This is a genomic window from Streptacidiphilus alkalitolerans, from assembly GCF_042511045.1.
Lineage (GTDB): Bacteria > Actinomycetota > Actinomycetes > Streptomycetales > Streptomycetaceae > Streptacidiphilus > Streptacidiphilus alkalitolerans.
The window spans coordinates 1-55244 of sequence record NZ_JBHEZX010000024.1; the positions used below are offsets into that span (position 1 = coordinate 1).

The following is a 55244-nucleotide window of genomic DNA, read 5'->3' on the forward strand; positions in this document are numbered from 1 at the left end:
CTGATCCACCCCGAAGGGCTTCACCGTTCGACTTGCATGTGTTAAGCACGCCGCCAGCGTTCGTCCTGAGCCAGGATCAAACTCTCCGTGAATGTCATCCCGTAATCGGGAACACACCCGCGTAGAGCGGCACAGCAGCCAGCGGAATAGCCGACCCTGTGCACTGCGTCCTCGCTAGTGTTTACTACTCTATTTTTTCCCAAAGGAACCACGACCACCCACATGACGCGGGCGGACGGGGCATCAACATTTGGCGTTGACTTTTGGCACGCTGTTGAGTTCTCAAGGAACGGACACTTCCTTCAGGCGGCTTTCACACCGACCCTCCGGGCGCTTCGTTCTGTTCCAAACCTTAGCGGATTCCTGCTGCACAAGCCAATTCCGCTATTTTCCGATAAACGGCGCAGCACAACACCGCCATGCCGTCTGATCAGGGGTTTGTCGCCACCACATGTTCGTAGGGCAACTCGAAGGACACTACGCGTCCGTCCGACCGAGGTCAAATCGCCGTGTCGCGGGCGGACACCGCTGCCCGCAGGCGCTCGAATTCCGCCGCAATGCCGTCCAGCGTGTAGTGGGCGTTCAGGCCGCTGGGGTTGGGCAGGACCCATACCTCCGTGTCGCCGATGCCCTCCGCCTGCGGGCCCACGGTCGTCCTGGGGCGGCCGAAGGCGGTGCGGTACGCACCGATGCCGAGGACGGCCAGGGCCCGGGGGCGCAGTGTCTCCACCCGTGCGATCAGGGCCTGTCCGCCCTCGCGGAATTCCGCCGGGGTCAACTCGTCGGCCTTCGCGGTGGTCCGGGCCACGACGTTGGTGATGCCCAGGCCAAGCGGCAGCAGTTCGTCCTGCTCCTCCGGGGTGAACTGCCGCGGGGTGAACCCCGACCGGTGCAGGGCCGGCCAGAACCGGTTGCCCGGGCGGGCGAAGTGCCGTCCGGTGGCCCCGGACCAGAGTCCGGGGTTGATCCCGCAGAACAGCACCCGCAGCCCGGGCCCGGCCACATCGGGGATTGTCGCGCTCTTCGCCGCTTCCAACTGCGCCGCTGTGGGCGCGGTGCTCTTCCGCATCGGCCCAGTCTTCACGGCCCCGCCCGCAGTCGCACAATCACCCCCCCGGACGACGCACCCCCACCCCCACTACTGCTTGGACATCTCCTCGGCGATGGCCGCCGCGAAGTCGTCGATGTCGGCCTCGGTGGTGTCGAAGGCGGCCATCCAGCGGACCTCGCCGGTGTGCTCGTTCCAGAAGTAGAAGCGGTAGCTCTTCTGCAGGCGCTCGCTGACCTCCCTCGGCAGCAGGGCGAAGACGGCGTTCGCCTGGACCGGGCGGACCACGGTGACGCCGTCGATGTCACGGACTGCGGCTTCGAGGCGGCGGGCCATGGCGTTGGCGTGGCGGGCGTTGCGCAGCCAGAGGTCCCCGGTCAGCAGGGCCTCGAACTGCACCGAGATGAAGCGCATCTTCGAGGCGAGCTGCATCGACATCTTGCGCAGGAACAGGATGTTCCTGATCGCGTCCGGGTTGAGGACGACCACGGCCTCGCCCAGGATCAGGCCGTTCTTGGTGCCGCCGAAGGAGAGGATGTCGACGCCCGCGTCCGTGGTGAAGGCGCGCAGCGGGAGGTCGAGCGACGCCGCGGCGTTGGCGATGCGCGAGCCGTCGACGTGGACCAGCATGCCGCGCTCGTGCGCGTGGTCGCAGATGGCCCGGATCTCGTCGGCGGTGTAGAGGGTGCCGAGCTCGGTGCTCTGGGTGATCGAGACGGCGAGCGGCTGGGCCCGGTGCTCGTCGCCCCAGCCCCAGGCCTGGCGGTCGATCAGCTCGGGGGTGAGCTTGCCGTCCGGGGTCGGCACGGTGAGCAGCTTGATCCCGGCGACCTTCTCCGGCGCCCCGCACTCGTCCACGTTGATGTGGGCGGTCTCGGCGGTGACGACCGCGCCCCAGCGCGGCAGCAGCGCCTGCAGGGCGACCACGTTGGCGCCGGTGCCGTTGAAGACCGGGAAGGCCTCGGCCCGCTCGCCGAAGTGGCTCCGGAAGACCTCCTGGAGGTGGGCGGTGTAGTCGTCCTCGCCGTAGGAGATCTGGTGGCCGCCGTTGGCCAGGGCCAGGGCCGCGAGGACCTCCGGGTGGACGCCGGCGTAGTTGTCGCTGGCGAAGCCCCGTACGGAGGGGTCATGGCGGCGCACGGCGTCGGTAGCCAAAGCATCCGTACGTACGGCGTCGGTCATCGGGGAGTCAGCCACAGGTGCTGTCCGTTCAGGTCGGCTGCGGGTCGGTTCCACAGGTCGGTGATGGTGTCGGCCAGGTCCCCGGTGTCCGTGTAGCCCGCGAACCGGGCGTTGGGCTTCGCGGCGCGCATCTCCGGGGTCACCAGGGCCTTGATGACAAGGATGGCAGCCGCCGCGCGTTCCTCGTGCTCCTCGGCGGAAGCCAGCGTGCGGAAGGAGTCGGCGAGGGAGAGGGTCCAGGTCTCGGCGGCGGCCTTGGCGGCGGCGTAGGCGGCGTTGCCCGCGGTGGGCCTGGCCGCGCCGGCCGCCGAGACGATGGCGAAGCGGGCGGCGGGGCTGCGCAGCAGGGCGTCGTGGAAGCCGAGGGTGGTGTGCTGGAGCGTGCGGACCAGCATGTCGTGCAGGTAGTCCCAGTCCGACAGGTCGATGTCGGTGAACTTCTTGCTGCCGCGCCAGCCGCCGACCAGGTGGATCAGACCGTCCACGCTGCCGTGCTCGGCCTCGATGTGGTCGGACCAGTCGTGGGCGGCCTGCGGGTCGAGCAGGTCCAGCACCTGGCCGACGACGGTGGCGCCGGGGACGGCCCGGCGGGTGGCGTCGAGCAGGGTGTCCAGCCGGCGCGGGTCGGTTCCGGCGCAGCAGACGGTGGCCCCGGCCGCGGCGAGGGCGCGCACGGTGGCCCGTCCGGCCGGTCCGGTGGCCCCGGCCACGGCGACCACCCGGCCGCTCAGCAGCTGCCCGTCCCGCGCCCGACCGTCCGACGCCTGCCCGTCCAGCGGCTTCATGCGGCGCTCCGGAGCTCGCTGGTGCCGGTGATCCCGGTGGTGGAGGCGATGACGCCGGAGAGCTTCTTGGACAGGGCCTCGTAGAACATGCTGAGCGGGAACTCGTCCGGGAGGACGGCGTCGCACAGGGCCTTGTTGAGGGCCTTGTTGTCGCTGTGCCCGGTCAGCGGCAGCGCGTCGGCGCCCTTGGCCCAGACCGAGGCCGGGTGCGGGGTGAGGTAGCGGGAGACCAGCTCGTAGGCGGCGATCCAGTGGGCGGTCTTGGGCCGGTCGATGCCGTCGCGGTAGAGGGTCTCGATCTCGGTGCAGAGGTCGGTGGTGACCTCGGCGACCCGGTCCCAGTCGATCCGGAGCCGGTTGTCGGTCCAGCGCAGCGCGTCGTGCTTGTGCAGGTACGCGAAGAGCAGCTGGCCGCCTAGGCCGTCGTAGTTGCGGACCCGGCCGCCGCTGACCGGGAAGCGGAACAGCCGGTCGAAGAGGATCGCGTACTGCACGTTGCGGCCCTGCTCGTAGCCCTCCTTCTGCAGCTGCACCGCGGCCTTGAAGGCGGTGAGGTCGCAGCGGAGCTCCTCCAGGCCGTACATCCAGAACGGGCTGCGCTGCTTGATCATGAAGGGGTCGAACGGCAGGTCGCCGTGGCTGTGGGTGCGGTCGTGGATCAGGTCCCAGAGCACGAAGGTCTGCTCGGCCAGGTGCTGGTCCTTGAGCAGCGCCTCCGCCTCGTCCGGGATCTCCAGGCCGAGGGTGTCCACGGCGGCGGTGCTGACGGCGCGGAAGCGGGCGGCCTCGCGGTCGCAGAAGATGCCGCCCCAGGTGAAGCGCTCGGGGGCCTTGCTGACCGAGACGGTCTCCGGGAAGAGCACCGCGGAGTTGGTGTCGTAGCCGGAGGTGAAGTCGACGAAGGTGATCGGCACGAACATCGGGTTGTCGAAGCGGGTGCGCTCCAGCTCCGCGAGCCAGTCCGGCCAGACCACGTTGAGCAGCACGGCCTCCAGGTTGCGGTCCGGGTTGCCGTTCTGGGTGTACATGGGGAAGACGACCAGGTGCGGCAGCCCGTCCTCGCGCTGCGCGGCGGGCTGGAAGGCCAGCAGCGAGTCCAGGAAGTCGGGGACCGGGTAGCCGGACGAGGCCCAGCGGCGCAGGTCGGCGACGACCGCGTCCAGGTAGGCGGCGTCGTGCGGGAACGCCGGCGCGAGCTCCCCGATCGCGTCGGTGATCGCGGCGACCAGGGCATCGGCCTCGTCCCTGGTGCCCGCGCCGCGGGAGTTGAGGTCGATGGAGCCGTCCTTGGACTGGAGCGGGCGGAGGGCCTCGACCGACGCCTTGAGCTGCTTCCAGGCGGGGTCCGCTGCCATCTGAGGGGTGGGCGAGAGATTTTCCATGTCTACCCTGCCTGTACCGAAGGAACTGTTGTTAAGACACCGTATATACAGAAGGTTCTTCTGTTCAAGGCATCATCGAACGACTTGATCACATCTCCTGGAATCCACCTTCTCCCGATAACCCGCGACCCGCTCGCCGCCCACGATGCGGGACACCGGCCAGGCACCTGAACTGCGCGGGTTCCGCCCCGGTACGCTGCGGTATCCATGGATCCGGGCCCCGCGCCGGAAGCCGTCGCCTCAGGAGCTGAACTGATGACCACCACCACCGGAAGAACCCGTGTCGCCGTCCTCTCGGCAGGTGCAGCGCTGCTCGCGCTGGCGGGTTGTGCTCCGCAGGCGACCAGCAGCCAGACCGGGGCCAGCGCCACCGCCTCCGGTTCTGCCTCCGGCTCCGCCGCGGCGGCCGCCTGCGCCAAGGGCGCGCTGCAGACCGCGACGGCCGGCACGCTGACCATCGGCACCGACAACCCGGCCTACGACCCGTGGTTCCAGGACAACAAGCCCGCCAACGGCAAGGGCTTCGAGTCGGCGGTGGCCTATGCGGTCGCCGACCGGCTCGGCTACCCGCAGGCCAAGGTCTCCTGGGCCGTGGTGCCGTTCAACAACGCGGTCACCCCCGGCGTGAAGAAGTTCGACTTCGACATCAACCAGGTCTCGATCAGCGACGAGCGCAAGAAGGCCGTGGACTTCTCCTCGGGCTACTACGACGTGCGCCAGGCCGTGGTGACCCTCGCCAACTCCAAGTACGCCGGCATCACCGACGCCGCCGGGCTCAAGGGCGCCAAGATCGGCGCCCAGGTCGGCACCACCGGGCTGACCGTCGCCACCGACGTGGTGAAGCCCAGCACCCAACCGGCCGTGTACGAGACCACCGACCTGGCCGTCGCCGCGCTGAAGAACCGCCAGGTCGACGCGATCGTGGTGGACCTGCCCACCGCGTTCTACGTCACCTCGGTGCAGGTGCCCAGCGCCAAGGTGGTCGGGCAGTTCCCGGCCGACGCCGCGACCGGCAGCGCCGAGCAGTTCGGGCTGGTGCTCAGCAAGGGCAGCGCGCTGACCTCGTGCGTCTCCCAGGCGGTCGACTCGCTGCGGACCGACGGCACCCTGGACCGGCTCGCCAAGCAGTGGCTGCCCGCGTCCGACACGGCGCCGGTCCTGAAGTGACCTCGGACTCCCCCGGCGCGGACCCCGTCGTGCCCGGCATGCCCGTCGTGCCCGTCATGGAGGAGCCGACCCCCTACACCCCGTCGGCGCGGCGGATCGCCCGCGAGCAGTACCGCCGCTCGCGGGCCCGCCGCTCCTCGCTGATCGCCGGAGTCAGCACCGCGGCCACCGCCGCGGTGCTGTACTTCGTGATCACCGGGTCGCCGGGCTGGCAGCGGACCAGGGAGACCTTCTTCAGCTGGAGCGACGCCAGGGCCTCGTTCCCCTCGATCATCCGCGGCCTGGTGCTCAACCTGGAGCTGCTGGCGGTCTGCAGCGTCTCGGTGCTGGTGCTGGGCCTGCTGATCGCCATGGCCAGGACCGTGCGCGGGCCGGTGTTCCTGCCGCTGCGGTTGCTGGCCACCGCCTATGTCGACTTCTTCCGCGGCCTGCCGCTGATCATCCTGGTGCTGCTGACCATGTTCGGCGTGCCCGCGCTGCAGCTCACCGGGGTCACCATCGACCCGATCAAGCTCGGCGGCGCGGCCCTGGTGATCAACTACTCGGCGTACGTGGCCGAGGTGTTCCGGGCCGGCATCGAGTCGGTGCACCCGAGCCAGCGCGCCGCGGCCCGCTCGATCGGGCTGACCAGCGGTCAGACCATGCGCTTCGTGGTGCTGCCGCAGGCCGTCCGCCGGGTGGTCCCGGCCCTGCTCAACGACATGGTGTCGCTGCAGAAGGACACCGGTCTTGTCTCCATCGGCGGGGCTGTGGACGCGGTCGCCGCCTCCCGCATCTACGAGGCGAGCACCTTCAACTTCACCTCGTACATCGTGGCCGGGGTGCTGTTCGTGATCCTGACCATCCCGATGACCCGCTTCACCGACTGGGTCACCCGGCGGATGGACCGTCGGCGCAGCCAGGGAGGCCTCGCATGAGCCCCAGCACATCCGCCGAAGGGCCCGTGCCGGCCGGGGCACCCGCGCTGCGGGAGGAACCCGTGCTGCGGCTGGAGGCCGTGCGCAAGACCTTCGGCGGGAACGTGATCCTCCGGGACATCGACCTGGAGCTGCGCCGGCACACCGTCACCGCGCTGATCGGGGCGTCCGGTTCGGGCAAGTCCACGCTGCTGCGCTGCTGCAACCTGCTGGAGCAGATCGACGACGGCGCGATCTTCCTGGACGGCGAGGAGATCACCGATCCGCGGGTCGACCCGGACACGGTGCGGCGCAGGATCGGCGTGGTGTTCCAGGCGTACAACCTGTTCCCGCATCTGACGGTGCTGCAGAACCTCACCCTGGCCCCGCGCCGGGTGCACGGCATGGGCAAGGACGCGGCCGAGGCGCGGGCGGTCGAGCTGCTCGACCGGCTCGGGCTCGCCGCCAAGGCCAAGGAGTACCCGGACCGGCTCTCCGGCGGGCAGCAGCAGCGGGTGGCGATCGTCCGCGCCATCGTCGGCGACCCCCGGCTGCTGCTGCTGGACGAGATCACCGCAGCGCTGGATCCGGAGCTGGTCGCCGAGGTGCTGGAAGTGGTCCGCGACCTCAAGGAGCAGGGGCTGACCATGGTGCTGGCGACCCATGAGATGGCCTTCGCCAGGGACGTGGCCGACCAGGTCTGCTTCCTGGCCGACGGCGTGATCCTGGAGCAGGGGCCGCCGGAGCAGGTGTTCGGCGACCCCCAGCACGAGCGGACCAAGCGCTTCCTCGGCCGGCTGCACGCCGCCGGCCGGATCTGACGGTTCGGCACAACGGTTCGGCGCAGGGGAGCGCCGAACCGCCGGACGGGCCGTCAGAGGCCGTGCGCCGCCAGCGGGCCGACCTTCCAGCCCTGCTCCTCGCAGTGGTCCAGCAGCCGGGGCAGGGCGCTCAGGGTGGAGGTCCAGGAGGCCGGGGCGGCCGTGCAGTCGGAGTCGTGCAGCAGGACGGTGCCACCGCCGCGCAGATTGCCGGTGACGGTGTCGAACACCGAGGTGCCGGTGGCGCTGGCCCGCCAGTCCTGGCCCCAGCTGGTCCACAGCACCGGCTGCATGCCCAGCCGCCGGGCCGCGCGCAGCGCCGAGGTGGTGGCGATGCCGTACGGGGGGCGGTACCAGCGCGGGGCCGTCCCGGTGGCCTCCGTGACCAGGCCATGGGCGCGGCGCAGGTCCTCGTGGGTCGCCCGCGGGGTGCGCAGCGGCATCGGGCGGTGCAGGTAGCCGTGGACGGCGACCTCGTGCCCGGCGGCGGCGATCTCCCGGCCGAGGCCGGGGTCCCGCTCCAGCATGAAGCCCAGCAGGAAGAAGGTGGCCTTGACGCCGCGGGCCTCCAGCAGCTTGAGGAAGCGCGGGGTCGACAGCGGGTCGGGGCCGTCGTCGAAGGTCAGCGCGACGTGGCCGGGGTCGCCGAGGCCCGCGTAGCGGGGCAGCAGCCGGGTGCGCAGCGGCTCGAGCGGCTGGATCGAGGTGATCGCGGGGGCGGCGTGGGCCAGGGCGAGGCCCCCGGCCAGTACGGCTGCGGCCTTGACGACACGGCTCAACGGACCGACTCCATGACGGTGGGGGCAGCGGCGGCTGCCGAGGCGGGTACGGAGGCGACGGCGACGGCGACGGCGGCCTGGGCCTGGACGGCCGGCACAGCCGGGACGGCCGCGGCGGCCGGGACCGCGGCGGCGAGGTGGCCGAGGCCGGCGGCCTCCAGCAGCACCCGGGCGGCGTCCCCGGCCGGGAGCGACAGCACCGCCGAGGCCGTCGCCGACGGAACCGACGCGACGGACGGAACCGCGCCGCGGCCCTGGCAGGCCGCCTGGTCCAGCGCCTCGGCCAGTTCGCCCGGGTGGCGCACCCAGCGGGCCACGCCCGCCTCGTCCAGCGCGGCGGCGTTGGTCAGGCCGTGCCCGGGTATCGAGCGGTAGGTGATCACCGGCAGTCCGCTGGCGACGGCCTCCTGGACCGTCATCCCGCCCGCGTTCTGCACCAGCACGTCGGCGGCGTGCATCAGGCTGGGCATGTCGTCCACCCAGCCGAAGGCGTGCCGGACGCCGGCCGCCAGCAGCCGCTCGCGCAGCGGCTCGTTGCGGCCGCAGACCACCAGGCAGGTGAGGCCGGGATCGGCGGCCTCCACGTCGGAGACGGTGCGCTCCAGCTCGCCGGCCCCCCAGGAGCCGCCCACCAGCAGCGCCAGCCTGGCGTCCTGCGGCAGGCCCCAGCGGGCCCGGGCGGCGTGCCGGAGCCGGTCGGTGGCCGGGGTGAAGCGCCGGTCCACCAGCGGGGCGATCACCGAGACGTTCCGGCAGCCGATGCCGCGGGCCTGCTCGGCCGGGATCCGGTTCACCGCCAGGTGCGCGTCCACGTCGGGCGAGGCCCAGAGCCGGTGCACCGAGAAGTCGGTGAGGTACGTGTGCACCCGCTTGGTCACCTTGCCGCGTCTGCGCAGCCGTCCGAGCACCTGGCTGGCGAGCGGGTAGGTGGAGACCACGATCCGGACGTCCTCGTCGGCGACCACCCGGCGCATCCGGCGCCCCGCGAGCGCGGTGAACAGGGTGGCCTGCATGCTCATCATCCGGTGGTTGTCGAGGCTGCCGTAGAGCAGCTTCCAGGTCCACGGGGCCCGGTCCAGCATCCGGTGGTACGAGCCGACCAGGATCCCGCCGGCCGGGCCGGGCAGCAGGTCCAGGAAGTCGTACCGGTCGACGGCGACGCCGGCCTCCTCCAGCCGGGCGGCCAGTTCCGCGGCCACCGCGTCATGGCCGGCTCCCACGCTCGCGGACACGATCACCGCACGCGGTGGCGCGAGGCGCTCGGAGCGGGCGCGGCGCTGCATCGGGAGGCGGATCAGTCGGCCCATGGTGAGGTCTCGTCCCTGCTGGTGGTCGCTTGGTCGCCGGGGCAGGACGTTGGCGGTTCCCCCCCGGTGATTCGGGCCGCTCAAACCTAACGACCGCCCAGCGCCGCGAAGACAGACCCGGGGATGATTCACGATCACCAACCACGTAGTCCCGCAGGGGCAGGCGAAGGGCGGCGTACTCCCAGGGGAGTACGCCGGGTCTCGGGGGGACGGGCCTCCGGTCGGCCGGTCACTGGGGGTGACCGGGGAGGGGGCGCGCGGGTCCGGGCGGTCTCCCGGAGTACACCCCGATCCGCTGCTGCCCTTGTGCGCCCCCCGCTGCGCCCTATGACGGCCGGTCACCCGGAGTCATGGTGGAGCCAGGCGCAGCAGACGGCCCCGTACGGGGCTCCGTCGAAGGGAGTCCTGGGTGCACGGTCCCGCCTTGGTGGAGTGGCTGCTGGCCGGACTGATGGGGGCGACCGGGCTCTACTGCCTGAGGCGGACGCTGCGGAGGGGCGCGTCCCCGGCCGAACGGCAGCTCGACGGGTCGGAGACGCTGAAGGGGCTCGGGATGGCGGCGATGGCCGTCCCCTACGGGCTGGGCCGGGGGGTGCCCGTAGGGGTGTGGGCGGTGCTGTTCGGGGGCGCGGCCCTGTGGTCGCTGCGCGCCGGGGTGCGGGCGGGCGCGGGGCACCGGGGGCACCACCTGTACCACGGGGTCGGGCATCTGGCGATGATCTACATGGCGGTGGCGATGGCGGGCGCCACCGGGGCGGCGGGCATGGCGGAGATGCCAGGCATGGGCGGGGCGGGCGGCGGGGGCATGGGGCTGCCGCTGCTGACCGGTGCGCTGCTGGTGTTCTTCGGCGGCTACGCGCTGCTGTCCGGGGTCCGGCTGATCGCCGCCCCCGCCGTCGGCACCGGAGCGGGCACCGGCGCCGACGGCGGGTCGGTGCTGGGCCGGCTGCTGGGCGCGCCCGAGCTGCCGCAGGCCTGCCGGATGGTGCTCGGCCTCGGGATGTTCACCATGCTGCTCACCATGTGAGCGGGTGCCGGCTGAGCTGAACGGTCGCGTGGCGTGTGTCACGCCGGAGGGAAACCACTGCCGCCGCTCCCCCGCCGCGTCTAGGTTGGGGCCGTACGCAGTGTGGCGTACCCCTGCTCCTGTCGGCGGAGGCCCTCGTTGAACGCGCTTCCCGCGCTGCTGCTGCTCGGTACGGTGCTGGCCACGGCAGGCCCGCGGTTGCTCGCGCGGGCGCGCTGGGCGGAGCGTGAACCCGTCCTCGCGCTGGGCGCCTGGCAGTGCCTGGTCGTCGCCGTGCTGCTCTGCTGCGGGCTGGCGCTGGTGCTGACCCTCGCCGCCGCCTGGCCCACCGCGCACGTGCTGCTGTTCTCCGGCGCGCCGCACGGCGTCGCCGCGGCCTACGGCTTCCCGCTCGGCCGCCCCTGGGCGGTCGCCGCCGCCTGCCTGTTCGCGGTGGGCGGCCTGCGGACGGCGCTGGCGCTGGCGAGCGAGGTCCGCTCGGCCCGGGCGCTGCGCCGCCGCCGGGCCCAGGAGCTGGCCCGGCAGGCCCCCGAGCTGCCCTCCTGGCTGCTCCGACGCGGGGTGTCCAGGCGCCGGGCGTCCCGGCGCGGCGGGTCGGGCGAGCGTCTTGTGGTGCTGGAGAACGCCCACCCCACCGCCTGGTCGCTGCCCGGGCCCCGGTCCCGGCTGGTGGTCACCACCGGCGCACTCCACCGTTTGGGCCATCGCGAGCTCGCCGCTGTGCTGGCGCACGAGCGCGGGCACGTACGGGCCAGGCACCACTGGCTGCTGCAGTGCGCGGAGGCCCTGAACACCGGCTTCCCCGGGGCCGGGATCTTCCGGCTGTTCCGCGAGCAGGTCGGCCGGCTGGTGGAACTGGCCGCGGACGACTCCGCCGCCCGGCAGCACGGGCGGATGGCCACCGCGCTGGCCCTGGTCGAGCTGAACACGGCGGTCGGCCCGGACCCGGCCTGCCCGTCCCCCTTCGCCGAGGTGCCGGGCCGGGTGGACCGGCTGCTGGCGGGCCCGTCCCGGCTGCCGGTGCGGCACCGGCTGCAGCTCACCGCGATGTCGCTGACGGCACTGAGCGCACCCCTGCTACTGGTTTTCGCCCCCGGCCTGCGCGCCATCAGCTGAAGCGTCCTGAAACCTATGGGTTTCATCGCATTCTGGTCTTCGCTCAGTCCTTTCTCAGCCGACCGCGCTACGCTTCCTCGCAGCGGGCCGAGTATGGACGGGCCAGCTGCGGGCAGGCGCTACGCAGGCAGAATGCGCAAGCATGCCGAGCCGGTCAGGACCTGGTCAGGACATGAGGTGAACACTTCGTGACAGTATTTCTGCTCGCCGTGGGCGCGGCCTGTCTGCTGGGTCTGGGCTTTGTGCTCCAGCAGCACGCCGCCCAGCTCGCGCCCCGGTCGGAGATCCTGTCGTACCGGCTGCTGCTGCGTCTGATGCGGCAGCGTGAGTGGCTGCTCGGCATCGCCTTCATGATCGGCGGCCAGGTGCTGAGCGCGATGGCGCTGTCCGCCGGACGGATCTCACTGGTCGAACCGCTGCTCGCGACCAACCTGCTGTTCGCCATGGGTCTGGCCCGGAGAATCACCCGGCAGACCCTGGGACGCTCGGGCTGGGGCGGTGTGCTGCTGCTGGCCACCGGGGTGACCGTGTTCATCGTCAGCGGGCAGCCCACCGGCGGCGGCACCGAGGCCGGGGTGCTGCGGCACTGGCTGGTGTTCGGCCTGGTCGCCGGGGTCGGCCTGCTGCTGGTCTCGATCGCCCGGCGGCTCCCGCTGTTCGAGGAGGCCACCCTGCTGGCCCTCGCGGCCGGGCTGCTCTACGGCCTCCAGGACGCGCTGACCCGGACCACCGGCCAGCGGTTCGAACATGGCGGGATCACATCGGTGCTGCACAGCTGGCAGACGTACACCGTGATCGCCATCGGCGTGGTCGGCCTGATCCTGGTGCAGAGCGCGTTCGAGTCGGCCCCGCTGAAGATGTCCCTGCCCGCCCTGACCGCCGCCCAGCCGCTGGCCGGCATCGCCTGCGGTGTCGGCTTCCTCGGCGACCAGCTCCGGGTCACTCCCGGCGCGCTGGCCTGGGAGGCGGTGGCGCTGGCCTGCATCGTGCTGGGCGTGATCGTGATCGGCCGGCACCCGGCGCTGCCGGACGCCTGCCCGGACAGCCTCAACCGGATCGAGGAGACCGTCCGCCAGGCCCAGCTGGCCGCCACCCGGCGGCAGCGGGCGGGCGTGGGCCAGGCGTAGCCGCCCGTACCGGTCGGCCTCGGGCTCAGCTCACCGGTGTTCAGCTCACCGGTGTTCAGCTCACCAGCATCGAGGCCAGCACCGAGCGGTGCGTCGGACGGGCCTCGGTATGGCGGTCGCGGCCGTCCGGGGTGAGGCAGACGCTGACGCCGCGGCGGTCCTCGGCGCACATCGAGCGCTGGACCAGCCCGGCCTTCTCCAGCCGGGCGATCAGCCGGGACAGCGCGCTCTGGCTGAGGTGCACCGAGGTGGCCAGCTCCTGGATCCGCAGCGAGGCGGCGCAGTCCCCCGCCGTGGCCTCGACCAGCCGCTCCAGCACCTCGAACTCGCTCATCCCCAGCCCGTGGTGCTCGCTGAGCTCGCGGTCGAGCGCGCAGGCCGTGGCGGCCTGGCGGGCGAGGAGGGTGCGCCAGGCGTCGACGAGCTCGGGCTCGGCTGCCGGTTCTGCGGGATCGGTCACGGCACAAGACTAGCAGATGCAGCGGAACTTTATGAGTTCACATTAAATCCACGTGCATTGAATGCACATGCATGTAGTCTCCTCCTCATGACCACAGCCACTCCCGCTCCTCCCTCCTCCTGGAGCCCTCGACTCTGGGGCACCCTCGTCGTCCTCTGCGCGGCACTGTTCCTCGACGCCCTGGACGTGTCGATGGTCGGCGTCGCCCTACCGTCCATCCGCACCGACCTGGATCTGAGCACCTCCGCCCTGCAGTGGGTGGTCAGCGGTTACGTCCTCGGCTACGGCGGGCTGCTGCTGCTCGGCGGGCGCGCCGCCGATCTGCTGGGACGGCGCCGGGTGTTCCTGGTCGCGCTCGCGGTCTTCGCGGTCGCCTCGCTGCTCGGCGGCCTGGTCGACGACGGCGGCCTGCTGATCGCCACCCGCTTCGTCAAGGGCGTCGCCGCCGCCTTCACCGCGCCGGCCGGGCTCTCGATCATCACCACCACCTTCAAGGAGGGCCATGAGCGCAACCGGGCCCTCAGCATCTACACCACCTGCGGGGCCAGCGGCTTCTCGCTCGGCCTGGTGCTGAGCGGGCTGCTCACCGAGGCCGGCTGGCGCTGGACCTTCCTGATGCCCTTCCCGCTCGCCCTGCTCGCCCTGTTCGCCGGCATCAAGCTGATCCCGCGCCAGCCCACCCCGCCCCGCGAGGGCCGCGGCTACGACCTGGCCGGGGCGGTCACCGCCACCGGCGGACTGCTGCTGCTGGTCTTCACCGTCACCCAGGCCCAGGGCGTCGGCTGGGGCAGCCTGCGGACCGCGCTGTCGCTGATCGCGGTGGTCGTCCTGTTCACCGCCTTCATCCGGATCGAGCAGCGCACCGCGCACCCGCTGGTGCGGCTCGGCATCTTCCGCAACGGCCCGGTGGCCCGGGCCAACCTGGGCGGCGTGGCGCTGTTCGGCGCGTACGTCGGCTTCCAGTTCATCGCCACCCTCTACCTGCAGACCCTGCTGCACTGGTCCGCGCTGCACATGGCGCTGGCCTTCCTGCCGGCCGGGGTGATCGTCGCGGCCTCGGCGACCAGGATGGGCGCCCTGGTGGACCGCTTCGGCACCACCAAGCTGATGCTGATCGGCTTCCCGGCGGCGCTGCTCGCCTACGCCAACTTCCTCAGGATCGGTGAGCACGGGGACTACCTGACGGTGATCCTGCCCTCGATGATCCTGCTCGGGGTGCACTTCGCCCTGGTCTTCCCCTCGCTCAACATCCAGGCCACCTCCGGGGTGGCGGACGCCGAGCAGGGACTGGCCTCCGGGCTGGTGAACACCTCGATCCAGGTCGGCGGGGCGATCGTGCTCGCCATCGTCACCGCCGTGGTCACCGCCGGAGCGGTCGGCGGCACCGCCCACGCCCAACTCGTCGGCTACCGCCACGCGCTGGCCGTGGTGACCGGGGTGGCCCTGCTGGGGCTGCTGGTCACCGCGACCGGAGCCGTGCTCGACCGGCGGACGAAGCAGGCGGTCGTCCACCCGGTGCCGGACTACGCGCTGCCGACGGCGGTGGAGGAAGCGGCCAAGGTCGGCGTCGAGCAGTAGCAGACAAGCCAAGCAACCGCCCGTCCGGGCGGGCCCGCCGATCCCCCGTGTCGGCGATCCCACCCGGGCGGGCTCCCGCGTTCCCCGGTGGCCATACGATGATGGGTCACCGGCCAGGAACGCAGGAGAAGCACCATGTCACCCCGACGCGCGGCAGTCAACGAGGCCATGCGGGCCCGTTCCCGGGTGCGCATCATGCAGGCGACGGTGGACCTGGTGGACGAACGCGGCTTCTCCGGGACCACCCTCGGGGACATCGGGAAGCGGGCCGGACTGGCCCGCGGGCTGGTGTCGTACTACTTCCCCGGCAAGCGCTACCTGCTGCAGTCCTCGGTGCACCACCTGATGTACCGGACCCTGGCCGCCGCACTGGCCGAGCTGCACGAGGGGGACGACCCGGACCGGTGGCTGGCCGTCTCGATCGACACGGTGCTTGGGCTGGCGCTGGCCCGGCCGACGCTGATGCGCACCCATCTGGCACTGATCCTGGCGCCGAGCGCCGAGGGCTTCATCCAGGACGAGGAGCAGAGGCGCTTCGGAGCCCTGCTGCAGGACGCTCTGCGGCGTCGCGGGGCGACCGACCCCGTCTCGGAGCACGCGGTGCTCCGGAGCGCGCTGATGGGGGCCTGCATGGGCCTGCTGCTGCCGGGCGCGGAGGCATCGCCCGCGCTGATCCGGGCGGATCTGTTCGCCCGCTACGGCCTCGACGCGGCCGCTCCCTCGGCTACATCTCCTTGAGGAGGGCGGACAGCAGCTCCACGCTGCTCTCCGGGGTGAGGCTGTCGACGCTGAGCCGCTCCATCACCTGGATGTACTGGTCCACGTCGTCCCGCTTGTCCAGGTAGAGCGCACTGGTGAGCTGCTCCAGGTAGACCACGTCGGGGAGGTCCTGCTCGGGGAAGCGGAGGATGGTGAAGGCGCCGCTCTCGGCCGCGTGCCCGCCGAAGCGGAACGGCATCACCTGGACCACCACGTTGGACATCTCGGCGGCGTCGATCAGCCGCTGGATCTGCAGCTTCATCACGGCCGGGCCGCCGACCGGACGGCGCAGCGCGGCCTCGTCCACGACCGCCCAGAGCCTCGGGCCGTCGCCCTCGGCCAGCAGCTTCTGCCGCCGGGTCCTGACGTTGATCCGGCGGTCGACCTCGCCCGAGTCCAGGTTGGGCCGGTTCAGCAGCATGATGGCGCGGGCGTACTCCTCGGTCTGCAGCAGGCCGGGGATGAACTGGACCTGGTAGGTGCGGATCAGGGCAGCCGCCTCCTCCAGACCGACGTAGGTCTGGAACCAGTTGGGCATGGCGTCGCCGAAGCTGTGCCACCAGCCGGCCTGGTTGGCCTCGCGCACCAGGTTCACCAGCGCGGCCCGCTCGGTCTCGTCATCAACTCCGTAGAGGCTGAGGAGGTCGGTCACGTCGCGCTCCTTGAAGCTGACGCGGCCGAGCTCCATGCGGCTGATCTTTGATTCCGAGGCCCTGATCGTGTAGCCCGCGTCCTCGCGGGAGATCCCCTTGGCCTCTCGGAGTCGGCGCAACTGGGAGCCGAGAAGGATGCGGCGCACCATCGAGCCGCTTCCCGGCTGAACTGTGGTCATTCCGTCGAACCTCCACCCGGTGAAATCAGCGCACAGTCTGCCACTGTCCGGTGGCGAAGGGTGCCGAAATGGACACCTCAATGTCAAGAACCTGGACCGTCAGGTCACAGCTGCCTCCGGCGAGCAACCATGAGACTACTCCCTGCATATGAATCTGCACGTGCATATGGCGGTATCGCACATGCACGTGAATCCACTCTTGCATCTGGCGTGAGCGGGGAGGAGCATGATGCACGTGCACATGCACACCCACTGGCAGTCCTGCGGGGACGACGCTCCCCCCTCACGCCACGTCGAGCAACCGCCTTCCGCGGCACCAGCGGACGAGGCGGCCACCGGCGTAGCGCATGCGACCCCGGCAGGGCCGACACCGGCAGCAATGCCTGTAGCAGCGCCCTTATGGGAGGAGCTATTCATGGGCCTGAGCCCGGCCCTGGCCGCGGACCCCGACGTGGTCAACTGCGCCCTCGCCCCGCGCCATGAATCAGTGCGCACCGCACGCGAGTTCACCAAGCTCACGCTCAACCGCTGGGGGCTGGGCGGGTTGTTCGACGACATCGCCCTCGTAGCGAGCGAACTGGTGACCAACGCACTGCGGCACGCACTGGCCTCCGCCACGGTCCCGGAACAGCGCAGCAGCCCATGGGGGAGGCGCGGAACCACGATTGACGCCGCGTTCAATGACTGTTCGTCACCCCTTATACGCCTCAGCCTGGTTCGGCGGGCGCCGCAGGTGGTGTGCGCGGTGACCGACCCCAGCAGCGACGGCCCGGTGGCCCGCGAGGCCGACTGGGTGGCCGAGTCGGGACGCGGGCTGCACCTGGTGGACTCCTTCAGCCAGTCCTGGGGCTGGCACCCGGTCGCGGCCGGCAAGGTGGTCTGGGCCCTCTTCGAGCTTCCGGAGTCCGACTCCGCCGCGAACCCGCCCGGGAACGAGGAACGGCGGTACTGAGGGCGCCGACCCCGCCCCAGTACCGCCGTTCCGTCACACAGGCTTTCCAATGCGCCCCATCCCCGGGCGCACCTCGCGGACACCGGGTCCGCGAGGATTTCGACGTATCAGAGCTGTTCGGCCAGGTGGTCGAACTCGCCCTTCTTCACCCCGTCGAGCAGGGCGGCTATCTCGGCCCGCGTGTAGATGAGTGCGGGCCCTTCCGGGAAACGGGAGTTGCGGACCGCGACATCACCGTCGAGCAGCGGAGCAAGCTCGACGCAGTCACCCTGGGAATTGCTCAAACGGCTCTTCTGCCACACCACTCCGTCTATCTCGGTGGCGGCCATGCCGTTGTACATGCGACGCATTGTGTCTCCCGGATGTGCGAGCTGTGCAGGGATGGGGCAGAGAGGCGCCTCACTGCACGTAATGATAACGCCAGTGCACCTGCACGTGCAGGTGCTTATGCGTGTGCACGTGCGTTCACCACATGTGACAACTTGCGCTCCGGACTTGGGTGCTGACGGATCGAAACGGACATTTAACGCCCCGTTCGTCGCTCTGGGCTACCAATGCACCGCAGCGCGCCGCGAGCCTGGATCAAGATCAACGGCCCGCAGTGCCGCGGTGACGCACAGTCAGTAATCATGTGCACCATCCAGCTATGTGACGCTGGTCACCGTCATACGGTTGCATGCCCGCTCAGACGAAATGCATGCTCACTGCGTTTTGCTAGCTAGTTGATGGAATGTCGGTATTCACCATGAATTGTTGGTGAACATCCCGGACTTTCCACCGCGAACCGGGAGCCCGGCTTCAGCCATCCGCACACATGACCTACGATCGTCCGACATGAGCACTGCCGCCTCCCCCAGCACCCCGCTGCCCGTCCGTACACCCGGCACGCGGGCACGCGGCCGTCACCGTCGCCCCGAGCGTCCTGAGCTGCCCACGGGCGCCCCCGCGCTGGTCGTCGCCGTTCCCGCCGAGGACACTCCGGCCGCGCGGCAGATCGCCGACGAGCTGGTCTCGCTGATCCGCGCCGAGCAGCCCGGCATCGATGTCACGGTCGGCTACCTGACCTCCTCCGGCGCGGAGTCCGCCACCCTGGCGGCGCTGCTGACCGAGGCCGCGGCGGCGCAGCGGCCCGGGCCAGTGGTGGTCCCGCTGCTGCCCGGCCCGAACGAGAGCCTGCGGACCGCGCTGGCCGAGCTGCAGGACGGCCTGGAGGGCGGCATCCGGGTCACCGACGCCCTGGGCCCGCACCCGCTGCTCGCCGAGGCCCTGCACGTACGGCTGTCCGAGGCCGGCCTGGCCCGCGCCGACCGGGCCCGGCTGTTCGCCATCAACACCTCCGCCGACGGCATCGTGCTCGGCACGGTCGGCGGCGCCGAGTCGCTGCAGCTCGCCGAGGTGACCGGGGTGCTGCTGGCCGCACGGCTCGCGGTGCCGGTGGTCGCGGCGGCGCTGGACCAGCCCGGCGCGGTCGCCGCGGCGGCGGCGCACCTGCGGGAGACCGGCTGCGCCCAACCCGCGCTGGCGCCGTACCTGTTCGGCCCGGAGGCCGATCCCGAGCTGCTGAAGAACGAGGCCGCCGAGGCCGACTGCCAGACGGCCGAGCCGCTCGGCGCCTACCCCACAGTGGCGCGGCTGGTGCTCGGGCTCTACCTGGCCGAGCTGGGCCTGGAGCTCGACCCCGAACAGGGCTGACCGCTCCGCGGGGCAGCAGGGACAAAGAAGCGCAGACAGGAGGGGCGGGGAGGCACGAAGCCTCCCCGCCCCTCCTGTCCGTGCGCTACGGGCGCGGGCGGGCCGCGCCGGTGGAGCCGCGGACCACCAGCTCGGGCTGGAACACGAACTCGCCGCGCTGCGCCGGGTTGCCGCCGATCTCCTCCAGCAGCACGTTCACCGCCGCCGCGCCCATCGCCTCCACCGGCTGACGGATCGTCGTCAGCGGCGGGTCGGCGAAGGCGATCAGCGGGGAGTCGTCGAAGCCGACCACCGACACGTCCCCGGGGACCGAGAGCCCTCGGGACCGGGCGCCCCGGATCGCGCCGAAGGCCATCAGGTCGCTCCCGCAGACGATCGCGGTGCAGCCCCGGTCGAGCAGCGCCCCGGCCGCCGCCTGGCCGCCCTCGACGCTGAACAGCGAGTGCTGGACCAGGGCCGCCGCCTCCGCGGTGCTGAGCCCCAGCTGCGAGCGCATCGCGTCGGCGAAGCCCTCCAGCTTGCGCTCCACCGGGACGAACCGGGCCGGGCCCACGGCCAGGCCGATCCGCTGGTGGCCGAGACCCACCAGGTGCTGCACCGCCATCTGCATCGCGGCCCGGTCGTCCGGGGAGATGAACGGGGCGGAGATCCGCGGGCTGTAGCCGTTGATCATGACGAAGGGCACGCCCTTGCCGGTGAGCTTGGCGTAGCGCTCGGTGTCGGCGGTGGTGTCCGCGTGCAGCCCGGAGATGAAGACGATGCCGGTCACCCCCCGCTCCACCAGCAGCTCCACCAACTCGTCCTCGGTGGAACCGCCGGGGGTCTGGGTGCAGAGCACCGGCGTGTAGCCGTAGCGGGTCAGCACCTGCTCGATGACCTGGGTGAACGCCGGGAAGATCGGGTTGCTCAGCTCCGGGGTGATCAGCCCGATCAGTCCGGCGCTGCGCTGGCGCAACCGGGTGGGGCGCTCGTAGCCGAGCACGTCCAGGGCCGCCAGTACGGTCTGCCGGGTGGTGGCGGAGACGCCGGGCTTCCCGTTCAGGACCCGGGAGACGGTGGCTTCGCTCACCCCCGCCTGTGCTGCGATGTCCGACAGCCGCGCTGTGTTCAAGAAGACTTCCCCAGTCGTCGGTCTCCGGCCCCGGGGGCCGGTCCCCCCGGGAAACTGGTGTACAGCATCGCACCTTATTGCACGTGGGCGGCCTTGCCTGACGCTTCGGAAGGTTCCGGGCGCGGAGTCGGCTCCGCGGCGGCCGTACCGCCCGCGGCCGGGCGCAGCAGCCGGATCCCGGACAGGGCGATGAGCAGGGCCGTGGCGGCGGCCGCGGCCGGGAGCCGGTAGCCGGCCCCCGCGCCCAGGTGCTGGACCGCCCAGCCGCCCGCGGCGGCGCCGGTCGAGGCGCCGAGCAGCAGCCCGGTGACCGCCCAGCTGAAGCCCTCGGTGAGCTTCTCCGCCGGGACCAGCCCGCGGACCAGGCCCACCGCGGTGACCGTGGTCGGCGCCGTGGCCAGACCGGCGACCAGCAGCACCCCGGCCACCTGCGGAAGGCTGTCCAGGAAGGGCAGCGGGGTCAGCGCCGCGCTCATCAGCAGCAGCAGGAGCACCAGCCGCCGGGACGGGCTGCCCCGGGGCTTCCAGACCCCGAAGGCCAGCCCGGAGAGCATCGACCCCAGCGCGTAGCAGCCGATGACCAGGCTGGCGGCGGCCTTGTGGCCGTGCGCGTCGGCGAAGCCGACGGTGGTGATCTCATTGACCCCGAACATGGCGCCCATGGCGAACAGCACGCCGGACACCACCCGCAGCCCCGGCGACGCCAGGGCGGAGCCGCGCCCGGAGGGGCCGGCCGGCGCCACCGGCGGCTCGGTGCGCCGCTGCGCGCAGAAGGCCAGCACCCCGCCCAGGAACAGCAGTTCCGCGGCCAGGTAGCCGGCCCAGGAGAAGACCGCGGTGGCCAGTACGGTGGCGGCGAGCGGGCCGAGCACGAAGCAGACCTCGTCGACCACGGCCTCGAAGGAGTAGGCGCTGTGCAGGGCCGACTCGTCCCCGTCCAGCAGCACCGGCCAGCGGGCCCGGACCAGCGCGCCGATGTTGGGGCCGACCCCGGAGCAGGCCGCGCCGACGAACAGGGTCCAGGTGGGTGCGTGCAGTTGGAGGCAGAGCAGCAGGACGGTGGCGCCGGTGAAGGCGGCGATCTGGGCCGGGACCGCGATCCTGGCCTGGCCGTGCCGGTCGACCAGCCGGGACAGCTGCGGCCCCGCGACGGCGACCACCAGCAGCACGGTGGCGGACAGGGCTCCGGCCAGGCCGTAGGAGCCGCGGGCCCCGGTGACCATGAAGACGGCGGCGACCCCGACCATGCCGGTCGGGAAGCGGGCGATCAGTCCGGTGAGGACCATGGCCGGACTGCCCGGGGTGGCGAACAGACGGCGGTAGTGGGAGAGCACACGATTCCTGACCGGGACTCAGCGAGAAGGGTGGAGCAGTGATCCTCGCGTCAGGCCGGGGTCCGCGTCCAAGGGTTTTCGGGTCGCGCGGCCCGGGCGTCGCGCGGGCCCGGACGGCGAGGCACCGCCGTCCGGGCCCGCGTGCCCACGCCCCTCAGCGTGGGCGGGCCGCCCCGGTGGAGCCCCGGACGACCAGCTCGGGCTGGAACACGAACTCGGCGCGGTGCATGGCGTTGCCGTTGATCTCCTCCAGCAGCGCGTCGACCGCGGCGGCGCCCATCGCCTCCACCGGCTGACGGATCGTGGTCAGCGGCGGGTCGGCGAAGGCGATCAGCGGGGAGTCGTCGAAGCCGACCACCGAGACGTCGCCGGGGACCGAGAGACCGCGCTGGCGGACCGCCCGGACCACCCCGAAGGCCATCAGGTCGCTGCCGCAGACCACCGCGGTGCAGTCGGCGTCCAGCAGTGCCCCGGCGGCGGCGTGGCCGCCCTCGACGCTGAACAGGGTGTGCTGGATCCGGCTCGCGCTCTCCTGCTCGGACTGGCCCAGCAGTTCGGCGCAGGCGGCGGCGAACCCCTCCAGCTTGCGCAGCACCGGGACGAAGCGGCGCTGCCCCAGCGCCAGGCCGATCCGCTCGTGGCCCAGTTCGGCCAGGTGCTGCACCGCCATCCGCATCGCGGCCCGGTCGTCCGGGGAGACGAAGGGTGCGGAGATCCGTTCGCTGTAGCCGTTGATCAGCACGAACGGCACGCCGCGGCCGGCCAGCCGGGCGTAGCGCTCCATGTCGGCGGTGGTGTCCGCGTGCAGCCCCGACACGAAGACGATGCCGGTCACCCCGCGCTCCACCAGCATGTCCACCAGTTCGTCCTCGGTGGAGCCGCCTGGGGTCTGGGTGCAGAGCAGCGGGGTGTAGCCGTAGCGGGTCAGCACCTGCTCGATGACCTGGGCCAGCGCCGGGAAGATCGGGTTGTTGAGCTCGGGGGTGATCAGCCCGATCATCCCGGCACTGCGCTGCCGCAGCCGGACCGGACGGTCGTAGCCGAGCACGTCCAGGGCGGCGAGCACGGTCTGACGGGTCGTCGGGGAGACCCCCGCGCGCCCGTTGAAGACCCGGGAGACGGTGGCCTCGCTCACCCCCGCCTGGGCGGCGATGTCGGAGAGGCGTGCCGTGGCGGCCGGCGGCGGGGCCGACCCGCCGCCGGCCGAGCTGGGCCCGGCCATCTCAGACGGCCCACCAGACGGTGGTGTCCGCGGGCAGCATCAGCTCGTCCTCGACCACCGTCACCGGGGTGGAGGCCAGCAGCAGCCTTCCGGGGGCCGGGATCAGCACCGGCTGCTCCGCGGTGTTGGCGGTGCAGACGAACTCCTGCCCGGCCGCGGTGCGGCGGAAGCCGAGGACGCCGGCCGGCAGCTGCTCCAGCCACTCCACCGAGTCCCCCGCGCCGAGCGCCGGATGGGCCCGGCGGGCGGCGATGGCGGCGCGGTAGAGCTCCAGGGTGGAGTCCCGGTCGCCGGTCTGCGCCTCCACGCTGAGCTTGGCCCACTCGGCCGGCTGCGGCAGCCAGCTGGGGCCGCCGGGCAGCGGGCCGAAGCCGTACGGTGCCTCGGTGCCGGACCAGGGGATCGGGACCCGGCAGCCGTCGCGCATCCCCTCCTGGCCCTCGGCGCCGGTGCCCTTGGCCCGGGTGAACGCCGGGTCCTGGCGGAGCGAGTCCGGCAGGTCGAGCACCTCGGGCAGGCCCAGCTCCTCGCCCTGGTAGACGTAGGCGGAGCCGGGCAGGGCCAGCATCAGCAGGGTGGCCGCCCGGGCCCGGCGCAGGTCCTGCTCGCGGTCGAGCCCCGCGCCCAGCCGGGTGAGGTGGCGCACCACGTCGTGGTTGGAGAGCACCCAGGTGGCCGGGGCGCCGACCGGACGCATCGCGTCCAGGGTCAGGTCGACCACCGCGCGCAGCTTCCCGGCGTCCCAGGCGGTGCCCAGGTACTGGAAGTTGAAGGCCTGGTGCAGCTCGTCCGGGCGCAGGTAGTTGGCGGTGCGGGCGACGGTGGGGGTCCAGGCCTCGGCGACGGCGATCCGGCGGGTGGCCGGGTCGGTGCCGTACTCGTCCAGGACCAGGCGCCAGTCGCGGTAGATCTCGTGCACGCCGTCCTGGTCGAAGAAGGGCAGCACGTCGTTGCCGAGCAGCCGGAGCTGGTCGTGCAGGCCGATGTCGGGCAACCCGGCGGCCTTGACCAGGCCGTGGGCCACGTCGATGCGGAAGCCGTCGATGCCGAGGTCGAGCCAGAGCCGCAGCACCGAGCGGAACTCGTCGGCGACGGCGCGGCTGTCCCAGTTGAAGTCGGGCTGCTCCGGGGCGAACAGGTGCAGGTACCACTCCCCCGGCGTGCCGTCCGGGTTCGCGGTGCGGGTCCAGGCCGGGCCGCCGAAGATGGACTCCCAGTCGTTGGGCGGCAGTTCGCCGTCCGCGCCCTTGCCGGGCAGGAAGTGGAACCGGGACCGCAGCGGGCTGCCCGGGCCCTCGCGCAGCGCCTGCCGGAACCAGGCGTGCTGGTCCGAGCAGTGGTTCGGGACCAGGTCGGCGATCACCCGCAGGCCGAGGCCGTGGGCGTCGGCGATCAACCGCTCGGCGTCGGCGAGGTCGCCGAACATCGGGTCGATCACCCGGTAGTCGGAGACGTCGTAGCCGGCGTCGGCCTGCGGGGACGCGTAGTAGGGGGACAGCCAGACCGCGTCCACGCCCAGTTCGCGCAGGTACGGGAGCCTGCCGCGGACGCCTTCCAGGTCGCCCATGCCGTCGCCGTTCGCGTCGGCGAAACTGCGCGGGTAGACCTGGTAGATCACCGCGTCGCGCCACCAGCCGTCGGTTCTGCGGCCGGCGTCGGCGGCAGTCACGGTCGGGTCGGCGGGGTGCTGGGTGGTCATTGATATCCCTTGGAGGCAGTCGGAGGGTGAGGGGCGGTCAGCCCTTGGTGCCGCCGGCGGTGAGGCCGGTCACCAGGTGCTTCTGTACCAGGTAGAAGACGACGCCGGCGGGAAGCGCGATCAGTACCGCGCTCGCGGCCATGAAGTTCCACTGCGAGTTGTACTGGCTGATGTAGGTCTGCAGGCCCACGGCCAGCGTGTACTTGTCCTCGGAGAGCATGAAGTGCGAGGCGAAGGCGACCTCGCCCCAGGCGGTCAGGAAGGTGTAGAAGGCGGCCACCGACAGGCCCGGCCGGGCCAGCGGGACGATCAGCCGCCAGAAGGTGCCGAACGGTGACAGGCCGTCGATCCGGCCGGCCTCGTCGATCTCCACCGGGATGGTGTCGAAGTAGCCCTTGAGCAGCCAGGCGCAGTAGGGCACCGCGGTGGAGCAGTAGATCAGCACCAGGCCCTGGTAGGTGTCCAGCAGGCCGAGCCCCGCCATGATCTTGTAGAGCGGGACCATCAGCACCGACACCGGGAACATCTGGGTCAGCAGGAAGGTGTACATCAGCTGCCGGTGGCCGGGGAACCGCATCCGGGACACCGCGTAGCCGGCGCTGGCCGCGATGAGCACGCCCAGCAGCATGGTGCCGACGCCGACGATCAGCGAGTTCAGCATCCAGGTGCCGAAGCCGGTGTGGTTGATGACGTGGTCGTAGTTGGAGAGCGTCATCCGGCTGAGGATCCGGCCCGGGTGCAGGTAGTCGTTCTCGTCCGGGCCGAGCGAGATGTAGAGGATCCAGACCACCGGGAAGGCGGCGACGAAGGCCGCGACCGAGAGGACGCCGTGCAGGCCGACCGAGGCCAGCGGGCCGCGTTCGCCGCGGAGCAGGGGACGGCGGGTGCTCATGCTGTTGCCTCGTTCCGGGAGAGCCAGCGGCGGTAGAAGGCGGTGAAGACCACCAGGATGGACAGGCAGATCACGCCGACCGCGGCCGAGCCCGCGTAGTCCTGCGGCATCTGGCCGAAGAACAGCTGGTAGGCGTAGGTGACCAGGATCTGCACGCTGTCGCTGCCGCCGGCCCCGAACAGCAGGTAGATCACGGTGAACTGGTTGAAGGTCCAGATGATGCCGAGCAGCGTCACCGTGCTGCTGACCGGGCGCAGGCCCGGCAGGGTGACCTGGGTGAAGCGCTGCCAGGGGGTGGCGCCGTCCATCTCGGCGGCCTCGTACAGCTCGCTGGGGATGGACTGCAGCCCGCCGAGGAAGGACAGCATCATGAACGGGACCCCGCACCAGGTGTTGACCAGGATCGCGGCGGTCTTCATCCAGTACGGGCTGCTCAGCCAGCTCGGGGTTCCCAGGTGCAGCAGGCCGAGCAGGCCGTTGACCGCGCCGCCGTCGCTGAGCAGCAGCCGCCAGGAGAAGACGGTGACGAAGGTGGGGACGGCCCAGGGCAGGATCAGCAGCAGCCGGTAGAAGGTGCGTCCGCGCATCTTGCGGTTCATCAGCACGGCGAGTCCGAGGCCGGTGCTGACGGTCAGTGCCACGCAGAGGAAGGTCCAGGCGATGGTCCAGACGAAGTGCGGGACCAGCTGGTTGTCGGCGCCGGTGAGCAGGTCGACGTAGTTGCTGAAGCCGGTCCAGGTGTAGCTGTCGGGGATGTGGTTGACCCCGATGGTGCGGCCCACGTTCAGGCTGTTGGCGTTGGTGAAGGTCAGCAGCACCCCCTGGACCAGCGGGAAGCCGACCAGTGCGCCGAGCACCACGACGACCGGGGTGCACATCACCCAGGCGTACCAGTGCTGGTCGTAGGAGCGCCGCAGCCGGGTCACCCAGCCGGCCCGGGGCTCGGGTTCGGGGTCGCTGCGCTCCTTGCGGGCTCTGCCCTGGACGGCGGTGGTCATCGCTCTGACACCTCTTCGGCTCTGCTGGCGGGGTTGGGGGCACGGCACGGCCGCCGCGCTGCCCGGCGGGCCGCCCGGGTGGGGGCGGCCCGCCGGGCGGGCGGTCACTGGGTGGCGAAGGCCGGGATCAGCTTCTTGGTCGCGACCGAGACGTTGTCCAGACCGGACTGGGTGCTCTCCTGGCCCGCGAGGATCTTCAGCAGGTCGGTGTTGAAGAGGCCGTAGACCGAGCTGTACTCGGCCAGCGGCGGACGCGGGACACCGGCCGACAGGATCGACTGGAAGGCGGCGATGCCCGGGTTGGCGGTGACCGCGGCGGTGTACGCGTCGCTGCGGGTGGGCAGCGTGGCGTTCTTGGTCGCGATGGTGACCTGCGAAGCGGCCGAGGTCATGAAGGCGATGAACTTCTCCGAGGCGGCCTGGTGGGCGGCGTCGGAACCGGCGTACGCGACCAGGTTGTGGCCGCCGATGGGGGCGCCGGCCTTGCCGGTGGAGCCGGCCGGGACGGCGGCGACGCCGAGGTTGGCGGTGTCGGTGAAGGCCGAGCCCTTGTAGACGTTGGTGGTCTCCCAGGGGCCCTGGATGATCATGGCGACCTTGCCGCTGTTGAAGCGGTCCATCATGTTCGCGTAGGCGTTGGCCGTGGTGTCCAGCTTGCCCACGCCGGGGCTGGCCAGCAGGTCCTTGATGGTGTTGATGCCCTTGACCGCGGCGGCCGAGTTGACGGTGATCTTCTGCGAGGAGGCGTCGACCAGGTCGGTGCCCTCCCCGTAGAGGAACGGCATCGCGTAGTAGGAGGCGGCGTTGAAGTCGAAGCCGTCGACCGCGTCCTTCTGCTTCACCAGCGCCGAATCGGCCTTGAGCTCGTCCCAGGTGGCGGGGGCCTTGGTGATGCCGGCCTTGGCGAACAGCGCCTTGTTGTACATCAGGCCGAGGGTGTCGGTGACCAGCGGAACGCCGTAGAGCTTGCCGTTGAAGCTGGCCTGGGTGATCAGCTGCGGCTCGAACTTGGCGGAGTCGGCGGCGGCCGGGGTGCCGTCCAGCGGGAGCAGGTAGCCGGCCTTGGCGAAGCCGGGGGTCCAGCCGACGTCGGAGCGCAGCACGTCCGGGGCGCCCTTGCTGCCGGCCGCGGTCTGGAACTTGGTCTGCGCGTCGGCGAAGGGGACGTTGACGTACGTCACCTTGATGGTCGGGTTGGCCTTCTCGAAGTCGGCGACCAGGGCCTTGTAGGTGGGCGCCTCATTGGTGGCGTCCGAGGTGTCCCACCAGGTGATGGTGACCGGGCCGGCACTGGCCTTGGTGCCGGCGCTGGTGCTGGCACTACTCCCGCAAGCGCTTGCAGAAACAGCTATCGCTGCCGTCAGAACGGCCGCCGCAATGCCACGACGCATTGTGAACTCCTTGGAGGGTGGATGCCCGAGTGGGTGGGTCGGCACCTGCGAAGGAGCCTCCCCGGACCGACGCACCGTTGCTGCCGTCGGGCTTGGGGAGGAACGTAACAGCGAGGTGAGCACCATGGAAAGACCTTGCTGCAACTTTCTGAAAGGCTAGCTGATCGTTACATTCGTGTGTCCGTTGCGTTGCCGTTCCTGCTTGAATGGTGATGCTGGTCCTATGGGGGCATCAGTCCTGGTTTATGTCGCTCAGGTCGCTTCAGGAGGCGGAGAAGGTGGCGTACTACCGCAGCGCGGGAGCGGTCCCCCCGAAGAGGCACACCCAGCACCGCGACCCGGACTCCGGCCGGCTCTACTACGAGGAGCTGATGGGCGAGGAGGGCTTCTCCTCCGACTCCTCGCTGCTCTACCACCGGCACCTGCCCTCGGCGATGGTCGACAGCCGGGTCTGGCACCTCCCCGAGGACAAGCCCGAGGCCAACCACCCGCTCAAGCCGTACCACTTCCGGCTGCACCAGCTCTTCCCCGGCGAGAGCTGGCGCCAGGCCGATCCGGTCCGCGACCGGCGGGTCGTCCTCGGCAATGCCGACGTCCGGATCGCCTATGTCGCCGCCGGAGTGCCCTCCCCGCTCTACCGCAACGGCACCGGGGACGAGTGCGTCCATGTGGAGTCCGGCGCGGGGGTGCTGGAGAGCGTCTTCGGCAGCATCGAGGTGGGCCGGGGCGACTACGTAGTCGTCCCCAGGGCCACCACCCACCGCTGGCTGCCCACCGGCGACGCCCCGCTGCGGCTCTACACGATCGAGGCCAACAGCCACATCACCCCGGCGAAGCGCTATCTCTCCAGGTACGGCCAGCTGCTCGAGCACGCGCCGTTCTGCGAGCGGGACCTGCGCGGCCCGGTCGGCCCGCTGCTCGCCGAGGAGCTCCCGGCCGACACCGACGTCGACGTGTACGTCAAGCACCGGGTGGCCGGCGGCGTGGTCGGCGGCAGTGTGCTGACCGTGCCCACCCACCCCTTCGACGTGGTCGGCTGGGACGGCTGCCTCTACCCCTACGCCTTCAACATCAGCGACTTCGAGCCGATCACCGGCCGGGTGCACCAGCCGCCGCCGGCCCACCAGGTGTTCGAGGGCACCGGCTTTGTGATCTGCAACTTCGTGCCCCGCAAGGTGGACTACCACCCGCTGTCGATCCCGGTGCCGTACTACCACTCCAATGTGGACAGCGACGAGGTGATGTTCTACGTCGGCGGCGACTACGAGGCCCGCAAGGGCTCCGGCATCGCCCAGGGCTCGGTCTCACTGCACCCCGGCGGCCACACCCACGGCCCCCAGCCCGGCGCCTACGAACGCAGCATCGGCGCCGAGTTCTTCGACGAACTCGCGGTCATGGTCGACACCTTCCGCCCGCTGGACCTCGCCGAGGGCGCCCGGGCCAGCGACGACGGCCGCTACGCCTGGAGCTGGAGCGGACGCGGCCCGCAGGACCCGCCGGACCCGCAGTAGGTGCTGGTCGGCGGGACGGTCAGCCCGGGGCCGACGCCAAGGCCGACGCCAGGGTCGGGGCGTCGATGAACGAGGTGTGGGTGCCGGCCGTGCCGCAGGCGTAGGTGCCGGAGATCTGGCCGGAGCGGACGCAGGTCTCCAGGTCCGCGTCGGCGAACCAGGCCTGCAGGAAGCCGGTGACGAAGGCGTCGCCGGCGCCGTTGCTGTCGACGATGGAACGGCCTGGAAGCGGTGCCACCGCCGGGAAGTGACGGACCGTCCGGTCGCCGCGGACCAGCAGGTGGCAGCCGTCGGCGCCGTCGGTGGCGACCACCAGACGGGCCCGGCCCCGGTCCAGGATCCGGTGCAGCACCGGGGCAAGAGCCCCCTCCGCCCGCAGGCCGGCGGCGCTCATGAAGACCAGGTCGGCCCGCTCCGCGAAGGGGATCCGGTGCGGTTCCACGCCGTCCCAGGAGTGCAGGTCGGTGGAGACGGTGCGGCCGAGCTGCTCGATGCCGTCGAAGAGGTCCAGGTTGTAGTGGCTGATCGACAGGTGCACATGGCGGCTGCGCTCGACGTACGGGAGCGCGAACGCGGCGGGCATCCGCAGGTCGGCCGGGTGCCGGCCGTCGTAGAAGGAGAACCGGCGGCCCGCGTCGTCCACCAGGTTGACGCTGCGCGGGGTTCCGGCCGGGGCCGGCAGCGAGCTGAAGTCCAGGCCGCGGGCCGCGTACTCACTGAGGATCAGCGCGCCCTGCTGGTCCTGGCCCAGGTAGTCGATGAACTTGGTGCGCAGCCCCAGCGCGTGCGCGCCCAGCGCCGCGCCGTTGCCGGTGTGCGCCACATAGTCGCGGATCGGCGGGACATGGACCGAATCGCCCGGAGGGACCGCGAGTTCGGCCACGCGGACGATGGTGTCCACGCCGACCCCGCCGATGACCAGGACGTCGTACTCGTACATGGGTGGCTCCCGGGACAGGGTCTGCAAGGCTTGCGCAAACCCTGCCAACGGTACTGGGTGTGGCTGCGCCGCACCGCGCGGGACCCTCAACCCGCGCGGGGCGGCGCAACCTGCGGTGTGGCTGCGGGCCTGTCAGGTGGTCCGCAGCCACACCGCCGTATCGGGGGGGAGCACCCCGTCCGGGAGCGGTCCGCAGGCCAGCAGCACATCGCTGTGCTCCGGCAGCGGCACCGCGTGGTCGGAGAGGTTGACCACGCAGGCGAAGTGCGGGCCTCGGCGGAAGGCCAGCACCTCGGGCTGCGGCTCGGCGGACTCCAGCCACTCCATCGGGCCGTCGCCGAGCGCGGGTTCGTTGCGGCGCACCCGGAGCGCCCTGCGGTAGAGGGTCAGCATCGAGTCCGGGTCGCCGTCCTGGGCGGCGGCGGTCAGCGGGGCCCAGTCCAGCGGCTGCGGCAGCCAGGGCTCGGACACCGCCGTCGCCGGGCTGAAGCCGTACGGGGGCGCCTCGCCGTCCCAGGGGATCGGCACCCGGCAGCCGTCCCGGCCGGGGTCGGTACCACCGGTGCGGTGGTACATCGGGTCCTCGATCCGGTCCGCCGGGATGTCCTCGACCTCGGGCAGCGCCAACTCCTCGCCCTGGTAGAGGTAGACCGAGCCGGGCAGCGCCAGCGAGAGCAGCGCCGCGGCCCTGGCCCTGCGGGTGCCGAGCACCAGGTCGGTGGGGATCCCGTGGGCCTTGTCCGCGAAGTCGAAGCCGGTGTTCTGCCGGCCGTAGCGGGTGGCGGTGCGGGTGATGTCGTGGTTCGCCAGCACCCAGGTGGCCGGCGCGTCGACCGGGGCGTGCACCGCGAGGGTGTTGGTGATCACCGCGCGCAGCGCCTCCGCGTCCCAGGGGCAGGCCAGGAAGCTGAAGTTGAAGGCGGTGTGCAGTTCGTCCGGGCGCAGGTACTGGGCGAAGCGCAGCGGGTCGGGCAGCCAGAGCTCGCCGATCAGGGCCCGCGGCTGGGGGTAGGAGTCCGCGACCGCCCGCCAGGAGCGGTAGATGTCGTGCAGTTCGTCCCGGTCGACATAGGGGTGCGGCTCCCCCGCCGGGTGCGGGGTGTCGTAGTCGTAGTCGGGCAGGGCCGGGTCCTTGACCAGCTCGGCGGCCGAGTCGATCCGGACGCCGGCCGCGCCGCGGTCGAACCAGAAGCGCAGGATGTCCTCGTGCTCCTGGCGGATCTCCGGGTGCTCCCAGTTGAGGTCGGGCTGCTCCGGGGCGAAGCGGTGCAGGTACCACTCCCCCGGCGTGCCGTCCGGCTCGGTGGTCCGGGTCCAGGCCGAACCGCCGAACTGGGAGCGCCAGTTGTTGGGCGCGAGCTCGCCGTGCTCGCCGCGTCCCGGACGGAACCAGAAGCGGGCCCGCTCGGGCGACCCCGGGCCGGCCTCCAGCGCCTGCTGGAACCAGACATGGGCGCTGGAGACATGGTTGGGGACGATGTCGACGATGGTCCTGATGCCGAGGTCGAGGGCTTCCGAGATGAGCTTCTCGGCCTCGGCCAGGGTGCCGAACATCGGGTCGATCTCACGGTAGTCGGCGACGTCGTAACCACCGTCGGCCAGCGGCGAGGAGTACCAGGGGGTGAACCACAGGGCATCGACACCTAGGTCGGCGAGGTAGGGCAGTCTGCCGCGTACACCGGCGAGGTCGCCGACTCCGTCGCCGCCCGCGTCGGCGAAGCTTCGGACGTACACCTGGTAGATCGCGGCGCCGCGCCACCACTGGGGCTCGTGCACGGTAGGGGTCTCCATCTGTTGAGGCTGACCTGTGGGTTCAGATCTGAGTGGAATGGCCGGATGCGGGAGGGTGTCCGGCGGCTCAGCCCTTGAGGCTGCCCGCGGTCAGTCCGGCCATGATGTTGCGCTGGAAGAAGAGGAAGAAGATGATCGTCGGCGCCGCGGAGATGGCGGAGGCCGCGATCAGCACGTTCTCTGGGACTCCTTGGGAGAGTGAGTAGATACCGGCGTTGAGGGTCTGCTTGGTGGGGTCGGGCTCGACCAGCAGCGGCCAGAGGAAGTCCTTCCACACCGCGACCAGCGCGAAGATGGACACCACCGAGACGATCGGCCGCGACATCGGCAGCACGATCGACCAGAGCACCCGCAGCGGCCCGGCGCCGTCGATGCCGGCCGCGTCCAGGAGTTCCTGCGGGATCGAGTCGAAGAACCGCTTCAGCAGGAAGATGTTGAAGGCGGCGGCCACGCTCGGGACCCAGATCGCCCACGGGGTGTTCAGCAGGTTGATGTGGATGAACGGCAGGCTGATCGCGGTGATGTACTGCGGCACGATCAGCACCATCGCCGGGATCATCAGCGTGGCCAGCATCGCGCCCAGGATGGCGTTGCCCAGGATCGGCCGCAGCTTGGAGAAGGCGTACGCCGCGGAGATGCAGAACACCAGCTGGAACAGCAGCGCGCCGAAGGCGTAGATCAGCGTGTTCAGCAGCAGTTTGGCCAGGTTGAGCTGGGTCCAGGCGGTGTGGTAGGTGCTGGCCTGGACGTGGTGCGGGTAGAGCGTGGGCGGGTCCTGGATCGCCTCCTGGGTGGACTTCAGCCCACCCGTGATCATCATGTAGAGCGGGCCCAGGAAGACCAGGGTGAAGACCAGGACGGTCAGCCCCAGCACGGACCAGTAGATGATCCGGCCGCGCGGGCGGTTGAGCTGCACCCGGGAGACCAGGGTGCGGGTTCCCATGTCGGTTGCGGTAGCCATGCTGACCTCACTGCTCTTCGACGCGGCTGGTGAGCCACCGGTAGACAAGGGCGAAGACGACCAGCACCACGAGCAGGAGCAGCCCCAGCGCGGAGGCCGCGCCGTAGTTCCCGAAGTTGAAGGCGTACTGGTAGATCAGGTAGACGACCGTGGTGGTGGAGTTGTCCACGCCCTGGCCGCCGTTGGTGAGGACGAAGGGCTCGACGAAGACCTGCATCGTGGCGACGATCTGCAGCATCAGCATCATCGAGAGGATCATGCGGGTCTGCGGGATCGTCACATGCCAGATCCGGCGCAGGATGCCGGCCCCGTCGATCTCTGCGGCCTCGTACAGCTCACCGGGTATGCCCTGCAGTGAAGCGAGGTAGATCAGGGTCGCGCCGCCCATGTTCATCCAGGTGGAGGCGATCACGACGGCGATCATGGACATCTTCGGCGACTGCAGCCACGAGGAGGTGGGCAGGTGCGCCGCGTGCAGCAGGTGGTTGAACAGCCCGTAGTCGGGGTTGTAGAAGTACTGGAACAGCACCAGCGAGGCGACCGGGGGCAGCATCACCGGCAGGTAGACCAGCACCCTCAGGTAGCCCCGGGCGTGCCGGAACTCGTTCATCACGATGGCGATGAAGAAGGGGACGACGTAACCGAGCAGCAGGGCGAGCCCGGTGAACTCGGCGGTGTTCACCCAGGCCTGGCCGAAGCTGGGGTCGTGCCACACCTGGTTGAAGTTGTGCCAGCCCACCCAGTGGGTCTGGCCGAGCTTCTGCTTCTGGAAGCTCATGATGAACTCCCGGACCATGGGGTACCAGGAGAACAGGGCGAAGACGAGGACGGCGCCGATCAGGAAGGCGTGGGCGGTGAGGTTCCGCTTCAGCTCCCTCACGAACGTGTCACGCGGGTTGTTCGGGTTGCGCCGGGGCGTGGGCTCCGGATCTGTGCTGCTCTCCAGTACGGCGATCGCCGCCATCAGGGCTCCTGACAATGCCTGGACGGGGGCGGGGCGGCCGGATACTGCGGCCGCCCCGCTTCGGTCGGGACCGGTTGAGAACTACTTGTTGGCGAGGACCTGGTTGACCTGGGTCTCCGCGGTGCTGAGCAGCTTGCTGACATCGGCGTTGGGGTTGGTCAGCGCCGAGGCCATCGCGGTGTCCAGGACCTTGTAGATGTCCTGGGCGTTGCCGGGCTCGTTGACGCCGGGGACGCCCGCGTCGACGAACGCCTTGTAGTTCGCCACCGGCATGGTGGAGTTGGCGCTCTTGAGCGTGTTGTCCGCCGCCAGCGAGGCACCGGTGTAGAACTCCGGCTCGGGCAGGCCGACGGCCTGGCCGGTGGCCTTGGCCCGGGCGTAGTTGAACTGGCCCTGGCCGCTGGTGAGGTAGAGGAAGTTCACCAGCTTGATGCCGGCCTTGATCTGGTCCGGCGTGTCCTTGACGTTGAACATCATGTCGTCGCCGCCGGCCAGGGTGCCCTTGGCGGGGCCGTCGGTGCCGGGGATCGGGCCCATTCCGAAGTCGGAGTACTGCGACTTGAAGGTCTGCACCATGTAGGTGATGTCGTCGGGCGCCGCGATGTACATCCCGAGCTTGCCCGCCGCCATCTGCTTCTGCAGGTCGCCCCACTTGTAGAGCTGGGTCTTGCCCATGGCGTTGTCCTTGAAGCGCAGGTCGTGCAGGTTCTGCAGCACCGACTTGCCGGCGTCGGAGTTGAACGCGGCGGTCTTGCCGTCCGCGCTGACCACCGGGGCGCCCAGGGCGTCCATCTCGGCGACGAAGTGCCAGCCGCCGTTGTTGCCGGCGCTGTACTCGCCGTAGCCGTTGATGCCGTTGCCGAGTGCCTGGATCTTGGCGGCGTCGGTGGCCACCTCGGCCCAGGTGGTCGGCGGCTGGTCCGGGTTCAGGCCGGCCTGGGTGAACAGCTTGCGGTTGATGATGATGCCCATCGCGTAGTTGGTACGCGGGAGGCCGTACAGCTTGCCGTCCGACTTCTGGCCGTCCATCACCGACGGGGCGATGTCGTTGAGCGTCGGGACGCTGGTGGTGTTGACGTACTGGGTGATGTCCGCTGCCTGGCCCGAGTCCAGCACCTGCTGCTTGTCCGTGAAGTAGGTGTAGAAGACGTTCGGCTCGGTGTGCCCGCTGAGCGCGGCGGTGAACAGCGCCGGGGTCTCGCAGGGGAACGTGTCGATGCTCTTCACGCTGATGTTCGGGTTCTGCTTCTCGAACGCCGCGATGTCGTCGAACCACTGCTTGCGCGGGATCGGCTTACTGGTGGGCGGCGCACAGTCGATGCTGATGGTGACCTTGCCGCCCGCGGCCTTCGAGGGGGTGGTCTTGCTGGAGCTGCCGCAGGCGGCAGCGGTCAGGCCGACGGTGGCCGCGAGCAGCAGCGCGGCGGTTCTACGGACACGAGGACTGGTCAGCCGCTCACTGGTCATTGTGAGGACCCTTCTGGGTGGCAGGGCTATCGGGAGGAAGGTCTGACTTGGTGTGGCGCGTGCCACTTAACCACTACGAGCAGATGACCACAATATGTCGACGGGAATTTGCAAGATTTCGACATGGTAACGAGAGGGCATGACAAAGGGGCCGGACGATTACCGTCCGACCCCTTGACATCGCACTGCGTACCGCGCTCGGCGCCGCAGGTTACATCTGACGCACCGTCAGTCGCGCGGGCTGACCGGCCCGGTCGAGCCGCGGACCACCAGCTCCGGCTCGAACAGCAGCTCGTCGTGGGTGACCCTGGCCCCGGCGATCTCGCTGGCCAGCAGGTCCACGGCGGCCCGGCCCATGGCCTCGATCGGCTGCCTGATGGTGGTCAGCGGCGGGTCGGTGCAGGTCATGAACGAGGAGTCGTCGTACCCCACCACCGAGACGTCGCCCGGCACCGAGAGGCCGGCCCGGCGCACCGCGCGCACCGCGCCCAGGGCGATCGGGTCGCTGGCGCAGATGATCCCGGTGACCCCGCGCTGCAGCAGCCGTCCGGCCGCCACCTGGCCGCCCTCCAGCGAGAACAGCGCGTGCTCGATGTGGGCGTCCGGCAAGTCCACGCCGGCCCTGGCGGCGGCCACCCGGGCGGCGGCCAGCTTGCGCCGGGACGGGATGTGGTCCGGCGTCGCCAGCACCAGGCCGATCTTCCGGTGGCCCAGCGAGACCAGGTGCCCCATCGCCTGTTCCACCGCCACCGCGTCGTCGCAGGAGACCTGGGGGAAGCCGAGGCCGTCTATGGCGGCGTTCAGCAGCACCGTGGGCAGCCCGCGCTGGGCCAGCCGCTCGTAGTGCTCGTGCGGGGAGTCGGCCTGGGCGTAGAGGCCGCCGAAGAAGACCACGCCGGACACGTGCTGCTGCAGCAGCAGCTCCACGTAGTCGGCCTCGGAGACCCCGCCCGCGGTCTGGGTGCACAGCACCGGGGTGAACCCCTGCTGCGCCAGCGCTCCCCCGACCACCTCGGCGAAGGCCGGGAAGATCGGGTTCTGCAGTTCCGGCAGTACCAGGCCGACCAGTCGGGAGCGCTCACCGCGCAGCTGGGTCGGACGCTCGTAGCCGAGCACGTCCAGCGCGGTCAGGACGGCGGTCCGGGTGTTCTCGGAGACGCCGGGCTTGTCATTGAGGACACGGCTGACCGTCGCCTCGCTGACCCCGACTTTCTTCGCCACTTCAGCAAGTCGTCGTGTCATGCCCGCAAGTGTATGTCATGGACCGCAAACTGCTTACGGTCTTTTGCAAAGTTTCGACGGATTTTACAGTTCCGGGGTGTGCCCGACCGCCCGGGACCCGGCTCCGACCTCAACTCCGACCTGCCAGAACGGCCAGCGACGCCCGGGCCGCCGTGCACGGCGCGAGTTGCGGCGCCATCCAGGTGGTCAGCCGCTCGGCGTGGATGCCCGCGAACAGGCAGCCGGCCGCGCCGCCCTGGCCGATGGCCAGCACGATATCGCCTCCACCGCCGGACCGCTGCGGATAGGCCGCCTCCCAGGGCGTCCCGGCCGGCGGCTCCGCCGCGGCCAGCAGCTGCCGCACCCCGCTGTCGTCGGCCGGCACCTCCCGCTGCACCGGGAGCAGCGCGTTCAGCCGCGAGGCAAGACCGATCAGCGCCGACGGCCCGGTGTCCTTGCCGCCCGGTGCGGACGTACTCGCCGGAGGACTGCTCGGCGCCGAGGTCGTGGTCCTGATCGCGGGGGCGACCGTCGCGCCGGGGCAGGCGACCTGCTGGTGCGCCACGGCGGTGGCGCTCAGGGTGTAGTGGTAGCAGCGTTCGACCACGGTCAGATGACGGCCGCTCAGCACCCCGCTGGTGGCGCTGCCGCTCAGCCGCACGGTGAGGCCCACCGGGGCGCCGCCCGCCGCCGCCGGGTAGGCCACGTCCAGCAGCACCCCGTTCTGGGCCCGGACCGCACTGGCGTAGCTCGCCTCCAGCACCCCGCCGGCCGACAGCGGGGGCAGCGTCCGCAGCTCCCCCTGCAGGGTCGACGCCCGGTAGTCGGCCATGGCTCCGGCCTGCGCTGAGCGGTGCGGATCCTGGATCCAGCCCGCGATCTGACCCACCAGCACCAGCGAGAGGACGCTGGCGAGCAGCACCACGAAGCCCATCCCGTAGCGCCAGTGCACCCCCCCGCGCCGGGGCGTGCGTCCCTGCTCGTGGGTCTGCGTCGACAGGTCAGCCACGGCCTCGGTCACCATCTCCCCTCCACCCCCGGATGTGCCAATGCGGTGAAGAACTATTGTGAGGCCCACACAGCAGGTTTATCGGCGATCGGACGAGACAATCTGCGTTCTTTCTCCGGAACAAGGGGTGCACCGTGCCGTTGGAACTCGTCGACGACTGCCGTCTCGCGCTGGGCGAGGGCGTGGTCTGGGACCACAAGGCCCAACTCCTGTACTGGATCGGCATCGAGGACCGGCAGGTGCGGGTGCTCGGCCCCGGCGGCGGGGCGCCCCTGGTGCTGCCGCTGGACACCCGTCCCGGCACCCTGGCGCCCTACCGGGACGGCCGGGTGCTGCTCGCCGTCGAGCAGGGGTTCGTCCTGCTGGACACCGCCACCGGCGCGCTGGAGACCGTGGCCCCGGTCGAGGCGGACCAGCCCGGACGTCGGATGAACGACGGGAAGTGCGACCCCTACGGCCGCATGGTGGCCGGCACGATGACCCTGGACGAACCCCGGGTGGGCGGCCCGCTCTACCGGCTGGAGTACCGGCCCGACGGGACGGCCGAGGCCGTCGTGCTGCGCGAGGGCATGCTGATCCCCAACGGCCTGGACTGGCCCGAGCCCGACCGGCTCTGGCACATCGACAGCGGCAGCCGCAGCATCCGGCTGTTCGACTACCCCGAGCACGGCCCGCTCGCCGACCCGGTGCGGACCCTGGACATCTCCGAACTCAGCGGCGACCCGGACGGGATGACCCTGGACGCCGAGGGCAACCTCTGGGTGGCGTTCTGGGGCGGCTCGGCCGTCCGCTGCCTCTCCCCCGAGGGCAAGCTGCTGGAGACCGTGGAACTGCCCACCGGCAAGGTCTCCAGCTGCGCCTTCGGCGGCCCGGACCTGAACGACCTCTACATCACCACCGCCGGCGGCGGTCCCGGGGCGGACCCGGGCGCGGGCTCGCTCTACCGCGTGCCCGGGCTCACCACCGGCCGCCCGGCCCGGTACTGGGCCGGACCCGCCGGATCGGTCTGACCCTGCTCGGACCGCTCGGCCGCCGCCTGCTCGGCGAGGCCGAGGGCCAGTTCCACCACCTCGACCAGGACGTCCCTGACCGAGGCGGTGGACCGGGCGTCGCACTGCAGCAGCGGGATCCCCAGGTCCAGGTCCAGCGCCGTGCGGACCTGCTCCAGCGGATAGGGGCGGGTGCCGTCGAAGCAGTTCACGGCGACCACGAAGGGGATCCCGCGCCGCTCGAAGTAGTCCACCGAGGGGAAGCACTCGTCCAGCCGCCGGGTGTCGGCGAGCACCACCGCGCCCAGCGCGCCGACCGCCAACTCGTCCCAGATGAACCAGAACCGGTCCTGCCCGGGCGTCCCGAACAGGTAGACCGCAAGGTCGCTGCGGATGTCGATCCGGCCGAAGTCCATGGCCACGGTGGTGGTGGTCTTCGCCTCGACCCCCTCGGTCCGGTCCACCGGGCGGCCGACCTCGCTGAGCACCTCCTCGGTGCGCAGCGGCCGGATCTCGCTCACCGCCCCGACCAGCGTGGTCTTGCCGACCCCGAAGCCCCCGGCCACCAGGATCTTCAGCGCGACGGGCAGGTCGGGAGCGGGGCTCGCCGGGGCTATGGATTCCACGCGCGGATCCTAGCCTGCGCCGCTGGTCCGCCAGAAGGGCGTCAGCCGGACGAGAGTTGGGCGAAGCGGGCCAGGCTCTGGGTGTAGGCGACCGGGGTGACGTGGATCGGCCCCGCGTAGGGGTGGGTCATGTGCAGCACCATGTAGATCCCGAAGCCGACCACCCCGCCGACCAGCCCCAGCGCGACCGACTCCCGCAGATGGAAGGTCAGCCCGGCGATCGGGGCGTAGAGCAGGACCAGCAGCCCGGTGGCGATCAGCGCCGGGTAGAGCGGGGCCGGGAGCGACGCCTGGGTGTCCGCCAGCCGGATCTGACGGGTCGTGTAGACGGCGCTGAGGTCGCTCAGCTCCTGCGCCCTGGCCACCGGGTCGGGCAGTCCCTCGACATGGGCCCTGACCGTGTCCAGATCGGCCCAGGTGCCGGTGCTGGCAGTGCCCTTCCGCATGGTCGCCCACTCACTGCCGATCACCGAGGTGACGTAGTCGCGCAGCAGCGGCCGGGTGGTGGCGTCCGCGTCGGTGTAGGCCGCGTTGAGGGCACGGGCCTCGTCGAAGGTGTGGCCCCTGGCGGTGTTCAGATTGGACCAGGAGCCGGCGATCAGGAAGGCCGCGACCAGGATGAAGGAGGAGAGGGAGGCCGACCCCAGGAACCCGAGCGCGCCGCCCGAGAAGGTGCCCTCGCGGGAGCGGGTGGTGCGGCCGAAGGCGGCCAGGACGGCGACCGCGGCGGCTGCGCCGAGCAGCGCGAAGAGAATGAACCCGAGGATCAACGGTGCCTCCCGAAGGCGTGGTTGAAGACGCTCGCACCGGCGCAGACCAGGGCGGGCAGAGTGATGGCGACGAAGACGAACCCGGCCTCGGGCGAACTGCTGGGCGCGGTCACCGCGGTGTCGACGATGACCTTGGGCGGCGCGGTGGCGGTGTGCAGCGCCGTCCGCGGCGGAGGGCTGGGCAGGACGGCCCGCGGATGCGGCACGGGCGCGGCCTGGTGGTGCGCCACCGGGCGGACGGTGTGCGGCGGCGCGGGCGGGTGGTGGTGCACGGTGGGGTGGGGGGTGGGGTGCGGCGTCGGGTGGGGCGTGGGCTTCGGTGTGGGTTTCGGCACCGGCTTGGGCACGGTGCAGTGCGGGAAGGGCGGGAACGGGGGGAAAGCGGTCGGAAAGCCGGTGAGGTAGTGGCCGGGCGAACCCCCGTGCGGGAGCGGTGGCGGAGGCGGCACCGGAGGGGGCGGGGGGATGACGCAGTGCCTCCCGTGATGGGCCGGCGCGAGTCCGGGCGCCAGGCCCGGCGCCGAGCCTTCTGGGGCCCCTGTGATACGTGGCATAGGCAGGGACTGCCCCGGTGGGGCCATCGCCAATTCACAGACGGGCAAACTCACCCGACCGGGTGGAAATCAGTCGAACGCGTACTCGTGGGCGGGGGTTGTCACAGCGCGTGCAGGCCCCGGATCACCTCGCGGAGCAGGGTGGTGTCAGGGAGCACCGCGGTCGGGACCGGACGGCTCACCCGGATCAGCCCCGCCTCCAGCAGGTCGCCCAGCAGGATCCGGACCACGCCCAGCGGCAGGTCCGTCCCGGCGGCGACCTCGGCCACCGAGAGCGGGCGCTGCCGCACCAGGTCGAGGATCGCCAGGTGCTCCGGATCCTCCGCGCCCTCGGCGGCGTCCAGGTCCGTCAGGTCCGGCCGCTCGATCGCGGCGACCTGCGCGATGACGTCGAAGGCCGCGCCCTCGGCGTGCCGGGTGCGGCCCCGGGTCAGCGTGTAGGGGCGGACCAGTTGCGACAGCTCCGCGTCCTCCGCGGCCAGGTCCCGGTCGTGGTCCGGGTCGGCGGAGGGGTCGTTGGCGGGGGCGTTGCCCCACCCGGCGCGGCGCGCGCGGCTGCCGGCCCAGTCCTGCGTCCCGTCGTAGTCGTACACCGTGCCGTCGTAGACCCGGTCCGGTCCGGACGAGTCCCCCGTGACGGCGTTCACCGGATGGTGGGCAAGCCTGCCCTGGGCTCACTGCCCAGGTGCTCCCCGACCCGCTTCACCAGCAGGGCCATCTCATAGGCGATCAGGCCGACATCGGCCTCCGCCTCGCTCAGCACGGCCATGCAGCTGCCGTCGCCGGCGGCGGTGACGAAGAGGAAGGCGTGCTCCAGCTCGATCATGGTCTGCCGCACCCCGCCGGCCTGGAAGTGCCGGCTGGCGCCCTTCGCCAGGCTGTGGAAGCCGGACGCGACCGCGGCCAGGTGCTCGGCGTCCTCGCGGGTCAGCCCGGCGGACGCGCCGATGGCCAGGCCGTCGCCCGACAGCACGACCGCGTGCCGCACCTCCGGGACCCGGCGGACCAGGTCGTCGAGCAGCCAGTTGAGGTCTCCGGTGGGCTTGCTCGCCAGGGTCATCGGACGGGTCCTTCCGCGGAGGGATCAGGGGCGCCGCCCGGACGGGCGGCGGGTACGGCATCGACTGGTGCGGGCCCCGCCGGGGTGGTGGTGGCAGGGGCCCGGGTGGTGGCGGGGGTCGGGTCGGCCGTTGCCCGGCCGCGGCTCAACCCGCTCTGGAACGAGGCGAAAGTGGCCCGCACCTCCTCCGGTGAACGCTCGCGCGGCGCGGAGGGCTCCGGCGACGGGCGGGAAGGCGCCCCCTCGGTGGCGGCCCGCAGCTGCGGAGCGAGGTTCGCCTGCCGCACCCGCCGCGGCAGCAACGGCGGGTCCTCCGCCGACGCGAGGGGCGCGGGCGGTGCGGCGGGAACCGGCGAGGGCCCGCCGGGGGCAGCCGCCCCCGCGAGGGCGTTGCCGCCCACGGTCGGCGCGTTGGCCCTGGGGGCGGCTGGCGTGTTGGCGCCGGCGCCGGAGGCGCCTGCGGCCGCGGGGTCGGGGCTCGGGGTGGTGAGGGGCCAGGTGCTGCTGGGTGGCGTTGCCGGACCTGGACTTTGACGGAGCGTCAGCTCGCGGGTTGCCTCCCCGTCGCCGTGGTCGGCGAGCACGGCCTCGCGGTAGCCTCCGTGCCTGACCTCACCCTCGCGGAACCCGCCGTCCCAGCCGCCGCCCTCGGCCAACCCGCCGTCATGGTCGCCGCTGTCGCGAAGGCCGCCGTCCAGGTCTCCGTCCGGAGTACCGCTCGGAACGCCGCCGTGCGGGTCACCCGCCAACGCACCGTCCCGCGCGGCGAGGTACGCCTCCGCCCGAGAGGGCGACGCTGCCGCAGGCGGCCTGCGGCGGGGAAGCGCGGCGACGCCCTGTTCGCCGCCCTCTCCGTCCAACTCGACCTCCAGCGCCGGGATCGGCGCAGCGTGCCGGGGCCCCCGGTGCTGCACCGGCAGCTGCCCGCCGTCGCCGGCGCCCCCGCGACCGCCGGGGGCGAGTTCCCGTCCGGCCCGGTTGCGCCGCACCGCCAACGCCTGCTCGGACCCGTCGCCCTGCGCGGCGCCCCCCGCGCCGGCCGCGTCGCCGGGACGCGCGGAGACCGCCGCCAGCAGTTCCCTCGGCAGCAGCACCACCGCGGTGGTACCGCCGTAGGGCGAGCGCCGCAGCGACACCTGCACGCCGTGCCGGGAGCTCAGCCTGCTGATCACGAACAGGCCGAGCCGGTCGGTGTCGGTGAGGTCGAAGTCGCCGCCGGTGGCCAGCCGGGTGTTGGCCGCGGCCATCGCGTCCTCGCCCATGCCGAGCCCGCGGTCGTCGATCTCCAGCACGAAGCCGTTGGCGACCTCCTCGCCCTGGATCCGAACCTGCGTGTGCGGCGGCGAGAACACGGCCGCGTTCTCGACCAGTTCGGCGACCAGGTGCACCACGTCGGACACCGCGCCGCCGACCACGGCGACCGGCGGCATCCGGTGCACCCGGACCCTGGCGTAGTCCTCGATCTCGCCGACGGCGGCCCTGACCACGTCCAGGATCCGCACCGGGCGGCGCCAGTTGCGGCCGGGGGCCGAGCCGGAGAGGATGATCAGCCCCTCGGCGTGACGGCGCATCCGGGTGGTGAGGTGGTCCAGCCGGAACAGGTCCTCCAGCTCGTCCGGGTCGTCCGCGCGGCGCTCCATCTCGTCCAGCAGGGTCAGTTGACGGTGCAGCAGGGCCTGGCTGCGGCGGGCCAGGTTGACGAAGACGGCGGCGATGCCCCGGCGCAGCTCGGCCTGTTCCACCGCCGCTTCCAGCGCGGACCGCTGGACCGCGTTGAAGGCCCGGCCGACCTGGGCGATCTCGTCCCGGTCGGCTCCGCCGACCGGGACCTGCGGCACCTCGACGGCGAGGTCCACCCGTTCGCCCTCGCGCAGCCGCCGCATCACCCCGGGCAGCCTGACCCCGGCCAGGTCGAAGGCGGAGTCGCGGAGCCCGGTCAGCTCGCGGACCAGGCGGCGGCCGATGCTGAGCGACAGCAGCACCGAGACCAGTACCGCGACCAGGCCGGCCGCGCCCACCGCGGCGTCGTTCCAGATGATGTCCATGGCGTAGGACCTGGCCCGGTTCCCGGCCAGGGTGACCGCCTGGTAGTCGATGTCGCCGAGCTGGGTCATCGCCTGGTCGAGGGTGGTCTGCCACTCCTTGCCGTCGATCCGCTGGGCGGCGAAGGGCTGGCCGAGGTTGGCGACGGCGGTCTCCAGGCTGCCGAGCTCGCCGTAGACCGGGCCGCCGGTGAAGTCCTGGTAGAGCGCGGCCTCCTGGTCCGGAAGCTGTCCCTCGTGGGTCTGGAACAGCAGTTGCTCGCCCTTGCTGCTGGCCAGGAAGGCCTGGTAGTCGATGGTGCCGAAGGTTCCGGTGGCCCGTGCCCCGTACATCAGGGCGTCCTCGCGGGAGATGTACTCGCGGGCGCGGAACAGCTCGATCAGATTGCCCGCCTCCCGGGTCAGATCGCCTGCCTGGAGGTCGCTGAGCTGCACCTGGAGGTCGAAGAACGGCGCCTGGGCGTCGGTGTAGTCCTGGTAGACGCTCATCCAGGCGAGCCGGTGGTCGGCGGCCTCGGCCCGGAGCACGGGCAGCCTGCCGATCTGGGCGACCACCGCGCTGACCGCTTTCCGCTGACCACTGTTCAGACTGTTGAACTTGCCGCTGTCGGCCGCGTGCGAGGTGACCACCGCCGCGGTCTTGTCGGTGGCGACCTCGGCCTGGTGAAGCGCGTCCAGGTTGCCCTTGCCCGCGGGCGCGGCCGAGTAGGTGACCGCGGCGCGGCGCTCGTCCTGCAGCGAGCGGGCCAGGTAGTCGGCGGGGGTGCCGATCCAGGGGTAGACCGAGTCGATCCGGATCAGACCCCAGACGTGGTCCACGCTGCTCGCCGTGGTGTAGGCCCACAGGCCGGTCAGCGAGGCCAGCGGTATCAGGAGCAGCGCGATGATTCTCGCGCGAACCGATCTGCTGCGAAAACGCATGGGCTCCTCCGGACCGACCGCAAGCGTGCACGCGGAGGCGGACGCGACTGATGGCTGAAAAGGTACGGACCGCAGGGGTGGCCATGGTGGACTCTGCCCTGAGTTGGGCGAGAGCCTACTACCTGGGGGCGCGTCAGTTCGAGCCTCGTCGGATCGTGGTGGAATGGCCGGATCGCATACCTTTTATGTCACCTCTTGTGTCACCGGCTCACCCACCGGCTCACTGCGTCGGCACCGCCTGCCCGCACAGGTCGCGCAGCCGCGAGGTCACCGCCTCGGGACGCTCGAGCAGCAGCATGTGGCCGCAGCCGGGCTCCACCCGCATCTGCGCGTCCGGCAGTTCCTGCACCAGGCGGCGGCTGTGCGCCACCGGGGTGAGCCGGTCCAGGGTGCCGACCACCACCTCCACCGGCAGTGGCCGCAGGGCGTCCAGCGCACCGGCCTTGTCGTGCAGCATCAGCGCCGGGAACCAGTCGGCGACGGCCGCCATCGGGCAGTCGTGGATCATCCGCGCTCCGGCCAGCACGGCCTCCCTGGCCGCGTCCGGGCCGTAGAGGTAGCGCTTGACCAGGTACGGATTGAGCCGGCCCTCCGGCCCCGGCAGCCGGTTCCGGATCCGCTCCGAGCGCCGCACCGTCCGTGAGCAGTAGGCGAAGAACGCCGACTCGGCATGCCCGATCGCCCGCAGCCGCAGCGGGACGTCCTTGCGTCCGCGCGGGTCGAGCTGTCCGGCGGAGGTGCTGGTGAGCAGCACGCCGCGGACCCGTTCGGCGAACAGCCCGGGGTCCGCCGCGGCCAGCGCCATGATCGTCATCCCGCCCATCGAGTGCCCGCCGAGCACCAGCGGGCCGCCGCCGGGGGCGGTCCGCGCGATCACCGCGGCGAGGTCCTGGCCGAGCAGGTCGATGCTCCACGGGCGGGCGCTGCCGCCCTCGGAACGGCCGTGGCCGCGCTGGTCGTAGCGCACCACCCGGACGCCGCCGTCCGCGGCCAGCGCCTGTGCGTGCTGCTCCCAGGCGCTCGCGTCCAGGGTCCAGCCGTGGGCCAGCACCAGGGTGACCGGGGCGTCGTCGGGCCCGTCCACATAGGCGGCGAGGGCCGCCCCGTCCGCGGCGTGCACGGTGACGTCGACGGCGGGAGCGACAGCAGCGGGGAGGACGGCCATGGGCTGTTTCCTTGCCTGGGCGGATTGACCTTACCGAACAGTAAGTTAGGGTGGCCGGGAGCCGCCGTCAACACCCCTGTCGTGCCCGGCCTTGTACCTTTTCGTGCGGATCGAGTGGAGATCGACGGACAGCCTGGTCGCCTCCGTAACCCTCCGGTAACTTGCGAGGTCGGGCCGCGACGACGCGACCACCCCGAGAGGAGCCGGACGTGCGGGAGTTCTCGGTGCCGGCGCTCGCAGCGCCGGCACTCAGCGGCGGACTGGCCGACTCGGTGTTCGACACCGCCGAGGCCACGCCCGAGCTGGTGCAGCTCTCCCGCCGGGCCGAGGACGGCAGCTGGCAGGACGTCACCGCGCTGGAGTTCGCGGACCAGGTGCTGGCCACCGCGAAGGGCCTGCTGCACCAGGGCGTCCGCTACGGCGACCGGGTCGCGCTGATGTCCCGCACCCGCTACGAGTGGACCGTGCTGGACTACGCGCTGTGGACCATCGGCGCCCAGCCCGTCCCGGTCTACCCGACCTCCTCCGCCGAGCAGGTCCGCTGGATCCTCGCCGACTCCCGGGCCGTGGCCTGCGTGGTGGAGCACGAGGACCACGCGATGACGGTCGGCTCGGTCTGCGACGCCCTGCCGCAGCTGCGCAGCATCTGGCAGCTGGACGCGGGCGCGCTGCGGATGCTGGCCCTGGCCGGGCGCGGCGTCCCGGACGAGCTGGTGCTGCAGCACCGGCAGGCGGTGTCGCCGGACTCGGTCGCCACCGTCATCTACACCTCGGGCACCACCGGACGCCCCAAGGGCTGCGTCCTCTCGCACGGCAACTTCGCCGCCGAGACCGACAACCTGGTCGCCCGCTACAGCCATGTGTTCCGCAACAAGGACAGCGAGCAGCCGAGCACCCTGCTGTTCCTGCCGCTGGCCCATGTCTTCGGCCGGATGGTGCAGGTCGCCGCGCTGCGGGCCGGGGTGCGGCTGGCGCACGAGCCGAGCCTCGCGCCCGCCGAGCTGATGCCGGCCCTGGCCGCCACCAGCCCCACCTTCATCCTGGCCGTCCCCTACATCTTCGAGAAGCTGATGCAGCGGGCCCGGGAGGCGGCCGAGGAGGCCGGGAAGCTCGGCGCGTTCGAGAAGGCGGTGGACGCGGCCGTCCGCTACGCCGCCGCCCAGGAGCGGCACGCCTTCGGCGGCGGGCCCGGGCCGAGCGCGGCCCAGCGGATCCAGCACCAGGTGTACGACCGGGCCGTCTACAGCAAGGTCCGGGCGGTCCTCGGCGGGCGGGTCCGGCACGCCATGTCCGGCGGCTCGGCGATGAACCGCGAGCTCGGCCTGTTCTTCGCCGGCGCCGGGATCACCGTGTACGAGGGCTACGGCCTCACCGAGTGCACCGCCGCCGCCACCGCCAACCCGCCGGACCGGCCGCGCTTCGGCACGGTCGGCCACCCGGTGCCCGGGACCACCGTCGCGCTCGCCGAGGACGGCGAGGTGTGGATCAGGGGTGGCCAGGTGTTCCAGGGCTATCTGGACGACCCGGCGTCCACCGAGTTGACGCTACGTCAGGGCTGGCTGGCCACGGGCGACCTGGGTCATCTGGACGAGGACGGCTACCTCACCATCACCGGCCGCAAGAAGGAGATCATCGTCACCAGCAGCGGCAAGAGCGTGGCCCCCGCCGTGCTGGAGGACCGGATCCGGGCGCATCCGCTGGTCGCCCACTGCATGCTGGTCGGGGACAACCGCCCGTTCGTCGGCGCGCTGCTCGCGCTGGACACCGAGGCGCTGGCGCACTGGCAGCAGCGCCGCGGCAAACCGCACACCGGTGCCGCCGACCTGCGCGCGGACCCGGACCTGCGGGCCGAGCTGCAGCGGGCGATCGTGGCCGCGAACACCGCGGTCTCCCGGGCCGAGTCGATCCGCGCCTTCCGGATCCTCCCCGGCGAGTTCACCGAGGCCCGCGGCCTGCTGACGCCCTCGCTCAAACTCCGCCGCCGCGCCGTCGCCACCACCTACGCCGCCGACATCGACTCCCTCTACACGGAGGCCGCCGCAGCCTCGGCGGCCTCCGCGTAGCGCTGGACTACCCCGCGGCGGAGGTGAAGCCGGGGAGGTAGCCGCCGGACTGGCCGGCGGCGGTGGGGTGGTAGGACTCGTCGATCGGCAGCGTGGTGCTGTGCAGCCAGGAGTTGCTGGAGCAGATCTCGTGCCCGGTGAACGCCCCGCGCACATCGACGAAGGTGAAGCCGGCGTTGGCGGCGCGCTTGGCGATCACGCCGTCCAACTGGTCCGCCGCGCCGTTGATCGCGGTGCGGGAGGTGTCGCTGATGCCGAACAGGCAGCTGCCCGGCACCTGGTAGAGGTGCGGGTAGTCGAGCACCACGACATGCGCGTTGGGGGCGTGCGCGCGGATCGCGGCGTAGGTGGCGTCCAGCTTGGCGGCCAGCGGCCCGTTGATGTAGGCCTCGGCCGTGCTGACCGCGGAGAGGCAGGAGCTGGTGCCGTCCAGCACGCAGGTCTCCATGCTGTCCGCGAACCCGGCGTCATTGCCGCCGATGCTGATGCTGACCAGCCCGGTGGAGCTGTTCAGCCCGGACAGCTGCCCGCTGAGCACGTCCGCCGTGGTGGCCCCGGAGCAGGCCACGAAGGTGAACGAGGACGGGCTGTGCGCCGCCTGCCACAGGTAGGGGAAGGACTTGGTGCTGCGGTCGCAGTCGCCGCTGGAGCTGATGTAGCTCCCGGCGCCGACCCCGGAGGAGTACGAGTCCCCCAGGGCGGCGTAGCCGGGCTCGGACGCTCCGACCGGCGCTGCCGCCGCGACACCGGCCACGGTGAGGCCGATCGCGGCGAAGAGCGTGGTGAGGGTGAGGGTGGTCCTACGGAGCAGGTGCGCGCTGGGTGGGCGCATGGTGCCTCCACGGCTCGGGGTGGCGCGCGGTGTGATGCGCGCCACTAGATGTATACCGGCCGGTAACCCCCGCCGACAGTGTTCATGCCATGAAATTTCAACGACTTCACCCAGCAGAAGTCACTCCGTCAGTTTCCTTTCAGCCGAGGAAGGACAGCCGGACCGTCCGCCGGGGGTTGTCGCGGTTGGTGTCGATCAGCACCACCGACTGCCAGGTGCCCAGCGCGAGTCGGCCGCCGATCACCGGAAGGGTGGTCTGCGGGGCGACCAGACCCGGCAGCACGTGGTCCCGCCCGTGCCCCGGGCTGCCGTGGCGGTGCCGCCAGCGGTCGTCGCCCGGCAGCAGTTCGCGCAGCGCGTCGAGCAGGTCCTCGTCACTGCCCGCACCGGTCTCGATCACGGCGATGCCCGCCGTGGCATGCGGCACGAACACATTGAGCAGCCCGTCGCGGCCGGGGGCGACGTCACGCAGGAAGGCGTCGCAGCGTTCGGTGAGGTCCGTCGCCGTTTCCCTGGCGCCGGTGATGAGGTCGAAGGTCAGCGTCTCAAAGGCCATGGCCCCATCCTCGCCGGTCCTCAGCCGCGCTGCGGCCCCGGCTGCCCCGGCTGCCCCGACTGCGGCCCGTGCGGCGGGGCCTCGGCCCGCACCGTCGCCGCCTGGGCCGCCTCGACCTGCGCGTGCAGGTCCCGCGCCGCGTCCAGGGCCAGGCCGAGCGAAAGCGCCGGCACCCCGGCCAGCAGCACCGCCGTGAGCACCGCGGCCGAGGCCGCGCGCCCGCGGATCCGGCCCGGCGCCGTCCCCAGCAGCGCGGCCACCCGGCGCGGCACCGGGCCCGCGGCCATCCGCAGCGGCGCCCGGCCGCCGCCGGCCAGCGCCGCGCGGCCGATCGCCCGGGCCACCAGCCTCCGGTCCGCGACCGACACCGCGGCGGCCTCGTCCGCCCAGCGCTCGACCGCGTAGGCCACCCCGTCCCGCAGCGGGCGGAGCAGCGGGTGCAGCGCGGTGGTGAGGTCGGCGAGCAGCAGGAAGCGGTGGTGACGGCCGGTCAGGTGCGCCTGCTCATGGGCCAGCAGCACCGCCAGCTCGGCCGGCGCCAGCGTCCGCAGCATCCCGCTGGTGACGACGATCCGCCCGGGCCGCAGCAGTCCGCCGGGCAGGGCGTAGGCGTCCGGCGCCCGGTCCGGCAGCACCACGAGACCGTCGTCGCCGTGACGGCCGGCCCGGCGGCCGGCCAGGGCCCAGGCCGCGGCCCGCCCGCGCCGGTGCCGCAGCAGCACCCGGGCCGCCCGTACCGCCAGGACCAGCAGCAGCGCCCCGGCCGCCGCGCCCACCGGGACCACCGCCGCCGGGGCGAGGTGCCGGGCGAACGGCAGTGCCAGATGGCCCAGCGCGGCCACGAACGGCAGGTGCAGCAGCGCCGTCAGCGCCAGCAGTCCCAGCGCGGCGGCTCCCGCGCCGGACAGGCCGACGGCGGTGGCGAGCAGCAACCAGGCGGCGGCCCGCGGCGGCAGCCGGTCCGGCAGCGAGCGCACTGACGGCAGTCCCAGCAGCGGGGCGACCAGCAGCGGGAGCAGCAGCGGGGCCCAGACGTCCAGCCTCACCGGCCCTCGCCCCCGGGGGGTTCGGGCAGCTCGTTCAGCAGGCCGCGGAGCAGCCGCTCGTCGTCCTGGCTCAGCCCGGAGACGAAGCGGGCCAGCACGGTCTGCCGGTCCACCTCCTTCTCCAGTTCGGAGCGCATCCGCCGGGCCGCGAGCCCCGGCGCGTCCTGGGCCTCCTGCGCCGGCGCGTACGCGAAGGCGCGTCCGACACGCGTGCGCACCAACACGCCCTTGCGGTGCAGCCGGGTCAGAATAGTGCTCACCGTGGTCCGGGCGAGGTCGCCGCCGAGGGCATGCTGGATGGCCGCCGGGGCGAGCGGCGCTCCGGCCGCCCAGAGCACGGCGAGCACCCCGGCCTCGAGCTCTCCGGGGTGTCGGCGCTGCGGCCCGATCATCGACTGATCACCGACAAGGGGACTCCCGCCTCCGACAACACGACTGTTTCCATCCACTAGAGTGGCACAAGTCGACTACAAGCATGTAGACAGTCCCCTTAAATCGCAGGAGAGTGACGTCCATGGGCCCGGATCCCACAGCCCTGACCAGTCTGGCGCTCAATCCGCTGGACGCGAACTCCCTGCTCGCCGCCTTCGGCGCGCTGGGCATCGCGGCCGTGCTGTTCGCCGAGACCGGGCTACTGGTGGGCTTCTTCCTGCCGGGAGACTCGCTGCTGTTCACCGCCGGGCTGCTCTGCACCACCAGCAAGAACGGGGTGCACCTCAACCTCGCCTCAGTGCTGGTCTGCGCGATCATCGGCGCCATCGCCGGGGCCCAGGTCGGCTATGTCATCGGCGACAAGGGCGGCAAGGCCCTGCTCGCCCGCAGCAAGAACAAGCAGCTCCAGCACGGCGCCGTCCGGGCCGAGGAGATCCTCACCAAGTACGGCCACGCCAAGGCGATCGTACTGGCCCGCTTCATCCCGATCGTCCGCACCGTGCTCAACCCGATGGCCGGCGCGCTCGACGTCCCGGTCCGCACCTTCACGATCTGGCAGGTCGTCGGCGGCCTGCTCTGGACCGTCGGCGTCACCATGGCCGGCTACGGCCTGGGCAACACCATCCCCAGCATCGACACCTACCTGCTGCCGATCATCGCGCTGATCGTGGTCGTCTCGTTGATCCCGATCGCCCTGGAACTGCTGCGCACCCGCCGGGCGGCCCAGCAGTGACCCGGCTCGCCGCGCTGGACGGCGCATCGATCGACGGCAGCCTCTACCACTGGTTCATCACCCGGGCGCAGCACGCTCCGCACTGGTTCGACAACCTGGTCTCGTTCTACGCCAGCTACGGTCTCGGCCTGTTCGCGCTGATGATGGTCTGGTGCTGGTGGCAGGCCCGCCGGGGCCGCAGCGCCACCGCGATGGCGATGGCGCTGGCGGTCCCGGTCGCGGTGGTCCTGGCCTATGTCGCCAACGACATCGTCAAGAGCGTCTTCGACGAGCCCCGGCCGTGCCAGGTGATCACCTCCCCCGCCACGATCCAGCCCTGCCCCGGGGTCGGCGACTGGGCCTTCCCGAGCAACCACTCCGCCATCGCGGCGGCAGCGGCGGCGGCGATCCTGATGGTCGACCGCAGGCTGGGCGCGATCGCCGTGCTGGCCGCGCTGGTGATGGGCTTCTCCCGGATCTGGGTCGGCGCGCACTATCCGCACGACGTCCTGGTCGGCTTCGCGGTGGGCGCGGCCGTCGCCGTGCCGCTGATGCTGGCGGCCCGCAGGTACGGGCCGCCGCTGGTGGTCCGGCTGGAGTCCGGCTTCCTGCGCCCACTGCTCACCGCGTAGTGGTCAGGGCAGTTCGACGCCCTCGCCCGGCGCGAGCCGCTCGTAGGTAGTGCCCTTCACCAGCATCGCGACAAAGCGCTCGATCCCGGCCAGGCCGATCGGGCTGAGCATCGCGTCGTGCAGCGCGTACGCCCTGGCCGCGCCGACCGCGGCGGCGTAGTCGGTGACCTCGGCGGTCTTGGACCACGGGGCGTGCACCGGCAGCAGCAGGGTGCCGATCGGCCGGTCGGGGACGGTCAGCGCGTCGCCCGGGTGGAACACCTCGCCGTCCAGGGCGAACCCGATGTTGCCGACCTTGGGGATGTCCGGGTGGATCACCGCGTGCCACTCCCCGTACACCTCGACCTCGAAGCCGGCCGCGGTGAAGGCGTCGCCGTGGCCGACGGTGTGCACCCGGCCGGCGCCGATCGCGGTCAGCTGCTCGGCGACGGCGGCGTTGGTCCAGATCTGCAGCGCCGGGTTGGCCTCGGCGGCGGCGCGCAGCCGGGACTCCTCGAAGTGGTCGAAGTGCTCATGCGTGACCAGCACGGCGTCCGCCCCGTCCAGGGCCTCCGGCTCGGTGAACACCCCGGGGTCGAGGACGAGCGTCCGCCCGTCCTTCTCCAGCCGGACACAGGCGTGGCCCATCTTGGTGAGGCGCATGGCTCTCCTCCGCAGGTAGCTGAATGGATTCCGTCTCCCCCCATCCTGCCCCCGGCGCCGCCCGGGCGTGGTTACGCCCGGCGCTCCACCCGGCTGCGCTTCACCGTGCGGAACCGCCGGGCCACCTGCCGGGCCAGGTCGGCCGCGCCGACCAGCCCGGCCTCGTTGCCGAGCCGGGCCAGCACGATGTCCGCCTCCGGGCGGAAGCCGCGGCCGGTGAGGTTGCGCCGGTAGGCCTCCCGGGCCGGGCCGATCAGCAGTTCGCCGGCCGCCGAGACACCGCCGCCGATGACGAAGCGGCCCGGGTCCAGCGCCGCCGCCAGGTTGGCGATGCCGAGGCCGAGCCAGTGGCCGATCTCCTGGAGCAGTTCCACCGCGACCGCGTCGCCCTGCTGGGCCGCCTCGGTGACCAGCGGTCCGGTGATCGCCATGACGTCGCCGCCGACCCGTTCCAGCAACGGCGCGGCCACCGGGGACTCGGCGGCGGCCAACTCCCGCGCCTCCCTGACCAGAGCGTTCCCCGAGGAGTACTGCTCCCAGCAGCCGCGGTTGCCGCAGGGGCAGCGGTGCCCGCCCGGCACCACCGTCATATGGCCGAACTCCCCCGCCATCCCGTACCGGCCGCGTTCCAGCCAGCCGTCGCGGACGATCGCGCCGCCGATGCCGGTGCCCAGGTTCACCATCACCAGGTGGTCCTCCCCCGCGCCCGCGCCGAAGCGCCACTCGGCCCAGGCGGCGGCGTTGGCGTCGTTCTCGACCACCACCGGGAGCTTCAGCCGGGAGCTCAGCGCCTCCCGCAGCGGCTCGTTGCGCCAGGACAGGTGCGGGGCGAAGAGCACCCGCGAGCGGTCCGCGTCGACGAAGCCGGCCGCGCCGATGCCCACCGCGTGCACGTCATGACGGTCCGCCAGCTGGAGCACCAGCTCGGTGATGGTGTCCTCGACCACCTTGGGGCTCTTGCTGCGGTGCGGGGTCTCGGTGCGCAGCTGCTCCAGGATCCGCCCCTCGCCGTCCACCACCCCGGCGGCGATCTTCGTACCGCCGATGTCGATGCCCACGGTCGGCAGCCGCAGCAGGGACGGGCGCGGGGCGCCGTCGCGCCGGGCGAAGGTGCGCGGCGTCCGCCTGCTGGTGCTGCGTGTGTACGGCGTGCCGCTCACGTTCCGTCCGCTCCGCTCTCTGGTTCGCTCGGGGCCACCCCGGCGCGCCGCAGCTCATGGCTGAGCTCGGCGAGCTCGGAGCCGCCGGCCATCTCGGCCGTCAGCTGCTCCAGGGTGATCTCCGCCCTGGTGTGGCTGCCCGCCATCCTCCCTCGTTTCAGCAGTAGGAAGCGATCTCCCACCAGATGGGCGTGGTGCGGGTTGTGGGTGATCAGCACCACGCCGAGGCCGGAGTCGCGGGCGGCGGCCAGGTACTTGAGCACCACGCCCGACTGCTTGACCCCGAGCGCGGCCGTGGGCTCGTCCAGGACCAGCACCTTCGCGCCGAAGTGCACCGCCCGGGCGATCGCCACGCACTGCCGCTCGCCGCCGGAGAGGGTGCCGATCGGCTGGTCCACGTCGCGCAGGTCGATGCCCATCCGGAGCAGGGCGTCCCGGGTGGTGGCCCGCATCGCGGCGGTGTCCATCCGGAGGGAGCCCAGCTCGGAGCCGAGGAAGAAGTTGCGCCAGACCGGCATCAGCGGGACCACGGCGAGGTCCTGGTAGACGGTGGCGATGCCGCGGTCCAGGGCCTCGCGCGGCGAGGAGAGCCTGACCTCCTCCCCGGCGATCCGGTAGCTGCCGGTGTCATGCGGGTGCAGCCCGGCGACGATCTTGATCAGGGTGGACTTGCCCGCCCCGTTGTCACCCAGCACACAGCTGATCGAACCGGCCTCGACCAGCAGCGACACCCCGCGCAGCGCGAGCACGTTGCCGTAGCTCTTGCCCACCCCGGTGAGTTCGACCAGCGGGGTCATCCGAGCTCCGCCCTTCGCCGCACCCAGGCGTTGAGCAGGGTCGCCAGCAGCAGCATCGCGCCGAGGAAGAACTTGAACCAGTCCGCGTCCCACTGCGCGTAGACGATGCCCTTGCTGGTCATCCCGAAGATCGCCGCGCCCAGCGCCGACCCGGCCGCGGAGCCGTAGCCGCCGGTGATCAGGCAGCCGCCGATCACCGCCGCCACGATGTAGATCAGCTCATTGCCGACCCCCTCGCCCGACTGCACGGTGTCGAAGGAGAACAGCAGGTGCTGGCCCAGCACCCAGCCGCAGAAGGCCACGCCCAGGTAGAGCGCGATCTTCGTCCGGCCGACCGGGACGCCCACCGCCCGCGCCGCGTCCGGGTCGCCGCCGACCGCGAAGATCCAGTTGCCGAAGCGGGTGCGCAGCAGGATCCAGCTGGCCACCAGCACCAGTGCGAGCCACCACCACACCGTGGCCTTGACGTTCATCCCGCCGACCGTGAACGACCCGGCGAACAGCCAGGCGCAGGAGCGGTAGCCCTGCATGTCGGCGATGGACTTGGTGGCCACCGTCCCGTCCACCAGCTGGGTGACGCCGAGGTTGGCGCCGGTCAGCATCAGGAAGGTGCCCAGGGTGACGATGAAGCTGGGCAGCCTGGTCCTGGACAGCACCCAGCCGTTGAAGAAGCCGACGGCCAGCGCCACACCGAGCGAGACCGCGACCCCGACCCAGGTCACCGCGGTGAGCTGGTACGACACCATGGAGGAGGTCAGCGCCGCCGTGGTGACCAGCACCCCGGCCGACAGGTCGAACTCGCCGCCGATCATCAGCAGCGCCAC

Annotated in this window: 53 protein-coding genes and 1 rRNA gene (1 of these 54 running past the window's edge); 15 read left to right on the top strand and 39 right to left on the bottom strand. The window is 71.7% G+C overall.

Annotated features, from left to right (window positions below):
* The 5 genes from ACEZDG_RS34530 to ACEZDG_RS34550 form a co-directional block, all read right to left on the bottom strand.
* A 16S ribosomal RNA gene (locus ACEZDG_RS34530) occupies nt 1-92 on the bottom strand; the annotation flags it as partial.
* 407 nt (nt 93-499) lie between these two features.
* Nucleotides 500-1069: a G/U mismatch-specific DNA glycosylase gene (gene mug / locus ACEZDG_RS34535; protein ID WP_380517899.1), complete on the bottom strand. Its 570-nt coding sequence runs from the start codon at nt 1067-1069 to the stop codon at nt 500-502.
* A 69-nt stretch (nt 1070-1138) separates the two neighbouring features.
* Nucleotides 1139-2230, bottom strand: a complete 1092-nt coding sequence (locus ACEZDG_RS34540) for a threonine aldolase family protein (RefSeq protein ID WP_380517902.1) — start codon at nt 2228-2230, stop codon at nt 1139-1141.
* Complete coding sequence (locus ACEZDG_RS34545) at nt 2227-3015, bottom strand: SDR family NAD(P)-dependent oxidoreductase (RefSeq protein WP_380517905.1); 789 nt, start codon at nt 3013-3015, stop codon at nt 2227-2229. The genes ACEZDG_RS34540 and ACEZDG_RS34545 overlap by 4 nt, the downstream gene beginning before the upstream one ends.
* Nucleotides 3012-4370, bottom strand: a complete 1359-nt coding sequence (locus ACEZDG_RS34550) for a DUF6421 family protein (protein ID WP_380517908.1) — start codon at nt 4368-4370, stop codon at nt 3012-3014. The genes ACEZDG_RS34545 and ACEZDG_RS34550 overlap by 4 nt, the downstream gene beginning before the upstream one ends.
* A 282-nt stretch (nt 4371-4652) precedes the next feature.
* Here ACEZDG_RS34550 and ACEZDG_RS34555 point away from each other — a divergent pair, with 282 nt between their 5' ends.
* From ACEZDG_RS34555 to ACEZDG_RS34565, 3 genes are read left to right on the top strand one after another with little or no spacing between them, the layout of a single operon-like run.
* Complete coding sequence (locus ACEZDG_RS34555) at nt 4653-5564, top strand: ABC transporter substrate-binding protein (protein ID WP_380517910.1); 912 nt, start codon at nt 4653-4655, stop codon at nt 5562-5564.
* A 38-nt stretch (nt 5565-5602) separates the two neighbouring features.
* On the top strand, nt 5603-6481 hold the full coding sequence (locus ACEZDG_RS34560; RefSeq protein ID WP_380517912.1) for an amino acid ABC transporter permease: 879 nt from the start codon (nt 5603-5605) through the stop codon (nt 6479-6481).
* Nucleotides 6478-7281 (top strand): amino acid ABC transporter ATP-binding protein, encoded by an 804-nt coding sequence (locus ACEZDG_RS34565; protein ID WP_380517915.1) that lies wholly within the window; start codon nt 6478-6480, stop codon nt 7279-7281. The genes ACEZDG_RS34560 and ACEZDG_RS34565 overlap by 4 nt, the downstream gene beginning before the upstream one ends.
* A gap of 53 nt (nt 7282-7334) precedes the next feature.
* Here ACEZDG_RS34565 and ACEZDG_RS34570 read toward each other — a convergent pair whose 3' ends face one another.
* Both ACEZDG_RS34570 and ACEZDG_RS34575 read right to left on the bottom strand, forming a co-directional pair.
* Nucleotides 7335-8060, bottom strand: a complete 726-nt coding sequence (locus ACEZDG_RS34570) for a polysaccharide deacetylase family protein (RefSeq protein ID WP_380517919.1) — start codon at nt 8058-8060, stop codon at nt 7335-7337.
* Nucleotides 8057-9367 (bottom strand): MGDG synthase family glycosyltransferase, encoded by a 1311-nt coding sequence (locus ACEZDG_RS34575; protein ID WP_380517922.1) that lies wholly within the window; start codon nt 9365-9367, stop codon nt 8057-8059. Before ACEZDG_RS34575 ends, ACEZDG_RS34570 begins: the two co-directional genes overlap by 4 nt.
* 409 nt (nt 9368-9776) lie before the next feature.
* Here ACEZDG_RS34575 and ACEZDG_RS34580 point away from each other — a divergent pair, with 409 nt between their 5' ends.
* The 3 genes from ACEZDG_RS34580 to ACEZDG_RS34590 all read left to right on the top strand — a co-directional run bounded on the left by ACEZDG_RS34580 (nt 9777) and on the right by ACEZDG_RS34590 (nt 12637).
* A complete protein-coding gene (locus ACEZDG_RS34580; protein ID WP_380517924.1) occupies nt 9777-10394 on the top strand; it encodes a DUF5134 domain-containing protein in 618 nt (205 codons plus the stop codon).
* A gap of 138 nt (nt 10395-10532) precedes the next feature.
* Nucleotides 10533-11510, top strand: coding sequence for a M56 family metallopeptidase (locus ACEZDG_RS34585; RefSeq protein WP_380517927.1), 978 nt, complete (start codon nt 10533-10535; stop codon nt 11508-11510).
* A 188-nt stretch (nt 11511-11698) separates the two neighbouring features.
* Nucleotides 11699-12637 carry a DMT family transporter gene (locus tag ACEZDG_RS34590; protein WP_380517930.1) on the top strand — a complete coding sequence of 313 codons (939 nt, stop codon included), beginning with the start codon at nt 11699-11701 and terminating at the stop codon, nt 12635-12637.
* Nucleotides 12638-12692: 55 nt separating this feature from the next.
* Here ACEZDG_RS34590 and ACEZDG_RS34595 read toward each other — a convergent pair whose 3' ends face one another.
* On the bottom strand, nt 12693-13097 hold the full coding sequence (locus ACEZDG_RS34595; protein WP_380517933.1) for a MarR family winged helix-turn-helix transcriptional regulator: 405 nt from the start codon (nt 13095-13097) through the stop codon (nt 12693-12695).
* 87 nt (nt 13098-13184) lie between these two features.
* Between ACEZDG_RS34595 and ACEZDG_RS34600 the strand changes: the two genes are divergently transcribed.
* Together ACEZDG_RS34600 and ACEZDG_RS34605 are read left to right on the top strand one after the other, a co-directional pair.
* Nucleotides 13185-14675: an MFS transporter gene (locus ACEZDG_RS34600; RefSeq protein ID WP_380517936.1), complete on the top strand. Its 1491-nt coding sequence runs from the start codon at nt 13185-13187 to the stop codon at nt 14673-14675.
* Between the two features lie 135 nt (nt 14676-14810).
* A complete protein-coding gene (locus ACEZDG_RS34605) occupies nt 14811-15413 on the top strand; it encodes a TetR/AcrR family transcriptional regulator (protein ID WP_380517938.1) in 603 nt (200 codons plus the stop codon).
* Here the strand turns inward: ACEZDG_RS34605 and ACEZDG_RS34610 are convergent.
* Complete coding sequence (locus ACEZDG_RS34610) at nt 15400-16266, bottom strand: helix-turn-helix domain-containing protein (protein ID WP_380517939.1); 867 nt, start codon at nt 16264-16266, stop codon at nt 15400-15402. The two genes, ACEZDG_RS34605 and ACEZDG_RS34610, sit on opposite strands and share 14 nt — an antisense overlap.
* A 415-nt stretch (nt 16267-16681) precedes the next feature.
* Here ACEZDG_RS34610 and ACEZDG_RS34615 point away from each other — a divergent pair, with 415 nt between their 5' ends.
* Nucleotides 16682-17218, top strand: a complete 537-nt coding sequence (locus ACEZDG_RS34615) for an ATP-binding protein (RefSeq protein ID WP_380517941.1) — start codon at nt 16682-16684, stop codon at nt 17216-17218.
* A 107-nt stretch (nt 17219-17325) separates the two neighbouring features.
* On the opposite strand, the gene ACEZDG_RS34620 is transcribed toward ACEZDG_RS34615, so the two are convergent.
* Nucleotides 17326-17568: a DUF397 domain-containing protein gene (locus tag ACEZDG_RS34620; protein ID WP_380517944.1), complete on the bottom strand. Its 243-nt coding sequence runs from the start codon at nt 17566-17568 to the stop codon at nt 17326-17328.
* 484 nt (nt 17569-18052) lie between these two features.
* On the opposite strand from ACEZDG_RS34620, the gene ACEZDG_RS34625 reads away from it, so the two are divergent.
* Entirely contained in the window at nt 18053-18910 is an 858-nt protein-coding gene (locus tag ACEZDG_RS34625; protein WP_380517946.1) for a sirohydrochlorin chelatase, read from the top strand.
* 85 nt (nt 18911-18995) lie between these two features.
* On the opposite strand, the gene ACEZDG_RS34630 is transcribed toward ACEZDG_RS34625, so the two are convergent.
* The 7 genes from ACEZDG_RS34630 to ACEZDG_RS34660 form a co-directional block, all read right to left on the bottom strand.
* The gene (locus ACEZDG_RS34630; RefSeq protein ID WP_380517948.1) at nt 18996-20021 is read right to left on the bottom strand and encodes a LacI family DNA-binding transcriptional regulator; all 1026 of its coding nucleotides are present in this window, start codon (nt 20019-20021) and stop codon (nt 18996-18998) included.
* Nucleotides 20022-20095: 74 nt separating this feature from the next.
* A complete protein-coding gene (locus tag ACEZDG_RS34635) occupies nt 20096-21355 on the bottom strand; it encodes an MFS transporter (protein WP_380517951.1) in 1260 nt (419 codons plus the stop codon).
* Nucleotides 21356-21509: 154 nt separating this feature from the next.
* Nucleotides 21510-22577 (bottom strand): LacI family DNA-binding transcriptional regulator, encoded by a 1068-nt coding sequence (locus ACEZDG_RS34640; RefSeq protein ID WP_380517954.1) that lies wholly within the window; start codon nt 22575-22577, stop codon nt 21510-21512.
* Nucleotide 22578: 1 nt separating this feature from the next.
* Complete coding sequence (locus tag ACEZDG_RS34645) at nt 22579-24276, bottom strand: glycoside hydrolase family 13 protein (protein WP_380517956.1); 1698 nt, start codon at nt 24274-24276, stop codon at nt 22579-22581.
* A 37-nt stretch (nt 24277-24313) separates the two neighbouring features.
* A complete protein-coding gene (locus ACEZDG_RS34650) occupies nt 24314-25168 on the bottom strand; it encodes a sugar ABC transporter permease (RefSeq protein WP_380517958.1) in 855 nt (284 codons plus the stop codon).
* On the bottom strand, nt 25165-26166 hold the full coding sequence (locus ACEZDG_RS34655) for a carbohydrate ABC transporter permease (RefSeq protein ID WP_380517960.1): 1002 nt from the start codon (nt 26164-26166) through the stop codon (nt 25165-25167). The genes ACEZDG_RS34650 and ACEZDG_RS34655 overlap by 4 nt, the downstream gene beginning before the upstream one ends.
* A 104-nt stretch (nt 26167-26270) precedes the next feature.
* Nucleotides 26271-27557 carry an extracellular solute-binding protein gene (locus ACEZDG_RS34660; protein ID WP_380517963.1) on the bottom strand — a complete coding sequence of 429 codons (1287 nt, stop codon included), beginning with the start codon at nt 27555-27557 and terminating at the stop codon, nt 26271-26273.
* A 278-nt stretch (nt 27558-27835) separates the two neighbouring features.
* Between ACEZDG_RS34660 and ACEZDG_RS34665 the strand changes: the two genes are divergently transcribed.
* Nucleotides 27836-29068 (top strand): homogentisate 1,2-dioxygenase, encoded by a 1233-nt coding sequence (locus tag ACEZDG_RS34665; RefSeq protein WP_380518171.1) that lies wholly within the window; start codon nt 27836-27838, stop codon nt 29066-29068.
* A gap of 19 nt (nt 29069-29087) precedes the next feature.
* Here ACEZDG_RS34665 and ACEZDG_RS34670 read toward each other — a convergent pair whose 3' ends face one another.
* From ACEZDG_RS34670 to ACEZDG_RS34700, 7 genes are all read right to left on the bottom strand, one after another.
* Complete coding sequence (locus tag ACEZDG_RS34670; protein WP_380517966.1) at nt 29088-30008, bottom strand: carbohydrate kinase family protein; 921 nt, start codon at nt 30006-30008, stop codon at nt 29088-29090.
* Between the two features lie 132 nt (nt 30009-30140).
* Nucleotides 30141-31799, bottom strand: a complete 1659-nt coding sequence (locus tag ACEZDG_RS34675) for a glycoside hydrolase family 13 protein (protein ID WP_380517969.1) — start codon at nt 31797-31799, stop codon at nt 30141-30143.
* Nucleotides 31800-31866: 67 nt separating this feature from the next.
* Complete coding sequence (locus ACEZDG_RS34680) at nt 31867-32742, bottom strand: carbohydrate ABC transporter permease (RefSeq protein ID WP_380518174.1); 876 nt, start codon at nt 32740-32742, stop codon at nt 31867-31869.
* Between the two features lie 25 nt (nt 32743-32767).
* A complete protein-coding gene (locus ACEZDG_RS34685; protein ID WP_380517972.1) occupies nt 32768-33724 on the bottom strand; it encodes a carbohydrate ABC transporter permease in 957 nt (318 codons plus the stop codon).
* Nucleotides 33725-33805: 81 nt separating this feature from the next.
* Complete coding sequence (locus tag ACEZDG_RS34690; RefSeq protein ID WP_380517975.1) at nt 33806-35191, bottom strand: ABC transporter substrate-binding protein; 1386 nt, start codon at nt 35189-35191, stop codon at nt 33806-33808.
* A gap of 228 nt (nt 35192-35419) precedes the next feature.
* On the bottom strand, nt 35420-36433 hold the full coding sequence (locus tag ACEZDG_RS34695) for a LacI family DNA-binding transcriptional regulator (RefSeq protein ID WP_380517977.1): 1014 nt from the start codon (nt 36431-36433) through the stop codon (nt 35420-35422).
* Nucleotides 36434-36542: 109 nt separating this feature from the next.
* Nucleotides 36543-37436, bottom strand: a complete 894-nt coding sequence (locus tag ACEZDG_RS34700; RefSeq protein WP_380517980.1) for a hypothetical protein — start codon at nt 37434-37436, stop codon at nt 36543-36545.
* A 119-nt stretch (nt 37437-37555) separates the two neighbouring features.
* Between ACEZDG_RS34700 and ACEZDG_RS34705 the strand changes: the two genes are divergently transcribed.
* Nucleotides 37556-38431 carry an SMP-30/gluconolactonase/LRE family protein gene (locus ACEZDG_RS34705; protein ID WP_380517983.1) on the top strand — a complete coding sequence of 292 codons (876 nt, stop codon included), beginning with the start codon at nt 37556-37558 and terminating at the stop codon, nt 38429-38431.
* Here ACEZDG_RS34705 and ACEZDG_RS34710 read toward each other — a convergent pair.
* The 7 genes from ACEZDG_RS34710 to ACEZDG_RS34740 all read right to left on the bottom strand — a co-directional run bounded on the left by ACEZDG_RS34710 (nt 38362) and on the right by ACEZDG_RS34740 (nt 45548).
* Nucleotides 38362-39036, bottom strand: coding sequence for a GTP-binding protein (locus ACEZDG_RS34710; RefSeq protein WP_380517985.1), 675 nt, complete (start codon nt 39034-39036; stop codon nt 38362-38364). The two genes, ACEZDG_RS34705 and ACEZDG_RS34710, sit on opposite strands and share 70 nt — an antisense overlap.
* A gap of 41 nt (nt 39037-39077) precedes the next feature.
* Nucleotides 39078-39806 carry a bestrophin-like domain gene (locus tag ACEZDG_RS34715; protein WP_380517987.1) on the bottom strand — a complete coding sequence of 243 codons (729 nt, stop codon included), beginning with the start codon at nt 39804-39806 and terminating at the stop codon, nt 39078-39080.
* Nucleotides 39803-40141 carry a hypothetical protein gene (locus ACEZDG_RS34720; RefSeq protein WP_380517988.1) on the bottom strand — a complete coding sequence of 113 codons (339 nt, stop codon included), beginning with the start codon at nt 40139-40141 and terminating at the stop codon, nt 39803-39805. The genes ACEZDG_RS34715 and ACEZDG_RS34720 overlap by 4 nt, the downstream gene beginning before the upstream one ends.
* A 320-nt stretch (nt 40142-40461) precedes the next feature.
* Complete coding sequence (locus ACEZDG_RS34725; protein WP_380517991.1) at nt 40462-41007, bottom strand: DUF742 domain-containing protein; 546 nt, start codon at nt 41005-41007, stop codon at nt 40462-40464.
* Nucleotides 41004-41420, bottom strand: coding sequence for a roadblock/LC7 domain-containing protein (locus ACEZDG_RS34730; RefSeq protein ID WP_380517993.1), 417 nt, complete (start codon nt 41418-41420; stop codon nt 41004-41006). The genes ACEZDG_RS34725 and ACEZDG_RS34730 overlap by 4 nt, the downstream gene beginning before the upstream one ends.
* Entirely contained in the window at nt 41417-44383 is a 2967-nt protein-coding gene (locus ACEZDG_RS34735; protein WP_380517995.1) for a sensor histidine kinase, read from the bottom strand. Before ACEZDG_RS34735 ends, ACEZDG_RS34730 begins: the two co-directional genes overlap by 4 nt.
* Before the next feature lie 220 nt (nt 44384-44603).
* Nucleotides 44604-45548, bottom strand: coding sequence for an alpha/beta fold hydrolase (locus tag ACEZDG_RS34740; RefSeq protein WP_380517997.1), 945 nt, complete (start codon nt 45546-45548; stop codon nt 44604-44606).
* A gap of 209 nt (nt 45549-45757) precedes the next feature.
* Here ACEZDG_RS34740 and ACEZDG_RS34745 point away from each other — a divergent pair, with 209 nt between their 5' ends.
* Nucleotides 45758-47611, top strand: coding sequence for an AMP-dependent synthetase/ligase (locus ACEZDG_RS34745; RefSeq protein WP_380517998.1), 1854 nt, complete (start codon nt 45758-45760; stop codon nt 47609-47611).
* 7 nt (nt 47612-47618) lie between these two features.
* Here ACEZDG_RS34745 and ACEZDG_RS34750 read toward each other — a convergent pair whose 3' ends face one another.
* From ACEZDG_RS34750 to ACEZDG_RS34765, 4 genes are all read right to left on the bottom strand, one after another.
* Complete coding sequence (locus tag ACEZDG_RS34750; RefSeq protein WP_380518001.1) at nt 47619-48443, bottom strand: SGNH/GDSL hydrolase family protein; 825 nt, start codon at nt 48441-48443, stop codon at nt 47619-47621.
* A gap of 139 nt (nt 48444-48582) precedes the next feature.
* Nucleotides 48583-48999 (bottom strand): YjbQ family protein, encoded by a 417-nt coding sequence (locus tag ACEZDG_RS34755; RefSeq protein WP_380518004.1) that lies wholly within the window; start codon nt 48997-48999, stop codon nt 48583-48585.
* Nucleotides 49000-49019: 20 nt separating this feature from the next.
* The gene (locus tag ACEZDG_RS34760) at nt 49020-50045 is read right to left on the bottom strand and encodes a M56 family metallopeptidase (protein ID WP_380518007.1); all 1026 of its coding nucleotides are present in this window, start codon (nt 50043-50045) and stop codon (nt 49020-49022) included.
* Nucleotides 50042-50437, bottom strand: coding sequence for a BlaI/MecI/CopY family transcriptional regulator (locus tag ACEZDG_RS34765; protein WP_380518009.1), 396 nt, complete (start codon nt 50435-50437; stop codon nt 50042-50044). Before ACEZDG_RS34765 ends, ACEZDG_RS34760 begins: the two co-directional genes overlap by 4 nt.
* A gap of 122 nt (nt 50438-50559) precedes the next feature.
* Here ACEZDG_RS34765 and ACEZDG_RS34770 point away from each other — a divergent pair, with 122 nt between their 5' ends.
* Together ACEZDG_RS34770 and ACEZDG_RS34775 are read left to right on the top strand one after the other, a co-directional pair.
* On the top strand, nt 50560-51210 hold the full coding sequence (locus ACEZDG_RS34770) for a DedA family protein (RefSeq protein WP_380518011.1): 651 nt from the start codon (nt 50560-50562) through the stop codon (nt 51208-51210).
* Nucleotides 51207-51821, top strand: coding sequence for a phosphatase PAP2 family protein (locus tag ACEZDG_RS34775; RefSeq protein WP_380518014.1), 615 nt, complete (start codon nt 51207-51209; stop codon nt 51819-51821). Before ACEZDG_RS34770 ends, ACEZDG_RS34775 begins: the two co-directional genes overlap by 4 nt.
* A gap of 3 nt (nt 51822-51824) precedes the next feature.
* Here the strand turns inward: ACEZDG_RS34775 and ACEZDG_RS34780 are convergent, their stop codons facing one another.
* The 4 genes from ACEZDG_RS34780 to ACEZDG_RS34795 all read right to left on the bottom strand — a co-directional run.
* Nucleotides 51825-52463: an MBL fold metallo-hydrolase gene (locus ACEZDG_RS34780; RefSeq protein ID WP_380518016.1), complete on the bottom strand. Its 639-nt coding sequence runs from the start codon at nt 52461-52463 to the stop codon at nt 51825-51827.
* Between the two features lie 71 nt (nt 52464-52534).
* Entirely contained in the window at nt 52535-53623 is a 1089-nt protein-coding gene (locus ACEZDG_RS34785) for an ROK family glucokinase (protein WP_380518019.1), read from the bottom strand.
* Nucleotides 53620-54420, bottom strand: a complete 801-nt coding sequence (locus ACEZDG_RS34790; RefSeq protein WP_380518022.1) for an ATP-binding cassette domain-containing protein — start codon at nt 54418-54420, stop codon at nt 53620-53622. Before ACEZDG_RS34790 ends, ACEZDG_RS34785 begins: the two co-directional genes overlap by 4 nt.
* Nucleotides 54417-55244 carry the 3' portion of an ABC transporter permease gene (locus ACEZDG_RS34795; RefSeq protein ID WP_380518177.1) on the bottom strand. Its footprint extends 144 nt past the window's final position, so only the last 828 of its 972 coding nucleotides appear in the window; its start codon lies beyond the right edge, outside the window; its stop codon occupies nt 54417-54419. Before ACEZDG_RS34795 ends, ACEZDG_RS34790 begins: the two co-directional genes overlap by 4 nt.

Excerpts from the sequence above, each read along its gene's own strand:
- ACEZDG_RS34575 (WP_380517922.1), bottom strand. The coding sequence starts at position 9,367 with ATGGGCCGACTGATCCGCCTCCCGATGCAGCGCCGCGCCCGCTCCGAG.
- ACEZDG_RS34700 (WP_380517980.1), bottom strand. The coding sequence starts at position 37,436 with ATGGTGACCGAGGCCGTGGCTGACCTGTCGACGCAGACCCACGAGCAG.
- ACEZDG_RS34735 (WP_380517995.1), bottom strand. The coding sequence starts at position 44,383 with ATGCGTTTTCGCAGCAGATCGGTTCGCGCGAGAATCATCGCGCTGCTC.
- ACEZDG_RS34695 (WP_380517977.1), bottom strand. The coding sequence starts at position 36,433 with ATGACACGACGACTTGCTGAAGTGGCGAAGAAAGTCGGGGTCAGCGAG.
- ACEZDG_RS34540 (WP_380517902.1), bottom strand. The coding sequence starts at position 2,230 with ATGACCGACGCCGTACGTACGGATGCTTTGGCTACCGACGCCGTGCGC.
- ACEZDG_RS34750 (WP_380518001.1), bottom strand. The coding sequence starts at position 48,443 with ATGCGCCCACCCAGCGCGCACCTGCTCCGTAGGACCACCCTCACCCTC.
- ACEZDG_RS34765 (WP_380518009.1), bottom strand. The coding sequence starts at position 50,437 with ATGATCGGGCCGCAGCGCCGACACCCCGGAGAGCTCGAGGCCGGGGTG.
- ACEZDG_RS34610 (WP_380517939.1), bottom strand. The coding sequence starts at position 16,266 with ATGACCACAGTTCAGCCGGGAAGCGGCTCGATGGTGCGCCGCATCCTT.
- ACEZDG_RS34685 (WP_380517972.1), bottom strand. The coding sequence starts at position 33,724 with ATGGCGGCGATCGCCGTACTGGAGAGCAGCACAGATCCGGAGCCCACG.
- ACEZDG_RS34790 (WP_380518022.1), bottom strand. The coding sequence starts at position 54,420 with ATGACCCCGCTGGTCGAACTCACCGGGGTGGGCAAGAGCTACGGCAAC.
- ACEZDG_RS34740 (WP_380517997.1), bottom strand. The coding sequence starts at position 45,548 with ATGGCCGTCCTCCCCGCTGCTGTCGCTCCCGCCGTCGACGTCACCGTG.
- ACEZDG_RS34625 (WP_380517946.1), top strand. The coding sequence starts at position 18,053 with ATGAGCACTGCCGCCTCCCCCAGCACCCCGCTGCCCGTCCGTACACCC.
- ACEZDG_RS34620 (WP_380517944.1), bottom strand. The coding sequence starts at position 17,568 with ATGCGTCGCATGTACAACGGCATGGCCGCCACCGAGATAGACGGAGTG.
- ACEZDG_RS34640 (WP_380517954.1), bottom strand. The coding sequence starts at position 22,577 with ATGGCCGGGCCCAGCTCGGCCGGCGGCGGGTCGGCCCCGCCGCCGGCC.
- ACEZDG_RS34650 (WP_380517958.1), bottom strand. The coding sequence starts at position 25,168 with ATGAGCACCCGCCGTCCCCTGCTCCGCGGCGAACGCGGCCCGCTGGCC.
- ACEZDG_RS34780 (WP_380518016.1), bottom strand. The coding sequence starts at position 52,463 with ATGCGCCTCACCAAGATGGGCCACGCCTGTGTCCGGCTGGAGAAGGAC.
- ACEZDG_RS34605 (WP_380517938.1), top strand. The coding sequence starts at position 14,811 with ATGTCACCCCGACGCGCGGCAGTCAACGAGGCCATGCGGGCCCGTTCC.
- ACEZDG_RS34730 (WP_380517993.1), bottom strand. The coding sequence starts at position 41,420 with ATGACCCTGGCGAGCAAGCCCACCGGAGACCTCAACTGGCTGCTCGAC.
- ACEZDG_RS34690 (WP_380517975.1), bottom strand. The coding sequence starts at position 35,191 with ATGACCAGTGAGCGGCTGACCAGTCCTCGTGTCCGTAGAACCGCCGCG.
- ACEZDG_RS34555 (WP_380517910.1), top strand. The coding sequence starts at position 4,653 with ATGACCACCACCACCGGAAGAACCCGTGTCGCCGTCCTCTCGGCAGGT.
- ACEZDG_RS34755 (WP_380518004.1), bottom strand. The coding sequence starts at position 48,999 with ATGGCCTTTGAGACGCTGACCTTCGACCTCATCACCGGCGCCAGGGAA.
- ACEZDG_RS34670 (WP_380517966.1), bottom strand. The coding sequence starts at position 30,008 with ATGTACGAGTACGACGTCCTGGTCATCGGCGGGGTCGGCGTGGACACC.
- ACEZDG_RS34660 (WP_380517963.1), bottom strand. The coding sequence starts at position 27,557 with ATGCGTCGTGGCATTGCGGCGGCCGTTCTGACGGCAGCGATAGCTGTT.
- ACEZDG_RS34675 (WP_380517969.1), bottom strand. The coding sequence starts at position 31,799 with ATGGAGACCCCTACCGTGCACGAGCCCCAGTGGTGGCGCGGCGCCGCG.
- ACEZDG_RS34545 (WP_380517905.1), bottom strand. The coding sequence starts at position 3,015 with ATGAAGCCGCTGGACGGGCAGGCGTCGGACGGTCGGGCGCGGGACGGG.
- ACEZDG_RS34645 (WP_380517956.1), bottom strand. The coding sequence starts at position 24,276 with ATGACCACCCAGCACCCCGCCGACCCGACCGTGACTGCCGCCGACGCC.
- ACEZDG_RS34655 (WP_380517960.1), bottom strand. The coding sequence starts at position 26,166 with ATGACCACCGCCGTCCAGGGCAGAGCCCGCAAGGAGCGCAGCGACCCC.
- ACEZDG_RS34550 (WP_380517908.1), bottom strand. The coding sequence starts at position 4,370 with ATGGCAGCGGACCCCGCCTGGAAGCAGCTCAAGGCGTCGGTCGAGGCC.
- ACEZDG_RS34615 (WP_380517941.1), top strand. The coding sequence starts at position 16,682 with ATGGGCCTGAGCCCGGCCCTGGCCGCGGACCCCGACGTGGTCAACTGC.
- ACEZDG_RS34565 (WP_380517915.1), top strand. The coding sequence starts at position 6,478 with ATGAGCCCCAGCACATCCGCCGAAGGGCCCGTGCCGGCCGGGGCACCC.
- ACEZDG_RS34600 (WP_380517936.1), top strand. The coding sequence starts at position 13,185 with ATGACCACAGCCACTCCCGCTCCTCCCTCCTCCTGGAGCCCTCGACTC.
- ACEZDG_RS34770 (WP_380518011.1), top strand. The coding sequence starts at position 50,560 with ATGGGCCCGGATCCCACAGCCCTGACCAGTCTGGCGCTCAATCCGCTG.
- mug (WP_380517899.1), bottom strand. The coding sequence starts at position 1,069 with ATGCGGAAGAGCACCGCGCCCACAGCGGCGCAGTTGGAAGCGGCGAAG.
- ACEZDG_RS34680 (WP_380518174.1), bottom strand. The coding sequence starts at position 32,742 with ATGGGAACCCGCACCCTGGTCTCCCGGGTGCAGCTCAACCGCCCGCGC.
- ACEZDG_RS34560 (WP_380517912.1), top strand. The coding sequence starts at position 5,603 with ATGCCCGTCGTGCCCGTCATGGAGGAGCCGACCCCCTACACCCCGTCG.